The organism is Mycobacterium sp. VKM Ac-1816D (genome assembly GCF_000416385.1).
In the GTDB taxonomy this organism is placed as follows: Bacteria; Actinomycetota; Actinomycetes; order Mycobacteriales; family Mycobacteriaceae; genus Mycobacterium; species Mycobacterium neoaurum_A.
Genome location: NZ_AOHQ01000124.1, coordinates 115,344 through 164,504 on the forward strand (window position 1 = coordinate 115,344; position 49,161 = coordinate 164,504).

Sequence of the window (49,161 nt, forward strand, 5' to 3'; positions counted from 1 at the left end):
ATTCCCGCGGCACGGTCGGCGTCATCGGTTTGGCCACCGCGGCCTGGGCGGGGCTGGGCTGGATGAACAACCTGCGGGAGGCGCTCAGTCAGATGTGGGAGCAGCGGCACGAGACTGCCGGTTTCGTGGCGACGAAGCTGTCGGATCTGGGAGCCCTGCTGTCGGCGTTCGTTGCACTGACGCTGACGATCGGGTTGACCGCGCTGAGCAAGGAGTCCCCGATGACCACGGTGCTCGGTTGGTTGGGGCTCAGCGGTGTGCCGGGGTTGGGCGTCGGACTGCAGGTGGCGTCCTGGGTCGCCTCGCTGCTCATCTCGTGGATGCTGTTCACCTGGATCATCGCCCGACTGCCGCGTGAGTCGGTCAGTTTCCGCAGTTCGCTGCGGGCGGGTCTGCTGGCCGCTGTGGCATTCGAGATCTTCAAGCAGGTCGCCTCGGTCTACCTGAAGTCGGTACTGACCGGGCCCGCCGGAGCCACCTTCGGGCCGGTGCTGGGCTTGATGGTGTTCGCCTACATCACCGCCAGGCTCATCCTGTTCTCGACCGCCTGGGCGGCCACGGCCGCGGACAATCTGGCCGCCGCCCCGGTCGAGCCGCCCGGCCCGGTGACGATCCGACCGCGTGTGCAGATCCGCGAAGGCGTCGGACTGCCCGGCGCCGCAGCCGGTTTCGCTGCGGGGGCCCTGGGCGGTCTGGGACTGGCCAGGTTGCTCCGGCGTAATCGTCAGTGACCGATCATCAGTGACCGATCAGCTTTAGCCCGACCACGCAGCCGATGATCCCGACGATCAGCGCCACCTTGACCGGGGAGGCGCCCTCGGTGCCGGTCAGCATCGCGTATCCGACCGTCAGGGCCGCGCCGATGCCCACCCAGATTGCATAACTGGTCCCGATCGGCAGGGTGCGCATCGCGTAGGCCAGACCGGCCATCGAGAGGACCAGCGCAACCCCGAACACCGCTGTGGGCCATGGTCTGCTGAAGCCCTCGGACTTGCCGAGCGCGGTCGCCCAGACGGCTTCCAGCACCCCTGACACCACCAACACCAGCCAGGCCATGGCACACCTCCCTTGGCTGCCGTCTTGTCGCTGGCCGGGTACGGTGCCTCTCGTCCGGTGTCACACGGTGACGCCATCGACGGTAGCAAACTCCGGTAGCGTCGCACCGGTGTCACTGGTCACCCCTTGGTCCGCCGCGATGGGCATGCGCGCCCCGATCGTCAATGCCCCGATGGGCGGTGCGGCCGGTGGTCGGCTGGCATCGGCGGTGACCGCCGCGGGCGGACTGGGCATGCTCGGGATGGGAAGCGCCGCGACGGCGGAGGTCCTGCGCCGCGAGATCGGTTTGGCGCAGGGACGATTCGGTGTCGGATTGGTGCACTGGGTGATGGCCGAACGTCCCGAGCTGCTCGATATCGCGCTGGCGGCGCAGCCCGCGCTGTTGAGCGTCAGCTTCGGGACCGACTTCGGTTGGGTGCAACGCGCACACGATGCCGGGGTGACGACCGCGACGCAGGTGGCCTCGGTCGAGGCGGCCCGACGCGCCCAGGATGCCGGTGTCGACGTGCTGGTGGCGCGTGGCGCCGAGGGCGGCGGTCACGGTGAACCGTTGCTGGGCACCCTGCCACTGCTGACGGGAGTGCTTGACGCGGTGGAGGTTCCGGTGTTGGCGGCCGGCGGGATCGGCTCCGCGCGCGGGGTGGCCGCGGTGCTGGCCGCGGGCGCTGCGGCGGCGTGGATCGGCACGTTGTTCGCGGCCTGCCCGCAGGCGCTGACATCGGAGGCTGCCCGCGCTGAACTGCTGGGCGGGCAGGACACCGAGCTGACCTCCGCGCACGACATCGCGGCCGGATACCGTTGGCCCGCCGGCATTCCGGAGCGGGTGCTGCGCGGGTCCCCGGTCAACGCCGGTCAGGGTGTGGGCCAGGTTCGACAGTCGGTCGACGCGGGCGAGCTGGTGGCAACGCTGTCCGCGGGCGCCGAGGAACTGCTGCGCGGGCCGTTGGGTTGACGTGCGGGCTCAGGCGCGCTGGCGGTTCATCGACCGGGCCACCATCATCAGGGCGAACACGATGATGGCGCCGACCAGCCCGACGCCGACGCGCACCGGCACGGTATCGGCGGGCGGCAGCGCAGTGGCGGCGACCGCGGTGGGGTCGGGTGCCTCTTCGGTTTTCGCGACGGCCAATGAGGGGTCGGCCTCGATGAGGGTGCCGACCTTGGTGCCCGGCGGGGTGGCGAACCCGTAGTCGAGCAGGCGGGCGGCCTGCTCCCACGGTGCGATGGGTACCCGAGTGCCCTTGAGCATCACGGCCACCAGCCGGCGGCCGTCACGTTCGGCTGCGCCCACGAACGTCTGGCCGGCGTCGTCGGTGTATCCGGTCTTGCCGCCGAGTGCGCCCGGGTAGTTGTACAACAGCTTGTTGTCGTTCTCCAGCTCGTAGGCGGGCCATGGGTATTTCTCGGTGCCAACGATTTTGGAGAAGGTGTCGTTCTGCCACGCGTAGCGGTAGAACAATCCGATGTCGTAGGCCGAGGTGCTCATCCCCGGGCCGTCCAGCCCAGACGGGGTGGCCGCGCGGGTGTCCCGCGCCCCGAGCTTGCGCGCCAGCGTGTTGACCTTCTGCAGCGCGGTGTCCATCCCGCCGAGCTGCATCGCCAGCGCGTGTGCGGCGTCGTTGCCGGACACCATCAGCAGCCCGTGCAGCAGGTCGTTGATCGTGTACCGCTCGCCGTTCTTGACCCCGACGCGGCTGCCCTCGGCGTGCTCGTCGCCCTCGGTGCCGTTCACGATGCGGTTGATGGGCAGTTCCTGGATGGACTGCATCGCGACGAGCACCTTGATGATGCTGGCCGGACGATGCCTGCCGTGCGGATCCTTGGCGGCGATGACCTCACCGGTGTCCAGATCGGCAACCAACCATGCCTCGGCGGAGACATCCTCGGGCACCGGGCCGGTACCTGCGGCGGTCACGATGCCGCAACCGCCGAGAGCCTCGCCGCCCAACGGCGTCGCGGGAACGGGCAGCGCGCCCGGGGTTGGGTCACCCGGCTTGGGGACCTCCGAGGCGTCGACCGCCGGCGGTGTCGTGGTGCGGTACGGGCAGGGGTCCGGCGCCGGTTCCGCACCCGCCAGCGGCGCGCTGACCAGCGCGGGACCCGCCAGCATCAGTGCCGCGGTGACCGCGCAAGTAACTCGGCGCAACGTCGCGAAGGAAGCCATGATGACTGCAGATTAGGAGACCGCGGACCGATTTTCGGCTCGCCACGCTGTGGCTGATGTGACTTATGTGATTAATGTGATTTAACGCCGACGACGGTGCATCCGGATCGAGCGAGATGGCGATTTCTCGATCCGGGTGCACCGTCGATGGGGGGTCAGAGTCGGCGCGCGGCCTCGGACAGCACGTTGTGCAGGATGTCGTAGATCGCGTCGAATTCGGCCTGCCCGCTGATCAGCGGCGGTGCCAGCTGCACCACTGGGTCGCCACGGTCGTCGGCGCGGCAGTACAGCCCCGCCTCCCACAGCGCCGGAGTCAGGAATCCGCGCAGCAGCCGCTCGGACTCGTCGTCGTCGAAGGTCTCCTTGGTGGCCTTGTCTTTGACCAGTTCGATGCCGTAGAAGAAACCTTCGCCACGCACATCGCCGACGATCGGCAGATCGTAGAGCTTCTCCAGGGTCGCCTTGAATGCCGGCGCATTCTGCTTGACGTGGTCGTTGATGCCTTCGCGCTCGAAGATGTCGAGGTTGGCCAGGGCGACGGCCGCCGAGACTGGATGTCCGCCGAAGGTGTAGCCGTGGCCGAAGACCGTCTTACCGTCGTCGAAAGGCTCGAACAGCCGGTCGCTGGCGATCATCGCGCCCAGCGGTGAGTAGCCGGACGTCAAACCCTTGGCGCTGGTGATGATGTCGGGCACATAGCCGAAGTCGTCACAGGCGAACATCGAGCCGATCCGGCCGTAGGCGCAGATGACCTCGTCGGAGACCAGCAGCACGTCGTATTCGCCGCAGATCTCGCGGACGCGCTCGAAGTATCCCGGCGGCGGCGGGAAGCACCCGCCGGCGTTCTGCACCGGTTCCAGGAAGACCGCGGCGACGGTGTCGGGGCCCTCGAACTCGATGGCCTCGGCGATGCGGTCGGCGCAGTACCGGCCGAAGGCCTTCTCGTCGTGCGCGAACGGCTCGGGCGCGCGGTAGAAGTTGGTGTTCGGCGCGCGGAAGCCACCCGGGGTCAGCGGCTCGAATGGGGCCTTGAAGGCGGGGATGCCGGTGATCGCGAGCGCGCCCTGAGGAGTGCCGTGGTAAGCGATGGACCGCGAAACCACCTTGTGCTTACCGGGTTTGCCGGTGAGCTTGAAGAACTGCTTGGCCAGCTTCCAGGCGGACTCGACTGCCTCGCCACCGCCGGTGGTGAAGAACACCCGGTTCAGATCGCCCGGGGCGTAATTGGCCACCCGTTCGGCCAGCTCGATGGCCGTCGGCGTCGCATAGGACCACAGCGGGAAGAACGCCAGCTGCTGGGCCTGCTTGGCCGCGGCCGCAGCCAGTTCCTCACGGCCGTGGCCGACCTGGACGACGAACAGCCCGGACAGGCCGTCGATATAGCTGTTGCCCTTGTCGTCGAAGATGCGGGTGCCTTCGCCGCGGGTGATGATCGGCGGGGTGATATCGGCGCCGTGGCGCGCGAAGTGCCCCCACAGGTGGCGCTGGGCCTTGGCGGCCAGATCGCCGGTGGTCTTCGTCGTTGTTTCGGTGATAGTCATCTAGTGCCCCAGTTGTATTGCTGCTTAACGAGTTTCAAGTAAACCAACGTTTCGGTGGATATCACTCCCGGGACGGCGCGGATCTTGGTGTTGAGGAGGTCGAGCAGGTCGCCGTCGTCCTCGCAGACCACCTCGACGATGGCGTCGAAGGTGCCGGCGGTCAGCACCACGTAGTCGACGGATTCCAGTTGGGCCAGCTTCTCGGCGACCTTGGTCGTGTCGCCGGTGCAGCGGATGCCGATCATGGCCTGGCGTGCGAAGCCCAGTTGCATCGGGTCGGTGACCGCGACGATCTGCATGACGCCGGCGTCCACCATGCGCTGCACGCGCTGGCGCACCGCGGCTTCCGACAGTCCCACCGCCTTACCGATGCCGGCGTAGGAACGTCGGCCGTCCTGCTGCAGCTTCTCGATGATGGCCTTGGACAGTTCGTCGAGCTGGAAGGCGGCCCCCGGGCGCGAATGGTTGATTCGCAATGACACGGCGGAGGGGCCGGGCGGAGAGTCCGGGTGCGACATGCCTTGATTGTGCACGGAATCCGTCGTTACAAGCAACCATTTGTATGAAATCAGGTGTTGGCCATGCCATTGATCGCCGGAATGCGTAGCCTTGGCGCTCGTGAGTGCTCAAAAACCTGCCATCGCCGGCAGTTGGATCAATGGTGCAGCAATAACCACGACGGGGCCGAGCTTCGACGTCATCAACCCCGCCACCGGGGCGGTGGTCACCACATATGCCCTGGCCACCCCCGCCGATGTGGACGCCGCGGTGGCTGCCGCGCGCGCCGCCCAACCCGCCTGGGCCGCCGCACCGCCGGTCGAGCGGGCCGGTGTGCTGGCCAAACTGGCCGAGCTGATGGATGCCGCCGCCGACACGTTCATCGCCGAAGAGGTCGCCCAATGCGGTAAGCCCGTGCGGCTGGCCACCGAGTTCGACGTCCCCGGCAGTATCGACAACATCGCCTTCTTCGCGGGTGCCGCACGCCACCTGGAGGGCAAGGCCAGTGCCGAGTATTCGGCCGACCACACCTCGACCATCCGGCGGGAGGCCGTCGGCGTCGTCGCGACGATCACGCCGTGGAACTACCCGCTGCAGATGGCGGTCTGGAAGGTCATTCCGGCGCTCGCCGCGGGCTGCGCGGTGGTCATCAAACCCGCCGAGATCACCCCGCTGACGACGCTGACGCTGGCCCGCATCGCCACCGAAGCGGGCTTGCCCGCCGGGATACTCAACGTCGTCACCGGTGCGGGTGCCGATGTCGGGACCGCGCTGGCCGGGCACCCCGATGTGGATGTGGTGACCTTCACCGGGTCGACCCCGGTGGGGCGCAAGGTGATGGCCGCCGCCGCGTTGCATGGTCATCGCACGCAGCTCGAACTCGGCGGCAAGGCGCCGTTCGTGGTGTTCGACGACGCGGACCTCGACGCGGCCATCCAGGGCGCGGTGGCCGGTGCGCTGATCAACAGCGGACAGGACTGCACAGCGGCGACCAGGGCCATCGTCGCGCGTGACCTCTACGACGATTTCGTGGCCGGTGTCGGCGAGGTGATGAGCAAGATCGTCGTCGGCGATCCGCACGACAAGGACACCGATCTGGGTCCGCTGATCACCTACGCACACCGCGAGAAGGTGGCCGCGATGGTCTCCCGTGCCCCCGATCAGGGCGGGCGCATCGTCACCGGCGGTGTCATTCCGGACCTGCCCGGTGCGTTCTACCGGCCGACGCTCATCGCCGATGTGTCGGAGGCTTGCGAGGTGTACCGCGACGAGATCTTCGGCCCGGTCCTCACCGTGCGGGCGTTCACCGATGACGACGACGCGCTGCGTCAGGCCAACGACACCGCCTACGGTCTGGCAGCCTCGGCCTGGACGCGTGACGTGTACCGGGCGCAGCGCGCCTCGCGGGAGATCAACGCCGGTTGTGTGTGGATCAACGACCACATCCCGATCATCTCCGAGATGCCGCACGGCGGTGTCGGGGCGTCCGGGTTCGGTAAAGACATGAGCCAGTACAGCTTCGAGGAATACCTGACCATCAAGCATGTGATGAGCGATATCACCGGGGTGGCCGACAAGGAGTGGCACCGGACGATCTTCGCGTCTCGGTAAGGCGCGGTTTGTGGAGTTTCAGCCGCCACGGTGGCGGCTGAAACTCCACAAACCACTACTCGTCGCGGGGGATGACGATCACCGGGGCATCGGTACCGGCGAGGATGCGCGAGGCCGTCGAGCCGAGGAAGATCCGCTTGGGCGCGGCGAACCGGCTGGAGCCGACCACCAGGAGGTCGTCGTCATCCCAGTTGAGTTTCTTCAGTGCCGACTCCAACGTCATACCGTCGGCGACCAGCGATTCGATATCCGGCGAATCCGGCAGCGCGCGGGCGGCCACCGCCAGATTCTCCTGCGCGGCGGCAATCTGCACGGCCCGCAGTTCCTTGAGATCCTCTGCCTCGGAAAGGTTTTCAGCCGATACCAGCGACACCATCCGGATCGGCAGGTTCGCCGCGCTGGCCAGCGTGATGGCGAACGGTAGGGGATTGTCGTCGCCGGGCCTGCTCGGCACCGCTGCGGTCACCGCGGCGATGGTCTCGGGTGCGTCGTCGGCGTAGCCGCGCGGGGCGAGCGCCACCGGGATGGGCGAACTGTGCAACAGCGCGCTGGACACCGGCCCGATGACGTGACCGCCGAAGAAGCCGTCACGAGCGCCGCCGACCACGATCAGGTCGGAAGAATGGCTCTCGGCAAACCGTAACAATTCCTCGGCAAAAGACTCTCCGACAAGGACATTGGCGTTGACCGACTTGGCCGCACCGGTCAGCGCGCCGACCGCCTTGGTGATCCACTGCTTGCCCTTTTCGAGCAGTAACTCCTGATACTGTGCGCGGCCGGGATGCCCGTCGGGCAGTTCCTCGCGCACGACGAGCACCACGTCGACATCGGCGTCGAAGGTGCGGGCCAGTGCGGCCGCCAGGGCGACACCGTCGTCGCCGGTGGGGGTGGCCAGGTAACCGACCGTCAGATGCATGGTGCTGCCTGCGCTTTCGTATCAGTACACATCGGGAACCTTGACCTCGGTATCGGCGGTGAGCGTCTCGCCGCGGAAGAAGCGCTTGGTGCCGAACGCGAAGCACGCGAGCATCAGCGGTACCCCCAGGACCAGCATGCCGACGCCGAGCACGAACACCCCGCCCACCGGACCGAAGGCGGTGTAACCGTAGTCGGGGGCGATCATGTCCTTGGCGCTGATACCGAAGGCGACCGCCATGGCCAGCCCGCCGAGAAGCGGGAAAATGCCGCGGAAGAACAGGTTTCGCGCCGAGGTGAACAGGGTCCGGCGGAAGTACCAGACACAGGCGAACGCGGTGATGCCGTAGTAGAACGCGACCGCCAGTCCCAGTGAGGCAACCGAGTCCGCCAGGGCGTTCTCCGAGAGGAATGTGAGCACCAGATAGAAGAACAGCGCCATCGCTCCCATCACGATGGTGCCGAACGCCGGTGTCATGTACTTGGGGTGGACGCTGGCAAACCGCTTGGGCAGCGCCTCGTAGACCGCCATCGAAAGGGTGCCGCGAGCGGTCGGCAGGATGGTGGTCTGCGTCGAGGACAGCGCCGATACCGACACCGTCAGCAGCAGCAGCGAGGCCAGGACCGGACCACCCACCGGTGCGCCGAGCACGGTCAGGACATCGTCGGTGTTGTTCGGGTTGTTCAGCCCGATTCCCACCACGCTGAAACCGGCGAACGACTGGACCGCATAGGCCACCAGCACATAGGTGCACACCAGGATCAGCGTGGTGATGACGGCAGCGATACCTGGTGTGCGGCCGGGATCCTTGGTCTCCTCGCCGACGGCCAGGCAGGCGTCCCAGCCCCAGTAGATGAAGACGCACAGGATGATCGCTGCGGCGATGGAGGAGACGTCCAGACCCGACGGCCACAGCCAGGACAGTGCCGGGCTGACCGCCTGTGCGCCTGCGGTGTTGCCGAACACCCGGATCAGGGCCCAGATGCTGGCGACGATCAGCACGCCGAACTGGATGGCGATGAGGACGTTCTGCATCTTCTCCGAGACGACCACTCCGCGGGCGCTGACCAACGTCATGGAGATGATGAAGAACGAACCGAGCGCGACCTTGGCGTACAAATTGTCCGCCAGCGCGTCCTGGCCGAGGAATTTGAACAGGTAGACCGCGGCGATCTCGGCGACGTTGGCGAGGACGATGATCGCCGAGACGGCCAGCCCCCAGCCGCCGATCCAGCCGATCCACGGTCCGAAGGCCTTGGTTCCCCAGGTGAAGGTGGTGCCGCAGTCCGGAGTGTCCTGGGACAGCTCCTTGTAGGCGAAGGCCACCAGCAGCATCGGGATGAACGCCAGGACGAACATGGCTGGAGCCTTGTCGCCGACGTGAAGCACCACATATCCCAGCGTCGCCGCCAGGCTGTAGGCCGGCGCCACCGCCGCCAGCCCGATCACCACGTTGCCCACCAGACCCAGCGCGCCGGCCTGCAGACCCTTGTCCGTGGTCACCGGGGTCGGCTGTTCCGCGATTGCCATGCGCGTGAATATACGGTTTCCGTTGTCTGGAGGGGGTGATACGACGAAAAGGTTTTCATTGGGGTAACAAGGCAACGAAATCAATACATCGGCAGTCGGTTCTAGACTCGGTGCCATGACGGCCGAAGCCTGGACCGCGGAGTTCGAGGAGCTGCGGCCGCATCTGCTCGCCATCGGGTACCGGTTGACCGGAACATACGCCGATGCCGAGGACATCGTCCAGGATGCGTGGCTGCGCAGGCAGCGAACCGCCGAACCCATCGCCGACTTGCGCGCCTGGCTCACCACCGTGGTCAGCCACCTGGGCCTGGACACCCTGCGCTCGGCCACCCATCGCCGGGTCAGCTATGTCGGGGAATGGCTTCCCGAACCGGTGGTCACTCCGGTGTCCGGGAACGACCCCTTGGAGCAGGTGGTGGCCGGTGAAGATGCGCGGTTCGCGGCGATGGTGGTGCTGGAGCGGCTCACCCCCGAACAACGCGTCACCTTCGTCCTGCACGACGGTTTCGGTGTGCCCTTCGACGAGATCGCTGCCGTGCTGGCCACCACCGCCGCCGCGGCCCGCCAGCTGGCGTCGCGGGCTCGCCGCGCCGTGGCGGCCGCCCCGCCGCCGGAGGACGTCGACACCCACAACGAGGTGGCCGGCCGGCTGACGGCCGCGCTCGCCGCCGGCGATCTGGACGCCGTCGTCGCGCTGCTCCATCCCGACATCACCTTCACCGGTGACGCCAATCGCCGCGCGCCGACGGCCCCGAACGTCATCCGCGGACCGCAAAAGGTGGCGCGCTTCCTGTTCGGGCTCGCGAAGCGGTACGGCCCGAACTGGCAGGCGGGCAGTCAGCCGGTGCTCATCAACGGTGAGCTCGGTACCTACACGCCCGGCGCGCCTGCCGTCGACGGCTACCCCGAGCTGATGCCGCGCATCACCGCGCTGACGATCACCGGCGGGCTCGTGGCCGCGGTCTGGGATATTGCCAACCCGGACAAGTTCACCGCGTCTCCGCTTCGCCGGCATCTGCCCACGGAACCCGGCAGGCATCCCCGGAGCTGAACCCCTGCTCGGTGATGCCCAGCGCCGAGTACATCCGGGCCCGCATATTCTCCAGGCCGATCTGGTAGGTCAGTTCGATCACCCCGGCGTCGCCGAATCTGGTGCGCAGATCGGCCACCTGCTCGTCGGTGACGATGTGCGGGTCGGTGCTCATGGCGTCGGCGTAGGCGATCGCGGCGCGCTCGTCGGCGTCGAACAGCGGCGAGGTCGCGTAGTCGTCGATGGTCGTGAGCCGCGCGACGTCCAGACCGTCGAGGCGCTGCAGCATGGATCCGAAGTCCACACACCACGAGCACCCGATGGTGCGTGCGGTCCAGAACACCGCCAGCTCGCGGACTCCGGCGGGCACGGTATTCGACCCGGCCTGGACCAACATCTCGTGGACGCCGTTGGCCACGAGCAGCCGCCGGTGGTGGGCGGCGACAGTGAACGGTTGCGGGACTTCGCCGAACTTCCGTTTGGCGATGCGGTAGAGCATCCGGGTGAACAGTCCGGCGTCGGCGGGGTGCAGGGCAGCGATTCTGGGCGTCATACCCGTCAGACGACACGGCGGGTCGATTTGTGACCGAGGTGCTAGTTCGAAACGGGTGCGTGCGGGTAGAGATGAAGCGTGACTGACATGCTGCCGAGCCGGGGCTCGGTGTTCGGTGCCCACCTTCGATCGGCCGCGACGGTCTCCGTCCAGATTGTCGCGGTGTCGGCGGCCCTGTGGATCCTGGCCTGGGTGGTCGGCGAGGCGTGGGTGATCATCCTGCCGGTCGCGCTGGCCGTGGTGGTCTGCACCGTGCTGTGGCCGCCGGTGCGCTGGATGCGGTCCAAGGGCGTCCCGCCCGCGGCGGCGGCGCTGCTGATGCTCTTGGTGGCGATCGGGGTGATCGCGGGCATGATCGCGGCGGTGGCGCCCGCGATCGTCGAGCAGTCGACCGAACTGGCCGAGCAGGCAACCGCCGGTGTGGTCCAGGTCCGGGACTGGTTGGGCGGCCCGCCGCTCAATATCAGCGAGGCGCAACTGGATTCGGCTGTCACCGCGATCAACGACCAGTTGAACTCCAGCAGCAGCCAGATCGCGAGCGGCGTGTTCACCGGCGTCGGTGCGGCCACCTCGGCGTTGGTGACCCTGTTCACCACCATCGTGGTGTTGTTCTTCCTGCTCAAGGATGGCCCGCGATTCATCCCGTGGCTGCGGCGCTCGGTCGGGCATCCCGGCGCGCGGCATCTGGCCGAGGTGCTGGCACGGATTTGGGACACATTGGGCGGGTTCATCCGCACCCAGGCGCTGGTGAGCCTGGTGGACGCCGTGCTGATCGGGGTCGGCCTGGTGATCCTGGGCGTGCCGCTGGCCTACGCCTTGGCCATCATCACCTTCATCGGCGGATTCGTACCGATCGTGGGTGCCTTCGTCGCGGGCGGCCTGGCCGTCCTGATCGCGTTGGTCGCCAACGGGCCGATCAACGCGCTGCTGGTGCTCGGCGTCATCATCGCGGTGCAGCAGCTGGAGGGCAACGTGCTGCAGCCGTGGCTGCAGTCGAAGTCGATGAAGCTGCACGCGGTGATCGTGCTGCTGGCGGTGACCCTCGGGGCATCGACGTTCGGTGTCATCGGCGCGTTCCTGGCGGTGCCGGTGGCCGCGGCGGTCGCGGTGATCATCAGGTACTACGACGAGCAGGTGGCCGAGATGGCGGGGGAGAACATCGGGCCGGAGCCCCCGCCCGAGTAGCGCCGAGTGTGAGTCCTGCCAATCTGAAGTAGATGGCGCGATTGGCCTGATTTTTCGCCAACTGGTTCAGATTCGGTAGAGGTGGAACCTGCGAACGTTTCGCTGCGTCTGGATCCATATGGTGTTTCTTGGTTCGGAGGCGCTGGCGGCCGGGGCGGTCACCCGGCATCAGCTTTCCCATCACCACGAGATGTTGCACCGTGACGTGTACGTTGCCCGCGGCTTCGAACTGACCCCGGTCGACAAAGCACGCGCGGCGTGGCTCTGGTCGCGACGCCGGGGTGTGGCAGCTGGGCTGTCTGCGGCAGCGCTGCACGGCTGCAAGTGGATCGACGCCGCCGAGCCGGCCGAACTCAATCAGCGCAGCCAGCACAAGGTGGCTGGCATCGTGCTGCATTGTGAGCGACTGGACGCAGCCGAGATCAGCGTCGTCCAGGGCATACCTGCGACGACGCCGGCCCGGACCGCGTTCGACCTCGGGCGTCGACGTGGCCCGGTGAGTGCTGTGCTGCGGGTCGACGCGTTACTACAGGCAACGAAGCTCGCTCTCACGGACGTGCATGCGCTCATCGGTTCGCATGGCGGCGCCCGCGGAGTCGTCCAACTCCGGTACGTGCTCGCACTCGCCGATGACGGGGCCGAGTCGCCACAGGAGACCCGGTTGCGCTTGGTTCTGACGAAGGCAGGGATGCGACCGTCGCGAACCCAGATCGAGGTGTACGACGAATACCGCTTCATCGGACGCCTCGACATGGGGTGGCCCGAGTGGAAGGTCGGCGTCCAGTACGACGGTGCACAGCATTGGACCGATCCCAGGCAGCGCGCGTGGGACATCGAACAGGATTCGCGGTACCGGGAACTGGGGTGGCGGATCATCCGGGTGGACGCCGATCTACTCCGCCGCCGTCAACAGACGATAACCCGCCGCGTGCGAGCAGATTTGGATGCCGCCGGTGCACCCGAACAGCTGCCCAACATGAAAAAGATGGCGAGATTTCTGGGAAATCTCGCCATCTAGTTCAGACTCGGGGCGGAAAAACCTAGCGCGCGAACATCAGGGCGCGCTTGACCTCTTGGATCGCCTGGGTGACCTGGATGCCACGTGGGCAGGCCTCGGTGCAGTTGAAGGTGGTGCGGCAGCGCCACACACCGTCGACCTCGTTGAGGATGTCGAGGCGCTCGGCGGCACCCTCGTCGCGCGAGTCGAAGATGAAGCGGTGCGCGTTGACGATCGCGGCGGGTCCGAAGTAGGACCCCTCGCTCCAGTACACCGGGCACGAGGTGGTGCAGCACGCGCACAGGATGCACTTGGTGGTGTCGTCGAAGCGGGCGCGGTCGGTCGCGCTCTGGACGCGCTCCTTGGTGGGGGCGTTGCCGCTGGTGATCAGGAACGGCTTCACCGCGCGGTAGGCGTCGAAGAAGGGCTCCATGTTCACGATCAGATCCTTTTCCACGGGCAGCCCGCGGATCGGCTCGATGGTGATGGTCAGCGCTTTGGAAGCCTTCTTGGGCAGCAGGTCCCGCATCAGCACCTTGCACGCCAACCGGTTCACCCCGTTGATACGCATGGCATCCGAGCCGCACACCCCGTGCGCGCAGGACCTGCGGAACGTCAGTGTGCCGTCGAGGTACCACTTCACGTAGTGCAGCAGGTTCAGCAGCCGGTCACTCGGCAGGCACGGGACCCGGAAGCTCTGGTAGCCGGCCTCGTCGGGGGCATCCGGGTTGAACCGGGCGATCTTCAGCGTGACCATCACCGCGCCGTCGGGGACGGGCGGCAGCTCGGGGCTCTTGGTGTCGGGTTCAATGACAGCAGTCATCAGTACTTCCGTTCCATCGGCTCGTAGCGGGTCTGGACCACGGGCTTGTAGTCCAACCGGATATCGCTCAGCAGATCGGTGCCCTCTTTGTAGGCCATCGTGTGACGCATGTAGTTGGTGTCATCGCGGTTCGGGTAGTCCTCACGCGCGTGGCCGCCACGAGATTCCTTGCGGTTCAACGCACCGACGACAGTCACCTCGGCCAGCTCCAGCAGGAAGCCGAGCTCGATGGCCTCCAGCAGGTCGCTGTTGTAGCGCTTGCCCTTGTCCTGCACCGTGATCCGCGAGTAACGCTCCTTGAGCGCATGGATGTCGGTCAGGGCCTGCTTCAGCGTTTCCTCGGTGCGGAACACGGCGGCGTTGTTGTCCATCGACTGCTGCAGAGCCGTGCGGATGTCGGCGACGCGCTCGTTGCCGTGCTCGGAGAGGATGTCGCCGACCCAGTCGACGACCATGTTCGCCGGGTTCTCCGGCATGTCGACGTGGTTGTGGTTGAGCGCGTACTCGGCGGCCGCGATGCCGGCGCGACGGCCGAACACGTTGATGTCGAGCAGCGAGTTGGTGCCCAGCCGGTTGGAGCCGTGCACCGACACGCACGCGCATTCCCCTGCGGCGTACAGGCCGGGGATGACGTTGGTGTTGTCGCGCAGCACCTGGCCGTTGACGTTGGTCGGGATGCCGCCCATCACGTAGTGGCAGGTGGGGTAGACCGGCACCAGTTCGGTCACCGGATCCACACCCAGGTAGGTCCGCGCGAACTCGGTGATATCGGGCAGCTTGGCCTCGAGCACGTCCTCACCGAGGTGGCGCACGTCGATGTAGACGTAGTCCTTGTTCGGTCCGGCGCCGCGCCCTTCGAGCACCTCGAGCACCATCGAGCGGGCGACGATGTCACGCGGGGCCAGGTCGACGATGGTCGGGGCGTAGCGCTCCATGAAACGCTCACCGTCGGCGTTGAGCAGACGTCCGCCCTCACCGCGCACGGCCTCGGAGATCAGGATGCCCAGCCCGGCAAGACCTGTCGGGTGGAACTGGTGGAACTCCATGTCCTCCAGGGGCAGTCCCTTGCGGAAGATGATGCCCAGGCCGTCACCGGTGAGGGTGTGCGCGTTGGAGGTGGTCTTGTACATCCGCCCCGACCCACCGGTGGCGAAGACGATCGCCTTGGCGTGGAAGACGTGGATGTCACCGGTGGCCAGCTCGTAGGCGACCACACCGGTGGCCACCGGGCCGCCGGGGGTTTCGGTCAGGACGACGTCGAGGGCGTAGAACTCGTTGAAGAACTCGACATCGTGCTTGACGCAGTTTTGGTACAGGGTCTGCAGGATCATGTGGCCGGTGCGGTCGGCGGCGTAACAGGCCCGGCGCACCGGGGCCTTGCCGTGGTCACGGGTGTGACCACCGAAGCGGCGCTGGTCGATGCGGCCCTCGGGGGTGCGGTTGAACGGCATCCCCATCTTCTCCAGGTCATAGACCGCGTCGATGGCTTCCTTGCACATGATCTCGACGGCGTCCTGGTCGGCGAGGTAATCCCCACCCTTGACGGTGTCGAAGGTGTGCCATTCCCAGTTGTCTTCCTCGACGTTGGCCAGCGCCGCGCACATGCCGCCCTGGGCTGCGCCGGTGTGACTGCGGGTCGGGTAGAGCTTGGTCAGCACGGCGGTGCGGGCGCGCGGTCCGGCCTCGACGGCGGCACGCATACCCGCGCCGCCGGCACCGACGATGACGACGTCATAACGATGTTCTTGAATCATCTTGCGTCCCTAGCTAGATATTGGCGTCGAACGTGACGAGCACGTAGCTGCCCAGCACCAGTGTGAAGCCGGTGGCCAACAGCAGCAGCGAGTTCAGCCAGAACTTGGTGGTGTTCTTGCGGGCGTAGTCACCGATGATGGTGCGCATGCCGTTGGCGCCGTGGATCATGGCCAGCCACAGCAGCGCCATGTCCCAGATCTGCCAGAACGGCGAGGCCCAGCGCTCGGCGACATAGTTGAAGTCGATGCGGTACACGCCGTCTTCCCAGAGCAGCATGATGAACAGGTGGCCCAGCGCCAGGAAGACCAGGGCGACGCCGGAGAACCGCATGAACAGCCAGGCGTACTTCTCGAAGTACGGGATGCCGCGCGGCCTGCGCGGTGCGCGCGGGTGATCGAGGCTCGCCGGCCGGTCGTGCTCTTTCTCCTGCACCGGGGCGATGCGCCCCTCCTTGTGGTGCGGAGTCCAGGCCTCGCTCACAGGAACCGCTCCGCCATGTGCATACCGATCACTCCCAGGGACGGGATCATCACGGCCAGCCAGACGCCGGCGATGACCCACAACATCTTGCGCTGATACTTGGGCCCCTTGGCCCAGAAGTCGATGAGGATGACCCGGATGCCGTTGAGTGCGTGATACAGCACTGCGGCCACGAGGCCGATCTCCATGAGCCCGATGATCGGCGTCTTGTAGGTCTCGATGATCGAGTTGTACGCCTCGGGGCTGACCCGGACCAGTGCGGTGTCGAGCACGTGCACCAGTAGGAAGAAGAAGATCGTGGCACCGGTGATGCGATGCAACACCCAGCTCCACATGCCTGGGTCGCCGCGGTACAGACTGCGGCGGCGCGCCGGTTTCGATCGCGGTGCCGGGATATCGGATTCCGCGGCCGTGGCTGTGCTCATTGAGTCCTCCAACGCCTTCGGTGGACGGTTGGGGAGAAGGCTGATTCCTACCCCAAACCTCGGGGCGACTCTAATCCCATTTGGGGCCGCCGAAGAACTAGCCTGGGTGCGCGGGCGCCCCTTGTACCACAAAGTTAGGGTTACCTACCTTGGTTCACCCTCCGGCGGTGGGCGTGTTCGGAATGCATTCAGATGAAGATGAACGGACATCGAATGACTGCTGAAATCGATTGGATTGCGCTGCGCGGCAACGCAATTGATGCTTCCTTGCGGGCGTACGCGCCATACTCCGGCTTTCCCGTCGGGGCTGCGGCAATAGCCGATGACGGCAGAATAATCCTCGGATGCAATGTGGAGAATGTCTCATATGGCCTAGGTCTCTGTGCCGAGTGCGCTGTGGTCTGCGCCCTGCATTCCAGCGGTGGCGGACGGCTGATCGCGCTGAGCTGTGTGGCCGCCGACGGGGCGCCGCTGATGCCATGTGGTCGGTGCCGGCAGGTGCTCTACGAGCACGGCGGACCGGATATGTTGGTCGACCATCCAGCCGGCCCGAAACGGCTCGCCGAACTGCTGCCCGACGCTTTCGGCCCTGACGATCTGGAGCGCAATGTTTGACGCTCCGTCGATCATCCGGACCAAGCGCGACGGCGGTGTGCTCGCCGATGCGGCCATCGACTGGGTGATCGACGGCTACACCCGCGGGGCGGTGGCCGACGAGCAGATGTCGGCGTTGCTGATGGCGATCTTCCTGCGCGGCATGACATCGGCGGAGATCACCCGCTGGACCGCGGCGATGATCGATTCCGGCGAACGCTTCGACTTCGGCGATCTCGGACGTCCGACGGTCGACAAACACTCCACCGGCGGCGTCGGAGACAAGATCACCATCCCCCTGGTACCGGTGGTACTGGCTTGTGGCGCAGCGGTTCCGCAGGCCGCCGGCCGCGGGCTCGGTCACACCGGCGGCACCCTGGACAAGCTGGAGTCCATCGCCGGATTCACCGCCGAGCTGTCCAAGGCTCAGATCCGCGGTCAGTTGGCCGGAGTGGGGGCGGCGATCTTCGCCGCCGGTGAGCTGGCCCCGGCGGACCGCAAGATCTATGCGCTGCGCGACATCACGGCCACCACCGAGTCACTGCCGTTGATCGCCAGCTCGGTGATGAGCAAGAAGCTCGCCGAGGGAGCCTCCTCGTTGGTGCTCGACGTCAAGGTCGGCAAGGGCGCGTTCCTCAAGACCGAGGCCGAATCCCGCGAATTGGCCGCGACCATGGTGGAACTCGGCAATGCCAGTGGTGTGCCGACCCGGGCGCTGCTGACCGATATGAACCGGCCATTGGGCCGCACGGTCGGCAACGCGCTGGAGGTGGCCGAGTCCCTGGAGGTGCTCGCCGGTGGCGGACCGGACGATGTCGTCGAGCTGACCGTCGCGCTGGCCGTCGAGATGCTCGCCACCGCGGGCATCGAGGATGTCGATCCCGCGCGGACGCTGAACGACGGCACCGCCATGGATCGGTTCCGTGAGCTCGTCGCCGCCCAGGGCGGAGATCTCACTGCGCCCCTGCCGATCGGCGCGCATGCCGAGACGGTGACCGCCGGCGCCGGTGGCGTGATGGGCGATATCGACGCGATGTCGGTGGCGATGGCGGCCTGGCGGCTCGGGGCCGGTCGGGCGGCGCCCGGTCAGCCGGTGCAGTTCGGCGCCGGGGTGCGCATCCACCGGCGGCCCGGAGATCCGGTCGCCGCGGGCGAGACTCTGTTCACCCTCTACACCGACACCCCCGAACGCGTGGCGCCGGCGCTGGCCGAGCTCGACGGCGGATGGAGCGTGGGCACGCAGCCGCCGCGGATCGGGCCGCTGATCATCGACCGGATCGGTTGATGGCGCGCGGGCGACGGTTCGGTTAACTGGGCGGCGCCCGGTTGCGTGAGCGAGGAAGATGGACAGATGAGCACGCCATTGACGCTGGACCTCATCAAACAGGCTCCCAAGGCCCTCCTGCACGACCACCTCGACGGCGGGCTCCGGCCCGCGACGGTGCTGGACTTGGCCGAGCAGACCGGCTATGCGGACCTGCCTGCCACCGACGCCGACGAGTTGGCCACCTTCTTCCGCACCGCCGCCCACAGCGGTTCGCTGGTGCGCTATCTGGAGCCGTTCGCGCACACCGTCGGGGTGATGCAGACGCCGGAGGCACTGCACCGGGTGGCCTACGAGTGTGTCGAAGATTTGGCCGAGGACAACGTGGTCTACGCCGAGGTGCGCTTCGCACCCGAACTGCATATCGACGGGGGACTGTCCCTCGACGCGGTCGTCGACGCCGTGCTCGACGGGTTCGCCGAGGGGGAGAAGGCCGCCGCCGGCGCCGGTCGCCCCATCGTGGTGCGCTGCCTGGTGACCGCCATGCGGCACGCCGCTCGCTCTCGGGAGATCGCCGAGCTGGCGGTGCGGTTCCGCGACCGCGGGGTCGTCGGTTTCGACATCGCCGGCGCCGAGGCCGGATATCCGCCGAGTCGGCACCTGGACGCCTTCGAGTACATGCGAAGTAACAACGCGCGCTTCACCATTCACGCCGGCGAGGCATTCGGCCTGCCGTCTATCCACGAGGCCATCGCCTTCTGTGGCGCCGACCGACTCGGCCACGGCGTGCGCATCGCCGACGACATCACGGTGTCCGAGGACGGCACCTTGGAGCTCGGGCGATTGGCGGCGCTGCTGCGGGACAAGCGAATTCCGTTGGAGCTCTGCCCGAGCTCCAACGTGCAAACCGGCGCGGTGGACAGCATCGCCGAGCACCCGTTCGATCTGCTGGCGCGGGCGCGGTTCCGGGTCACGGTGAACACCGACAACAGGCTGATGAGTGACACGACCATGAGCCAGGAGATGCTGCGCCTGGTCGAGGCGTTCGGCTACGGCTGGAGCGACCTGGAACGGTTCACCATCAATGCCATGAAGTCGTCGTTCCTGCATTTCGACGAACGGCTGGCGCTGATCGACGGGGTGATCAAACCGCGGTACGCGGTGCTGATCGGCTGACGGTTTGCGGAGTCTCGGCCGCCACCAGAGCGGCTGAGACTCCACAAATCACTCGGTCCGCAGGCGCGATTCGACGAAGCGCTCCAGCGCCTCCCATTGTTCGACGGCCTTCGCCGTCGAACCCTTGGGCCGCGGCTTGGCGGGATCGAGCACGTGCGCGACGAACGAACCCAGCGGCTGATCGGCGGCCAGCGACTTGGACACGATGGGGTCCTCGGCGTAGTCACCGACGTCGTTGAGCAGTTCCAGCGCGAGATCCAGCTGGTCGCGATCCACGGCCTCCGGGCCGTCGGCGATATCGTCGACCAGACCGGAGAGCACGTAGATGTTCTCGTCGGTGACCTCGACGCGCAGCGACCCGTCGGTGGCGGCGGTGCGGATGATCTCGTACGAGCTGAACCCGGAAAGGTCGCTCTCGTGCTCGTCGGCCAGGTAGCGGGCCAACGTCCGTTCGGAGCTGAACACGCTGATGCGACCGTTGCGGCCGAGGAAACGGGGATCGTCACCGACATAGCAGCGCAGCGTGTACAGGGTTCCGCTGCTGGTGATGATGCGGATCGGATCGATGCCCACCTGGGTCCAGAAGTCGTCGTCGCTGCCGAGGACCTGGCGTTCGGCCTCGGCCTCGAGCGCGTCTTCCTCCTCCTCGGTGTCGACCACGCCCTCGATGACCACGTCCTCGTCGTCGTCCTCGATGAGGATGTCGTCCATCTCGGGGGCGGGTTCGTCCAGCTCGGCGGCGGCCTTGGCCGATTCCGCCTGGTTCACCTCGGGTGTGCTGACCAGTTCGTCGATGGTGTCGACCACCCCGTCCCAGGCCCGGCCGATCACCGCCTCGATCTCGGTCCAGCGCTTGCGCCCCGCGCGGCCCTCGAAGGCCTCGATACCGCCACCGAGGGTGCCCAGCACCGGGTTGCCGTTGAAGAACTTGGTGATGGTGGGCAGTTCGCACACCGATCCGATGGCCGAGACCAGCGCCAGCGCACCGTGCAGGGTGGCCACCGAATCGGCGGTCGGCTTCTCGGCGACGAGCTCGGGAACCCCGATCAGATCGTGCCGCCGCTCCTCGGTCGGATCGAAGCGGTGTGCGTTGGCCTTGACGAGCTTGTCCCAGGCCGGGTGATCGGTGAGATCGTTGTCGTCGTTCGTCCGGACGAACGCGGCGAGGTCGGCGACGGACTCGAAGGCGTAGATGTCCTCGTCCTTGCCGAGGAATGCCTCCCATTCGTCACCTGCATCGCGCCAGCGCGGAGCCCACAGGGTGTACAGGTCGCCATTGGTCAGTCCGAGCCGGACCGGCACGATGTCAGCCGCCATGGCGCATAGCGTAACGATGCATGCTGAGCGGTTCCGGGCCACACCCGGCTGGGCGCCGAACCGGTCATGCGGTGGGACGCCAGAAACCCTGGAATCCCTGACCGGCATTGGTCGTCCGGACGGGGGAGAGCTGGACCGGATCACCCGCCTCGATCATGGTGTTGTTGCCGACGATCATCGCGACGTGACCGTCCCAGACGGCCAGATCGCCGGGGCGCAGCGACCCGGCGTCCACCGCCGCCCCGATGTCTTGTTCCTGGGCCAGCCGCGGGATGTCCAGACCGGCCTCCCGGTAGGCCCACTGCGTCAGCCCACTGCAGTCCAGCCCGACCCCGGCCGTCGTGCCACCCCACTGGTAGGGCACCCCGAGCTGGGTGAGGGCGTGGCGCACCGCGCCGGCCGCCACGGCATTCGGGGCTGCCACGGTGCTGCCGTCGGGCAGGCGGACGGCCTCGCCCGCCCCGAACTGTGCGGCATCCGGCGCCTCGATCTGTCGGTGCGCGGCGAGTACCGCGTCGGCGAGCCCGGAACCCGGACGGGCGCCCCCGGCCGAACCGGTCGCCACCGGACCCAGGCCGGCCGGTGCGAGCGCCGGCGGTGGCGTGGCCAGGTTCTGCGCACCGCCTGCCAGCCGGCCGCGGAGATCGCCGACCAGCCCGTTTGCGGCGGCGTGCGCACGTTGAGCCTCGTCGGCGACCACCTCGGCGCCACCGGGCTGGGCCTGCAGGGCCGCGGCACGCGTCTCGAAGTCGGTGATCAGCCGTTCGAGTTCGGCCCGCACCCCGGTGACGGTCCCGGCGGCCTCGTCGATCTCGGCGCCCAACGCACCGAGATGCTCGGCGAGGGCGTGCAGCGCATCGGAGACCTCGCGCAGATATCCCGAGGCCGCCGATGCGGCGGGGCCGGACCAGGACTGCGGTAGGGCGTCGGCCAGGCGACCGAGCGCCGCTGCGGTCTCGGACAACCGGGACCCCAGCACGGCCAGTTCGGCATCGGGACGCGCGGGCGCGCCCGGCCCGAGCTGTGCGAGCAGATGATGCAGCGGGGTGCTGAGCGCGGTGGGCATGTCAGAGCGCGAGCCGCATCGCGGACAGCCGGTCGGTGTCCAGATAGTCCGCGGCTGTGCGCGCGGTGGTGTCGCCCGCGGCGCCCAGGGCGGCAGCGAGCCGATGCGTCAGCTGCGCCGCCGCCTCCAGGGCGCCGGTGAGGGCGGCCACGAAGTCGGTCCCGACCGGACCGAGCGCACCGGCGCAGGCCGCGGCGGCCCCTGGGAGCTCGGCCGCGACCGCGTCGAGGTCGGTGGACAACCGGGCCAGTTCGACGGCCCGGATTCCGATGGCCGCGGTATCAGCGAACATGTCGTTATGACGCAGCCGATGCCGGATCGGTTCCATCCGGTTTTCGGGTGCGGGTCCGCCCCGGGTGCCGACTAGTCTCTGTGCCCATGGGTCACCTCAACGTCCAGATCGTCGATCACCCGTTGGCTGCCGCCCGGCTGACCGCCCTGCGCGATGAGCGCACCGACAACGCCGCCTTCCGGTCGGCGTTGCGGGACCTGACCCTGATGCTGGTCTACGAGGCCACCCGCGAGGCGGCGACCGAGTCGATCCCGGTGCGTACCCCGTTGACCGAGACGGCCGGCGCCCGGTTGGCCAATCCGCCGCTGCTGGTGCCGGTGTTGCGGGCCGGACTGGGCATGGTCGACCAGGCACATGCGCTGATTCCGGAGGCCCAAGTCGGGTTCGTCGGGATCGCTCGCAACGAGGAGACCCACCAGCCCACCCCGTACCTGGCGTCGCTGCCCGACGATCTGCGCGGCCGTTCGGTTTTCGTGCTCGACCCGATGCTGGCCACCGGCGGATCGATGGCCCATACCCTGGGTCTGTTGCGTGACCGCAATGCCGACGACATCACCGCCATCTGCGTGGTGTGCGCGCCCGAAGGTATCGCGGCACTGGAAGAGGCCGCGCCAGGTATCCGACTGATCACCGCTGCCGTGGACGACGGGCTGAACGAGATCGCCTATATCGTACCGGGATTGGGTGACGCCGGTGACCGGCAGTTCGGTCCGCGCTGACTAGAACCGCTCGACGACCGAGCGCACCGCGGCACCCAGCGTCGCGGCCTCCGCGCGGGCCGCGGCCAGGTCATCGGTACGAGGCCGGCGAATCTCGATATAGGACTTCAGCTTCGGCTCGGTGCCCGATGGTCGCACCACCACGCGCACCCCGTCGCCGGTGAAGAGCAACGCGTCGGTGCGCTGCTGACCGCGGCGCAGGTCCAGATCCTCGACGGTGACCGGCACGGCCGCGAGCTCGAGGGGCGGATCGGCCCGTAGCCGGGCCATCGCGGCATCGGCATCATCGACGCGCCGGGAGACGGCCAGCGTCAGGTGCACACCGCAGCGACGGGCAAGGTCGTCGAGCGCGTCGTGTGGGGTACGCCCCTGTGCCCGCAGGGCGGTCACCAGGTCACACGCCAGCACCGCGGCGCTGATTCCGTCCTTGTCCCGCACGGTGTCCGGGTCCACACAGTGCCCGATGGCCTCTTCGTAGGCGTAGATCAGTCCGGAGCCTGCCCGCGCCAGCCATTTGAACCCGGTCAGCGTCTCGGCGTGCCGGGCACCGTAACCCGCGGCGATGGCCGCGAGCATGCGTGAGGACACCACGGTGCTGGCGACCAGCGCCTGGTCCGGTGCGGGGTGCCGAGAAAGAAGATAATCGCCCAGTAGCCAACCGGTTTCGTCACCACTGAGCATGCGCCAACCGCTGGGGGTCGGGATGCCGACGGCACACCGATCCGCATCGGGGTCCAGCGCGATCGCGATATCGGCCGCCACGTCCGCGGCGAGTGCCAACAGGCGATCGGTGGCGCCGGGCTCCTCGGGGTTGGGGAAGGCGACGGTGGGGAAGTCCGGATCCGGTGCGAACTGCGACGCCACGATGTGCACATCGTCGATACCCGCCAACGCCAATGCGTCCAAAGCGAATTCACCCCCCACGCCGTGCAGCGGGGTCAACGCCACGCGGACCGAGCCGGCCGCACGACGCACCTTCGCGGCCTGCTCGAGGTATGCGGTGATCAGGTCGGCGCCGGCGGGCGGCACCGGAGTACGGGGTATCTCGTCGGCATGCGGGGCGCGGGCGACAGTGGACTCGATCTCGCGATCGGTGGGCGAGATGATCTGCATCCCGCCGTCGCCGTACACCTTGTAGCCGTTGTCGGCGGCCGGGTTGTGCGATGCGGTGATCTGAACCCCGGCGGCCGCACCGAGCCTGCGGACTGCGAACGCCACCACCGGTGTCGGTGTCGGTGTGTACAGATGGGTGACGGAGAATCCCTCGGCGGCAAGCACTTCGGCTGCGGCGATGGCGAACTGCTCGGACCCGTGCCGGGCGTCGCGGCCCACCACGACCGGCGATCCGGCCAAGCAGCGGTCCTTGAGTACTTGGGCCAGCGCCCAGGTGGTGCGCAGTACGACCGCCAGGTTCATGGCATCCGGTCCGCCCCGTACCGGCCCGCGCAGGCCCGCGGTGCCGAAGGTCAGCGGGTGGGCGAACCGGCGGGCGAGCTCGGCATCATCGCAGGCGGACAGCTCGGCTGCGGTGACCGGATCCGGGTCGTGGGCGATCCAGTCCTGCGGCTGTGTCATGCCCCGATTGTGCCCGGTTCGGCATCGGCCAGCTTGCGCAGTACCGGGGCCACCAGCATCAGCAGGTCGAACTCCAGATCGGTGAGGTTCTCCCGCATCGAGCGGTGCAACCAGGCATCGCGTTCGGCACGATCGGTGGCCAGCAACCGTGCTCCGGCCTCGGTCAGCTCCACCAGCTGCCTTCTGCGGTCGCCGTCGTCGGTCCGTCGCGAGGCAAGGCCCGCGGTGACCAGTCCGTTGATGCTGTCGGTCAGTGACTGCACCCGCACATGCATCCGGGCGGCGAGCTCGGCGGGGGTGGCCGCCCCGGTACGGGTCACCTCGGCCAGCACCTGCATCTGGCTCAGGGTGAGGCCATGGTCGGGTCGATGGCGACGCAGCTGGCGGGCCACGGCCATCACCGACTCGCGTAACTCCGTCGCGGCGGTGCCGTCGGAAGCACTCATAAACCAAGTTATACCTGATCAATTCATGGTCTATCTGCTGTTTGCGATCTTTAATTACCAAGTTCATACTTGCTATATGAGGAGGTGGCGGATTGGCTGAGGCGCTGCGTTCGACGGCGAAATGGCTGGTGCTGGCTGTGGTCAGCGTCGGTGTGACCGTGGGATTCACCGCCCTCGGCGTCCCGTCGGCGGCGCTGTTCGCCGCACTGGTCGTCGGTATCGGCTTGGCGTTGACGTCATTCGCTCCCGCCGGGATACCGCGTCGGGCAGGCATGGCCGCCCAGGGTGTCCTCGGTGTCTACATCGGGACGATGGTCTCCCCGGACGCCGCGGCCGCCCTGGGTCCGGACTGGCCGGTGGTCCTGGCGATCGTGGTCGCGACGCTGGCCCTGAGCGTGCTGGCCGGGGCGTTGTTGGGGCTGCGCCGCGATATCAGCCCGCTGACGGGTTCGCTGGCCCTGACGGCCGGCGGAGCCTCCGGCCTGGTCGCCATCGCCAGGGAGCTCGGCGGTGACGAACGCGTCGTCTCGGTGGTGCAGTATCTGCGGGTCGGGGTGGTGACCGCATCCATGCCGCTGGTGGTGACGTTGATCTTCCACGCCGACAAGTCGCATCCGGGCGTGTCTCCGCTCGGCGAAACCGGCGCGGCGCCTTGGTATCTCAGCGTCGCGATCATGGCGGCGCTGATCATGGTCGGTGCGCTGGTCGGCAGGTTGATCCGGCTACCGGGCGCGGGCCTGCTCGGACCGCTGGCGCTGACCGTCGGCCTCGAGCTCAGCGGCTACTCGTTCGGCCTGACGGTTCCCGTCGTTCTCGTCGAACTCGGCTACCTGCTGATCGGGTGGCAGGCCGGGCTGGCGTTCACCCGGGAGTCCCTGCGTTCGGTGGGCCGTGCGCTGCCCGCCGCGCTGGCGCTGATCGTGCTGCTGACCGTCGCCACCGCGGGCCTTGGTGTGCTGCTGGCCCACTTCACCGGTCTGAGCCTGCTGGAGGGATACCTGGCGACCAGCCCCGGTGGGGTGTACGCGGTCTTGGCCACCGCCGTCGACACCGGATCCAACGTCACCTTCATCGTCGCGGCCCAGGTGGTGCGGATCCTGCTGATGCTGTTCGCGGCGCCGTTCCTGGCCAAGGGGATGGCCGCGCTGAGCAGGCGGCGATCCGTGGCGCACCTCTAGCGCCGGTCCACACCCGACAGCCGGTACGCCGCTGCCCGCCGAACGGCAGGAAGCGTGCCGGCCATCCGCAGCGCGGTGTTGCGTAGCCGGCGTCGCCCGGGTGGCACTGTCGCCAGATCGGTGAGCCTGCCCGCCAGCGCGATGACGCTTTCGGCGGTGCGCTTGCGCTCGGTGGCGTACGCATCGAGCAGGCTCTCCGGTGCCCCGTCCAGCACCCGGTCGAGCGCCTCGCCGGCGGTCACCGCGTCCTCGATACCCAGATTCATCCCCTGACCGCCGGCCGGCGAATGCACGTGGGCGGCATCGCCTGCCAACAGCATCCGGTCACTGCGGAACGTATCGGCGATCCGGTGATGCACGCGGAAACGCGAACTCCAGACGATCTGCTCGACGACGGCCCGCTGCGCCTGCGGTCCCCGCTCGTCCAGTAGGTGTTGGACGAAGGCGGCGTCGGGTTCGGCCGGTGCCTCGTCGACTGTGGCCACGATGCGGTGCCGCCCCTGGGGCAGCGGTGCCACGACCACCAGGCCGGCCGGTGAGAAGTAGAGAATGACCTCCTCGGCGCCCAGTCCCCCGGACAGGCGGACGTCGGCCAGGACGAACGCGTCGGCATAGGTACTGCCGGTGAACCCGATGCCGGCGCGCTCGCGCACCGTGCTGTGCAGACCGTCGGCGCCCAGGAGATAGCGGGCGCGGATCTCTCGGCCGTCGGCGCAGACGGCGGTGATGCCATCGCCATGCCGGCTGACGTCGGTCAGGGCAACCGGCCGCAGCACGTGTCCGCCGAGCTGTTCCAGGCGTCCGAGCAACAGGGCTTCGGTATCGGCCTGGGGGATCATCAATGTGTACGGATACGGGGTGGGGAGACGGCCGAACGGCACCGTTAGCAGAGTGGTGTCCCGATCGCGGATGCTGAATGCCGGTACCTGGATGCCCCGGGCCACCAGGTCGCGGGACACCGCGTAGGGGGCGAGCAGTTCCAGGGTGTGAGCGTGGACCACCGCGGCCCGGGAAGTGTTGGCGCCCGCTGCCTGGTCGTCGATCACCTGGACGCGGCGGCCCCGCTGGGTGAGCACGATCGCGGCGGTCAACCCGACCGGTCCCGCGCCGGCTATCAGGACATCGATCATCACCACTCCTTTGTCAACAAGTGTTGGCCAACGGTTGTTGACAAACTATTCGCGCCTGCGATGGGAATGTCAACACCTGTTGGCCTACAGTCGTTGACATGAGGCGATCGGCATCCGAGACCAAGTCGGTCATCCTGGCCGCGGCCAGGGAACGCTTTGCCGCCGACGGTTACGAACGCGGCACCATTCGCGCCATCGCCGCCGACGCCGGCATCGACCCGTCGATGGTCATGCGCTATTACGGCACCAAGGAGAACCTCTTCGCCGCGGCCGCCGAGTTCGATCTGGAACTGCCGGATCTGGCTGACATCCCGATCGCCGATATCGGCAGGGCGTTGGCGGCCCACTTCATCGAGCGGTGGGAGCGCGACGAGGCGTTGCTCATCCTGCTGCGCGCCGGTGTCACCAACGAGGCGGTGGCCGAACGGATGCGGACGATCTTCGCGGCGCAGCTGGCGCCGGTGATCGGCAAGGTCATCGACGATCCGGCGCAGGCGCCGGTGCGCGCCGGCCTGGCCGCCACCCAGGTGCTCGGGATGGCGTTGTGTCGCTACGTCCTCGGGTTCCCGCCGCTGCAGCAGATGAGCCACGACGACGTCGTCGGCTGGATCGGGCCGACGTTGCAGCGCTACCTGGTGGGCTGAGCTCCGCCGGGTCGGTTCAGATCCGCTCGATGACCGCCGCCAGCAGTGCACCCATCCGGGTCGCCGACTGCCGGCCCGCCTCCAGCACCTCTTCGTGGTTCAGTGGTTGCCCGGTCATCCCGGCCGCCAGATTCGTCACCAGTGAGATACCGAGCACCGCCGCGCCGGCGGCCCTGGCCGCGATGGTCTCGTGCACCGTCGACATGCCGACCAGATCGGCTCCGATCGTGCGCAACATCCGGATCTCCGCGGGCGTCTCATAGTGCGGGCCGGGCAGGCCGGCGTACACGCCCTCGGCCAGGCCGGGATCGATATCGCGCGCCACCGCGCGCAGCGCGGGGGAGTAGGCGTCGACAAGGTCCACGAACTGCGCGCCGACCAGCGGCGAGCGCGCGGTCAGGTTGAGGTGGTCGGAGATCAGCACCGGCTGGCCGACGGACATGTCGGGGCGCAACCCACCGGCGGCGTTGGTCAGGATGACCGTGCCCACACCGGCCGCGCAGGCCGTGCGCACGGGGTGCACGACATGGCGGAGGTCGTGTCCCTCGTAGGCGTGAATCCGCCCCACCAGCACCAGAACCCGGTGCTCACCGATGTGCAGCGAATGCACCCGACCGGTGTGCCCGGCCGCCGTGGGTGGGGTGAAACCCGGCAGGTCGGCCATCGGCAGCGACGCGGTCGGTTCGCCGAGCGAGGTCAACGCGGGCGCCCACCCCGACCCGAGCACGACGGCGACATCATGGGCGGACACACCGGTGCGCTCACCGATCGCTTGGGCGGCGGCATCGGCGGCCGACTGAGCATCAGACACGAGTGAGATACTGCCAGGATGTCCACGGTCACCGCGTCGTCGAGCGTCGAGGACGCCGTCAATCGCCGCAGCGGCGACCTGATCGCGCTGTCGCACGATATCCACGCCGAGCCCGAACTGGCCTTTGCCGAGCACCGCAGCTGCGCGAAGACCCGCACGCTGGTCGCCGAACGCGGCTTCGAGGTCCTCGACGCCCCTGGCGGGCTCGACACCGCGTTTCGTGCCGAATACGGCAGCGGGGATCTGGCCATCGGAATCTGTGCCGAGTACGACGCGCTTCCCGAGATCGGACATGCGTGCGGACACAACATCATCGCCGCCTCCGCCGTGGGCACCGCCCTGGCGCTGGCCGAGGTGGCCGACGAGCTGGGTCTGACCGTGGTGCTGATCGGCACCCCGGCCGAGGAGGCCGGTGGCGGAAAGGTGTTGTTGCTCAACGCCGGAACGTTCGATGACATCGCCGCGTCGGTCATGCTGCATCCCGGGCCCGCCGATATCGCGGCGGCGCGCTCGCTTGCGCTGTCCGAGGTCGCCGTCGGCTACACGGGCCGAGAATCGCACGCCGCCGTCGCTCCGTACCTCGGGATCAATGCCGCCGATGCGGTCACCGTGGCACAGGTGGCCATCGGGCTGTTGCGCCAGCAGCTGATGCCGGGGCAGATGATGCACGGCATCGTCACCGAGGGCGGGCAGGCCGCCAACGTCATCCCCGGTCACGCCGAACTGCGCTACACCATGCGCGCCACCGACATGACCTCGCTGAAGGCCCTCGAGGAGCGGATGGCCGGCTGTTTCGCGGCGGGGGCGGTCGCCACCGGTGCCACCCACGAGATCCGCGAGACGGCCCCGCCATACGACGCGCTGGTGCCCGACCGATTCCTCTCCGAGGTGTTCCGGTCCGAACTGCTGCGCGTCGGGCGGCATCCGCTGCCGGTCGAGCTGGAGGCGGCGTTCCCGTTGGGCAGCACCGACATGGGTAACGTCACCCAGCGCCTGCCCGGTATCCACCCCGTCGTCGGCATCGACGCCGGGGGCGCATCGCTGCACCAACCCGGATTCACCGCCGCGGCCGTCGGGCCGAGCGCGGACAAAGCCGTCGTGGAAGGAGCGATCATGCTGGCGCGCACCGTTGTCGCGTTGTCCGAGAATGCCGACGAACGGGACAGGGTGCTCGCCGCACTGGCCGAGCGGCAGGAGAACGCATGACCCTGCGGGCGCACACCGAGGACTGGCTGGCAGCGCACCATGACGACCTTGTCGCGTGGCGGCGCCATATCCACACCCACCCCGAGTTGGGGCGCCAGGAGTTCGCGACCACCGAGTTCGTCGCCACCCGGCTGGCCGACGCGGGGCTGAACCCGAAGGTGCTCCCCGGCGGTACCGGTCTGACCTGTGATTTCGGTCCCGAGGATCGCCCGCGGGTGGCCTTGCGTGCCGATATGGATGCGCTGCCGATGGCCGAACGGACGGGCCTGCCGTTCAGCTCGATCGTGCCGGGCGTCGCGCATGCCTGCGGGCACGACGCGCACACCAGTGTGCTGCTCGGTGCGGGTCTGGCGATGGCGTCGGCGCCCGAACTGCCGGTCGGGGTGCGGCTGATCTTCCAGCCCGCCGAGGAGCTGATGCCCGGAGGGGCGATCGACGCGGTGGCCGCCGGCGCCGTCGCCGGGGTGGCGCGGATCTTCGCGCTGCATTGCGATCCGCGCCTGGAGGTCGGCAAGGTCGCGGTGCGCCTGGGGCCGATCACCTCCGCGGCGGACTCCATCGAGATCACCCTGCACTCGCCGGGCGGGCACACCTCACGCCCGCATCTGACCGGGGATCTGGTGTACGCCCTGGGCACGTTGATCACCGGGGTGCCCGGTGTGCTGTCGCGTCGTATCGACCCACGCAAGAGCACCGTGATGGTGTGGGGTGCGGTCAACGCCGGTGTCGCGGCCAACGCGATCCCGCAGACCGGCACATTGGCGGGCACCGTTCGCACCGCCAGCCGGGACACCTGGCTCACCCTGGAATCACTTGTCCGCGAGATTGTTTCGTCGCTACTGGCGCCGCTGGCCGTGGAGCACAGTGTGAACTACCGTCGCGGTGTGCCGCCGGTGGTCAACGAGGAGGTGGCCACCCGCATCTTCACCCACGCCATCGAGGCGCTGGGGCCCGACGCGCTGGCCGACACCCACCAGTCCGGTGGCGGCGAGGACTTCTCCTGGTACCTGGAAGAGGTGCCGGGGGCGATGGCGCGGTTGGGTGTGTGGTCGGGTCAGGGCCCGCAGCTGGATCTGCACCAGCCGACCTTCGACCTGGACGAGCGGGCGCTCGCGGTCGGGGTGCGCACGATGGTCAACCTGGTGGAGCAGTCCGGCCTGGTCTAGATCGCAATGTTCCGCTGACAGCGTTGTCACGGATATATGTCCATGACAACGCTGTCAGCGGAACATTGCAGACGCGTCAGGGGCCGACGGAGTCAGGTTCAGACCGAGTCAGGGTCCGACGTTGCGGGCCGGGCGGGTCCGGATGTCGTGGACGTACTCGGCCGGGGCCCCGGCGATCTCGGCGGCATCGGCCATCACCCCGAGATAGCGCGCCGAGGGCAGTCCGCCCTCCCAGGCGTCCACCACATAGAGCCAGGCCAGGACCGGATCGGTGCTGGTGTCGGAGGACAGCCGTTGTACCCGGCACCGGATCTTCTTGTGGAAGCCCAGCTCGGAGCCCTCCCACTGATCCAGGTTGGCCTCGTCCTCCGCGGTCACGTCGTAGAGCACGACGAACACCTTGGACTCGGGGTCCTCGACCAGGGTCGCCAGGGACCCTTCCCAGCTGTAGTCCTCGCCGCCGAAGGTCAGGCGCCAGCCGTGCAACCAGCCGGTACCGGCCATCGGCGAATGCGGCGCGCGCTGCAGCATCTGTTCCGGATGCATGTTCGATCCGTAAGCGGCGTAGAGCGGCACGGGGCCAACCTTAAGCGGTCCGGTGGGCAGGAGCGAAGCGACCCGGGGAATGTCACGGTGGGCTGGGGGTACCTCCCGCTTGCGGGGGCGAGCGAAGCGACCCGGGGGATAAGGCCGGGCTCGGCAGCGCGGCCGAGCGGGATTGACTAGGTTATGACCGTGCCTACCAGGATCGTGATCATCGGCGGTGGACCGGCCGGCTACGAAGCTGCCCTGGTGGCGGCGGCGCGCGGCCCGGAGGCCGCCCAGGTCACCGTCGTCGACAGTGACGGCGTGGGCGGGGCGTGTGTGTTGTTCGACTGCGTGCCCTCCAAGACGTTCATCGCCTCGACGGGAGTGCGTACCGAGCTGCGGCGCGCCAACGGCCTCGGGTTCGACATCGCCATCGACGACGCCAAGATCTCGCTGGGTCAGATCCACAACCGGGTCAAGACTCTCGCCCGCTCGCAGTCGGCGGATATCGGTTCGCAGTTGCTCGGCAATGGCGTCACCGTCGTCCAGGGTCGCGGCGAGCTGGTCGACGACGTGCCAGGGATGGCCCACCACCGGGTGAAGGTCACCACGCGCGACGGTAAGACCGGGGTGCTCAAGGCCGATGTGGTGCTGATCGCGACCGGTGCCACGCCGCGGGTGCTGCCCAATGCGCGCCCCGATGGCGAACGCATCCTGAACTGGCGCCAGCTCTACGATCTGACCGAGCTGCCCGAGCATCTGGTGATCGTCGGCTCCGGTGTCACCGGTGCCGAGTTCTGCAGCGCCTACACCGAGCTCGGCGTCAAGGTGACGGTGGTGGCCAGCCGGGACCAGATCCTGCCCCACGAGGACTCCGACGCGGCGGCGGTGCTCGAGGAGGCCTTCGCCGAACGCGGTGTCCAGCTGGTGAAGAACGCCCGCGCCGACTCGGTGACCCGCACCGACACCGGTATCAAGGTCTCGATGGCCGACGGGCGCACCGTCGAGGGCAGTCACGCGCTGATGACGGTCGGCTCGGTGCCCAACACCAGCGGCCTCGGTCTGGAGCGGGTCGGTATCGAGCTGGGCCCCGGCAACTACCTCAAGGTCGACCGGGTCTCGCGCACCACCGCACCGGGCATCTACGCCGCCGGTGACTGCACGGGACTGCTGCCGCTGGCGTCGGTGGCCGCCATGCAGGGCCGCATCGCGATGTACCACGCACTCGGCGAGGGGGTGAACCCGATCCGGCTGCGCACCGTGGCGGCCGCGGTGTTCACCCGCCCGGAGATCGCGGCCGTCGGCGTCCCGCAGACCAAGATCGACAGCGGTGAGGTGCCCGCGCGCACGCTGATGCTGCCGCTGACCACCAATGCGCGGGCCAAGATGTCGCTGCTGCGCCGCGGCTTCGTCAAGATCTTCTGCAGGCCCGCGACCGGCGTGGTGATCGGCGGTGTGGTGGTCGCGCCGATCGCCTCCGAACTGATCCTGCCGATCGCGCTGGCGGTACAGAACAACCTCACCGTCACCGATCTGGCGCAAACCCTGTCGGTGTACCCGTCGCTGTCGGGCTCGATCGTCGAGGCGGCACGCCGGCTGATGGCCCACGACGATCTCGACTAAAGGTCAGTTCCTCGTCTCGACGGCCCACACCGGCCCGCCACGCAACGTAGGCTCGAGAGCGTGACTGACCCGATTTCTGGCAATGGTCAAGCTCAACTCGGTCCGGCCCAGCGCGCGACGGCCTGGGAACGACTCGGCAGCGAACAGTTCGACGTCGTCGTCATCGGCGGTGGCGTCGTCGGTGCCGGTGCCGCCCTGGACGCTGCGACCCGTGGGTTGAGGGTGGCGCTGGTCGAGGCGCGTGATTACGCCTCGGGCACGTCGAGCCGCAGCTCCAAGATGTTCCACGGTGGCCTGCGCTACCTGGAGCAACTGGAGTTCGGCCTGGTACGCGAGGCGCTGCACGAGCGTGAGCTCTCGCTGACGACCCTGGCCCCGCATCTGGTGAAACCGTTGCCATTCCTGTTCCCCCTCACCAAACGGGTCTGGGAGAGGCCCTACATCGCGGCGGGCATCTTTCTCTACGATCAGCTCGGTGGCGCGAAATCCGTTCCGGCGCAAAAACATCTGCTCAAGGCCGGAGCGTTGCGGCTGGCCCCTGGCCTCAAGCGCAGCTCGCTGATCGGCGGCATCCGATACTTCGACACCGTCGTCGACGACGCCCGCCACACCATGATGGTGGCCCGCACCGCGGCGCACTACGGCGCTGTGGTGCGCACCTCGACCCAGGTCGTGGCGCTGCTGCGGGAGGGCGACCGGGTGACCGGTGTGCGGGTTCGCGACACGGAGAATGGCGCGGTCACCGAGGTGCACGGGCATGTCGTGGTGAACGCGACCGGGGTGTGGACCGACGAGATCCAGGCGTTGAGCAAGGAGCGCGGACGGTTCCGGGTGCGGGCCTCCAAGGGCGTGCACATCGTGGTCCCGCGTGATCGCATCGTCAGCGAGGTGGCGATCATCCTGCGCACCGAGAAGTCGGTGTTGTTCGTGATCCCGTGGGGCACACACTGGATCATCGGGACCACCGATACCGACTGGAATCTCGACCTGGCCCACCCGGCGGCCACGAAGGCCGATATCGACTACATCCTCGGTCACGTCAACTCGGTGCTCGCCACTCCACTGACCCATGACGATATCGACGGCGTCTATGCCGGTCTGCGTCCGCTGCTGGCCGGTGAGAGCGAGTCCACCTCAAAACTGTCCCGCGAACACGCAGTGGCGGTGCCCTCGCCGGGGCTGGTGGCCATTGCGGGCGGCAAGTACACCACCTACCGGGTGATGGGTGCCGACGCCATCGACGCCGCAGCCGAATTCGTGCCGACCCGGGTGGCGCCGTCGATCACCGAGAAGGTGCCGCTGGTCGGCGCCGACGGCTATTTCGCGTTGGTGAACCAGACCGAACACGTGGGTGCCCATTATGATCTGCACCCCTACCGGGTGCGGCATCTGCTGGACCGGTACGGCTCGCTGATCAGTGAGGTTTTGACGATGGCGGACGGGAAACCCGAACTGCTGGAACCGATCACGGCTGCACCGGTGTACCTGAAGGTGGAGGCGGTCTACGCCGCCGCCGCCGAAGGCGCGCTGCATCTGGAGGACATCCTGGCCCGTCGGATGCGGATCTCGATCGAGTATCCGCACCGGGGTGTGGACTGTGCCCGCGAAGTCGCCGAAACCGTTGCGCCCGTTCTCGGTTGGAGCGAGGCGGATATCGACCGCGAGGTGGCGACCTATCTGGCGCGGGTGGAGGCCGAGGTGCGCTCGCAGACCCAACCGGACGACGAGTCCGCCGATGCCCTACGGGCGGCAGCCCCGGAGGCGCGCGCGGAGATCCTGGAACCGGTGCCGCTCACTTGAGCGCATCCGACCGGTACGCCGGGATCGGCCCGGCACGGGTGCGCCTGCACGGCGGCCGACTGGTCGACGAGTTCGAACGGCGCTGGGGCGCGGGCGCCAAAGTAGTTGCCGGGGAGGTGTTCTCGTCCGACGGGATCCCTTACGACGAGTACTCGGTGCTTGCGGCGGGTGCGCACGTCTACCTCTACCGCGATCTGCCCGACGAGGTGACGGTGCCGTTCGACATGCCGATCGTGCACCACGACGACGATATCGTCGTCGTCGACAAACCCCACTTCCTGGCGACCATGCCCCGCGGTGGGCATGTGGTGCAGACCGCGCTGGTGCGGTTGCGCCGTGAGCTCGGCCTCGCCGAACTGAGCCCGGCGCATCGGCTCGACAGGCTGACCGCCGGCGTGCTGCTGTTCACGGTGCGCCGCGAGGTGCGGGGTGCCTATCAGACGATGTTCGCCGACGGCCGCGTGCGCAAGACCTATCTGGCGCGGGCCGCCGGAACCCCGACCGTCGCGCTTCCCGCGGTGCTGCGCAGCAGGATCACCAAGGTGCGTGGTCGCCTGCAGGCGTTCGAGGAGCCCGGCGAGCCGAACGCCGAGACCTATGCCGAGAGGCTGGGCGCCGGGCTGTACAAGCTGAGCCCACGCACCGGGCGGACCCATCAGTTGCGGGTGCAGATGAACTCGATGGGCGTGCCGATCGACAACGACCCGCTCTATCCGCGCCTCGTCGAGGTGGCGGCAGGTGATTTCTCGCGGCCGCTGCAGTTGCTGGCCCAATGCCTGGAGTTCGACGATCCGCTCGGCGGTGCATCCCGCCGGTTCGTCAGCCGGCGGGAGTTGTCAGTTCGCTAGGCGCGTGAACTGGGCGATACCGCCGTAGTGCTCCAGCGAGTGGGTCTGCGCCAGCGGGTTCTCGTCGAAAAGGTACTCGACGTAGAGCTTCTTGATCTTCTCCGCGACATCGACCGGGATGTTGTCGATGACGGCCGCTTCCAGGCCTTCGATATCGATCTTCAGGATGTCGATCTGCCCGTGCTTGTCGATGACATCGCGAAGCACCTGTTGTGACTCCACGCAGGTCACGGTCAGCGAGTTGCCGAAGTGGGCGTTGACGCCGCCGTAGCGCCCGGTCTCCTCGAACCCGAACTCGACCTCGCCGGCGCTGGCTCCGACCGCGACCTGCTGCAGGGTGTAACGATCCTCGAAGGGGCGCAGGTTCTCCTGCAGGCGCGTGACGTTACGCGGCAGCGGCTCGAACAGGTAGGTGTAGGCATCCTTGCTGCGGGACAGGAAATACGCCGCCGAGATGCCGATATTGGAGCCGTAGTCGACGATGACACGATCGTCGGCATCGGCGTGGTAGTCCGACCGGCAGAAGATCTCGTTGACGGTGAGCAGGTCGTGCGACGAGTAGAGGCGTAGCTCGATCCAGCCCATCGGGCTGCGCAAGCGCATCGTGGTGGGGTAGCTCCCGCCGCCGGTCAGATACTGCTTGAAGACCGCGATCGGATGCTCGTAGACGCGGAACATGTTCCGGGCTGCGATGTAGTTCCGGCGATGCAGCACTGAACTGGCAATCTTGCCGGCCCCGCGTCCAGCGATCTGCATTACACCTCCAGGTTCGCGGGCCCGCCCGATCGGCGCGGCACCCGGTTCGGATCGAGATTAGCTGCCGAACCAGATGTTCACAGCTTAGGTGTGCCCCTCGAAGGGGTCCGCGTCGAGCGTAGGCGACCGGTCAGCGCGGCGCGCGGTCGGTTGCTGGGGTCCAGTTTCCCGCACGTCAGCGGGGCGATCTGGTCTACTACTGGCGTGGATCGCGCAGCCTTTGACCGATTGTTCGACATGACTGATCGCACCGTGATTGTGACCGGGGGCACCCGCGGAATCGGTCTTGCGCTGGCCGAAGGCTTCGTGCTGGCCGGTGCCAGGGTGGTCGTCGCCAGCCGTAAACCGGACGCCTGCGCCGCCGCTGCGGAGCATCTGCGCGGACTCGGTGGGCAGGCCATCGGGGTACCGACGCACATGGGTGACGTGGACGATCTGGGCGCCCTGGTGGAGGCGACGGTTGCCGAGTTCGGCGGCATCGATGTGGTGGTCAACAATGCCGCCAACGCGCTGGCCCAGCCGATCGGCCAGATGACGCCGGAGGCGTGGCAGAAGTCGTATGCGGTCAATCTGCAGGGACCGGTGTTCCTGGTGCAGCACGCACTGCCGCATCTGCAGCGCAGCGCGGCCGCGGCCGTCCTGAACATGGTCTCGGTCGGCGCCTTCATGTTCGCGCCGGCGCTGTCCATCTACGCATCGGGTAAGGCCGCGCTGATGTCGATGACCCGATCGATGGCCGCCGAGCTGGTGTCGGCCGGTATCCGGGTCAATGCCATCGCGCCCGGACCCGTGGACACCGACATGATGCGCAACAACCCGCAGGAGGCCATCGATGCGATGACCAACGGCACCTTGTTGGGCAGGCTGGCATCCCCGGACGAGATGGTGGGGGCCGCGCTGCTGTTGTGCTCGGCGGCCGGTAGTTACATCACCGGGCAGGTCGTGATCGTCGACGGCGGCGGGACGCCCCGCTAATCCTTCTTGCGCGCGGCGAAGGCATCGGTGAAGGCTTGCATCGCACCGCTGCCCGCGGCGAGGATCTGGCTGCGATTCTCCACCTGCAGTGCGGTCTCCAGGCATCCCGCGTCGAGGTTGGCCCACAGCACCTGTTTGGTGGATTCCAGCCCGAATGTGCCGAATCCGCACATGGTTTCGGCGATGTCGAGTGCTTCGGCGAGCGGGTCCGTCGCGATCCGGGACACCATGCCCAAGCGCAGCGCCTCGGCGGCATCGACGGTGCGCGCGGTCAGGATCAGGTCGAAGGCGGGGCCCGCGCCGATGATGCGCGGCAACGTGTAACTGACTCCGATATCGCAGCCGCCGAGGCCGAGCTTGATGAATTGGGTGCAAAAGCGCGCGGCCTCCGAGGCGACGCGGATGTCACTGGCCATGGCGAGGGCAAACCCGCCGCCGTAGGCCGCGCCGTTGACCGCAGCGATCACCGGCTGGCGGAGTCGGTGCAGTTTGACCGTCAACGCGGCGATACGTTCCTGCCAGCGCATCCCGGCCCGCGGCTTTTCCAGCCCGTCCGAGACCGGCGGCGTGCTGCTGTCGGTGAGGTCCAGCCCCGAGCAGAATCCGCGACCGGCGCCGGTGAGCACCACCACCCGGCAGTCGTTGTCCGCTGCGATCGCGTCCAGGGTGGCGTGGAGATCCTCGACAAGCTCGGGGGACAGCGCGTTGAGTTTCGCCGGCCTGTTCAGGGTGATGACGGCGATCTCGGGGCGTGGGCGGGAGAGCTCGAGGGTCGGCATGAGCCGACTCTAGGTGGTCGCGCTGCTCCAGCCCCGGACCCCGATGGTGATCATCGACATCTGTTTGATGGCGGTTCTTTTGATCTCGTCGAGCGCGGTCTGGTCGGCGGCGTCCTCGGCCAGTTCGGCGACCGAGATCATGGCGTTGACGAACAGGCTGGCCAGAATGTTGAGATCCTCGCTGCTCCACCCCTTGAGGCCGGGGAACCGGGCCAGGTCGATGGCGAGCTCGGAGGTGAGTAGTCGGAGCTCGGTACGGATGGCGTACCGCAGCACCGAGACTCCGCTCGAGCGTTCGCGGGTGATGAACCGCCAGTGCTCACGGCGTTCGCTGATGCTCGCGATCAGGATCTCGGCCGAGGAGTCGATGACGTGGTTGGGGTCGAGCTTGCCTGCACGTGCGCCGCGCAGCATGTCGCGCAGCGAGCGGAAGGACTCGTCGATGAGGACCAGCCCGAGCGCTTCCATGGATTCGAAATGTCGGTAGAAGGCCGCGGGCACGATCCCCGCTTCGCGGGTCACCTCGCGCAGGCTCAGCGCGGTGAAGCTGTCCTGCTCCAGCAGGTGCAGGGCGGCGGCGACGATGGCCCGGCGGGTGACCTCCTTGCGCTCCTCGCGCGACAGCGTGTCCTTGGCCGGACGGCTGGACCGGCTTCGGCCGGAGCGCCCTGACCGGGACCTGGATGCGTCGCTTTCCACAACCATCGAGCCTACAACTGTGCTCATCGGGTCGTACCCGTCATTGCGTCTCCACTTGTTAGTGATTTGGGAGTACAGGTGTTCACCGTGTTATGGCCATCACAACCTGGTGATATTGGTTGACGAGACCGGCGGTACTGTTTCAGAGTGTACATATGTTCACCGAAACGTTGACGCACCGGCTGCGGGATCGAGTGCTCCGCTCTCCGCTGCTGGATCTGTTGACCGGACCGCATGGTGTGGACCGGTACACCGAGATCGTCGATCCGGTGTGGATCAAGGGCAATGCCCGCGCCAAGGTGGTGGCGGTACGCCGCCAGACGACCCGCAGCGTCACGTTGACGCTGGAACCCAACCAGGCCTTCACCGGCTTTCGGGCGGGGCAGCACATCAACCTGTCGGTCGAGATCGACGGCCGCCGCCGGACCAGGCCGTACTCGCCGGCCAGTGCCGAGGGCAGCCGGCTCATCGAGCTGACCGTCGGCCTGCACGACGGCGGCCTGGTGTCGACCTACCTCTATAAGAACGCCACCCCGGGCATGGTCGTCGGACTGGATTCCGTCGGCGGTGACTTCACCATGCCGGCCCAGCGTCCCGAGCGGATCCTGTTCGTCTCCGGCGGCAGCGGCATCACCCCGGTGTTGTCGATGCTGCGCACGCTGAAGGCCGAAGGATTCACCGGTGAGGCGGCCTTCATCCACTATGCACGCTCGGAGCGGGACGCCTGCTATCGCGACGAGCTCGACCGGATGCCCGGTGTGCGGGTACTGCACGGCTACACCCGAGACGACCAGGGCGCCGACCTCGACGGCCACTTCGCCGCCCACCACTTGTCGGCGGCCATGGCCGAACCCGATGCCGTCTACGTGTGCGGTCCGCCGGCGCTGGTCGAGGCGGTCCGGGAACTGCGTCCGGACGCCCGGTCCGAGAGTTTCGTCCCGCCGGTGTTCGCCGTTCCTGCCGAATCAACAGGCGGCACAGTCAGTTTCACCACCAGTGGCGTCGAGGTCGCCGACAGCGGCCAGACGCTGCTCGAGCAGGCCGAGGCCGCCGGGCTGAACCCCGAGAGCGGCTGCCGGATGGGCATCTGCTTCAGCTGCACTCGACCCAAAACCCGTGGTGCGGTGCGCAATCTGCTCAACGGAACGGTATCCACCGACGACTGTGAAGACATCCGGATCTGCGTCAGCGCCCCGGTCGGCGATGTCGCCATCGACCTCTGAACCCCTGAATCCCTGAAGTTTTCGAGAAACGAAAGGCAATGTCATGACGACCTTGGATTTGCCCCGTAGCTCCACCCCGACCCCCGCCAAGCCCCGCAGCTCGGCCAAATACACGCTCACCCCAGAACAGTTCGAGGCCTTCGGCGCCGAACTCGACGCCATCCGCGATCGCCAGCTCGCCGATCTCGGCGAGCGCGACGCCAACTACATCCGACAGATCATCAAGTGGCAGCGCGGTCTCGAGTTCGGCGGCCGGGTGCTGCTGTTCCTACCGCCGGCCTGGCCGGTCGGGACCGTGATGTTGGGTTTGTCGAAGATCCTCGACAACATGGAGATCGGCCACAACGTCATGCACGGCCAGTACGACTGGATGGGCGATCCGGCGTTGCGCGGGCAGAACTTCGAATGGGATTCGGCCTGCCCGTCCAACCAGTGGCGGCACTCGCACAACTACATGCACCACACCTACACCAACATCGTGGACCTGGACCGCGATATCGGCTACGGCATCCTGCGGATGAGCGAGGACCAGAAGTGGCATCCGTACTACCTGGGCAATCCGGTCTACGCGTTCCTGCTGATGGTGTTCTTCCAGTACGGCGTCGCGCTGCACGAGTTGGAGACCGAGCGCATCCGCTCCGGTGAGATCAAACTGCGCGACAAGAAAGAGATGCTCACCGAGATGTGGGCGAAGGTCAAGAAGCAGACCGTCAAAGATTATGTGGCCTTCCCGTTGCTGGCCGGGCCGTTCGCACCGTTCGTGTTCGCCGGCAACATGACGGCCAACCTGATGCGCAACGTGTGGTCATACGCCATCATCTTCTGCGGTCATTTCCCCGAGGGCACCCACGAGTTCACCGTCGAGGAGACCAAGAGCGAGACCCGCGGTCAGTGGTATTACCGGCAGCTGCTGGGTTCGGCGAATCTCAGCGGCGGCAAGTGGTTCCACATCTTCAGTGGCAACCTGTCCTTCCAGATCGAGCACCACTTGTTCCCGGACATCCCGGCCCACCGCTACGCCGAGATCTCCGGTGAGGTCCGCGAGATCTGCCAGCGCTACGGCCTGCCCTACAACAGCGGACCGCTGCCCAAGCAGTTCTTCTCGGTGGTCAAGAAGATCTGGCGGCTGGCCCTGCCGAATCGCACGCCCGCCGAGGAGTCGCAGTCCAAGGCCGCTGCCTGACGCGCTCAGCGTTGGCAGTTGGGGCACCAATACCGGATACGGTCGCCGCTGTCGTCCCTCCTGATGGGGGTACGGCAGCGGCGACACGGTTCTGCGGACCTGCCGTACACCCAGAACTGCTGGCCCCTGCGGGTATTGCCGGTGATGATGCGATTGGCGCGGTTGCGGTTGAGCCACAACATGTCCCGTGCGCGTTGGACGACGCGTAGCGGATCGGGAACCTCGCCGACGGGGGAGTCGGGTCGCTTACCGAGCACGAAGCACAGTTCGTTGGCGTACACGTTGCCCACACCGGCCATGACCCGCTGATCCAACAGCACATCGGCGAGTTCGCGATCCGGCTCGGCGATCAGGTTCTGCCTGGCCAGTTGCGGATCCCAGTCCGGGCCCAGCAGGTCGGGCCCCAGATGGGCGACGGCGTCCTGGTCGTTGGCGCGCTCGAGCACTTCCAGCACGCCGAGGTCGATGCCGAAGGCCACGGTGTCGGCGGTGCCCAGCACGATCCTGATCCGATGCTGGGGACCACGGAACGAGCCGATCACCCAGCTGCCGTCCATCTTGAGGTGGGAGTGGATGCTGGCCGCGCCGACGCGGATGAACAGGTGCTTGCCGCGGCTGAGCACCTCGTCGACGTGCTGGCCGGTCAGGTCGACCGCCGCATACCGCGGGACTCGGACGTCGCAACGGGTCAGGGTGCGGCCGACGAGCGCTTCCCGCAGTTTCGTCGCGGTGCGATAGACCGTGTCACCCTCGGGCATGAGTTCAGTATCGTTCGCTCAGCGAAGTCGCAGGCCACGGGGGGTGCGGGCGAAGCCCGACCCCAGCAGCGCGTCCTGGACGGCGGTGAGGGTCGTGTCTCCGGCGAGTTCCAGCACACTTGTGCCGTTGATCTTCTCGACCAACAGTGAGGGCACCCGGCCCGCGCTCACCAGGCCGGCTAGGGCTGCGGCGGCGGCCTGTTGAGTGTCGGGGTCATCGGTGAAACTCAGCAGGGTCCGCCCGCCGCGTTCGACGAACCAGCCCAGGGCGCCGTCGACCAGGACGACCAATGCGCCGGCCTTGCGGCCGGGCCGATGGGTCAACTCGGGATCGTCGGGCCACGGCAGCGTCACGCCGTAGGGGTTGGCCGGATCGGTGGCCGCCAGCGCCACGGCGTGCAGTTCGGGGCGCTGCGGGTCGACTCCGTCGAGATAGGAGCGCAGCCGGTCCACCGTCGAGGCCGCCGCGAACTGCGCACCGCCGAGGGATTCCACGAAGTAGCCGCGCTGGCAGCGACCGGCATCCTCGAATGCGGTCAGCACCTTGTACAACATCGCGAAGCCGCCGGGTATCCCGTCGGCCGCGCCGCGGGTGAGCACGCCATAGCGATTCAACAACAGCTCGGCCTGGAAGTGCGCGCGCACCGTGGAATCCGGTGTGGCGGTGGGCAGTGCGGACCAGCGGCCGGCCACCATCGGGTCGGCGCGTTGCTGGCCCTGGGTCAGGCTGTAGCGGCTCAGCCGGGGTGGACGCTGACGCTGCCGGTGCGCGGGGGCGCCGGCGCGCCGCGACCCCGCCAACACGGCACGCACCGGGGCGAACGTGTCGCCGGTGACCCAGCCCGCCCAGATCAGGTCCCACAGGGCGGTTTTGAACTCGGTACCGGCCGAACCGTCGGCGAGCTGGCGGAAGAAGAATGCGCCGCCGTGACCGAGGGCTTCCAGGATGGCCCGGTGGGTATCGGTGAAGTCGATGTCGACCGGCGCGGCCAACGTCAGTGCCGCCGTCTCACCGAGGTGGAAGGCGATCCATCCGTCGCTACCGCCGATCTGCCCGGCGCCCGACCAGGTGACCTCGCCCGATGCCAACAGCTCGTCCAGCATCGCCGGCTGGTAATCGGCGACCCGCTGGCCGAAGATCAGCGGTTCGACCGCCGACGCAGGCAATGGGTGCCCGGCGAGCTGCTCGATGACCGCGGCCAACCCGTCCACACCGCGTACCTGCTCCGAACCCAGGTGCTGCCATGCGGGCAGGAAACGGCCATAGGCGGCGGTGCTCACGGGCTCCACCGCTGCCCGCAGCGCCGCCAGCGACCGGCGACGCAGGATCTTCAGAACGGTGGCGTCACACCATTGTTCGGATGGGCCTGGTGTCGTGGTGAACTCGCCGCGGATCAACCTGCCGTCAGCGGCGAGTCGACCGAGCACATCGGAGGTCACCCGGATGCCCAGACCGAATCGTGCCGCCGCCTCGTCGGTGCTGAAGGGACCGTTGGTGCGTGCGTATCGGCCCAGCAGATCGGCCAGCGGATCCTTCACCGACTCGCTGAGGCTTGCCGGCACCCACACCGGGACCGCGACGCCCACCCCGTCGCGCAGCAATCCGACATCCTCGACCGCCGCCCACCAGGTCAGGCCGGCGAAGGAGACGGTCAACGCCCGGCGTGCTTCCCGCAGGCCCTCCAGCCAGCCGCCGATATCGGGTGTCGTTGCCCGAGCGGCGATCTCCTCCTGGGTCAGCGGTCCCAGCAGTCGCAGCAGGTCGGCGACACCCTCCGCGTCGCGGGCGGCGCGATCGGGCTCGAGGTGCTGAAGCTGACGGGCGGTGGTGGCCACCACCTCCGGATCGAGCAGATCGTGTAGTTCGACGCGGCCGAGCAACTCGGCGAGCAGCACCGTGTCCAATGACAGGGCAGCAGCGCGCCGCTCGGCGAGCGGGCTGTCGCCCTCGTACATGAACGCGCCGACATAGCCGAACAGGGCGGCGGCCGCGAAGGGCGACGGGGTGGCGGTCTCGACCTCGACGAGCCGGACCCGGCGCTGGGCGACCTTGCTCATCAGCTCGGTCAGCGCGGGCACGTCATAGACGTCCTGGAGGCATTCCCGGACGGCCTCCAGCACGATCGGGAACTCAGGATACTTGCGGGCCACGTCGAGCAACTGCGAGGCCCGCTGGCGCTGATGCCACAGCGGGGAGCGTTTACCCGGGTGGCGCCGGGGCAGCAGCAGCGCCCGGGCGGCACACTCCCGGAACCGCGACGCGAAGAGCGCCGAACCGCCGACCTCCGCGGTGATGATGGCATCCAATTCATCGGCCTCGAAGACGAAGAGGTCCGCCCCGGGTGGTTCCTCCCCACCGTCGGGAAGCCGCACGATGATGCCGTCATCGGAAGCGGTGGGTTTCTCGTCGATGCCGTAGCGTTCGCGCAGCCGGCGCCCCACGGCCAATGCCAGCGGACCGTGGACGCGCAAACCGTAGGGGGAGTGCAGGATCACGCGCCAGTCGCCGAGTTCGTCGTGAAAGCGCTCCAGCACCAGGGTGCTGTCGCTGGGGACCGCGCCGGTGGCCTGGCGCTGCTCGTCGATGAGTTGCCACAGATTGTCGGTGGCGTAGTCATCGAACCCGACATCACGGCAGCGCTGCCGGAAACCCTCGGAATCCATCTTGGCGAGTTCACCGGTGAAGGCGCCGACCGCGGCGCCGAGCTCGGCCGGCCTGCCCACGCTGTCCCCGCGCCAGAACGGCAGCCGGGCCGGTAACCCCGGCGCGGGTATCACAAGCACCCGGTCATGGGTGATCTCGGTGATCCGCCAGCTGGTGGCACCCAGTGAGATGACGTCACCCGGACGGGATTCGTAGACCATCTCCTCGTCGAGTTCGCCGACCCGGGACGGCTTTTCGTCTTCGGAGGCCAGATACACGGTGAACATGCCGCGATCGGGGATCGCTCCGCCGGAGGTGACGGCGAGCCGCTGCGCACCCGGGCGCGCGGTCAATGATCCGGCGTCGCGGTCATAGACCAATCGCGGGCGCAATTCGGCGAACTCGGTGGACGGGTACTTACCCGACAGCAGATCCAGCGTCGCCTCGAAGGCGGTGCGGGGCAACGTCGCGAAGGGCGCGCTGCGCCGTACGGTGTCGAACCAGGCGTCGGCGTCCAACGGCTCCAGCGCGGCGGCGGCCACGGTGTGCTGGGCCAGCACGTCGAGCGGGTTGGTGGGCACGCGCATGGTCTCTATCTGGCCGGCCCGCATCCGTTGAACGGTGACCGCGCAGTCGATCAGGTCGGTGCGATGTTTGGGGAACAGCACACCCTGGGATATCTCGCCGACCTGGTGTCCGGCGCGGCCGATGCGCTGCAGACCGCTGGCCACCGACGGTGGCGCGGACACCTGGATGACCAGGTCCACCGCGCCCATATCGATGCCCAGTTCGAGGCTGGAGGTGGCGACGACGGCCTTGAGGCGACCGCTCTTCAGGTCATCCTCGACCAGGGCGCGCTGTTCCTTGCTCACCGACCCGTGGTGTGCCTTCGCCAATTCGGTGGGAGCGCCGAAACTCTGCCCGCTGGCCATCACGTGGGCCGGTGCCCCACCGGCCACCTTCTTGTTGGCACCACCGGTGTCGGTCGCTCCCGGCAGTTCCACACCATTGCGTTCGGCGTGGATCTCGTTCAGCCGCGAGGTGAGTCGTTCGGCGAGACGCCGGGAGTTGGCGAAGACGATGCAGGACCGATGCGTCTCGATCAGGTCGACGATGCGTTCCTCGACATCGGGCCAGATCGTTCCCTCGGCCAGATTGGTCATATCCGGCACGGGAACCTGTACCTGCAACTCGAAGGTCTTGTCCGCGGGCGGGCAGACGATGGTCGCCGCGCCCCCGGTGAGGAAACGGGCCACCTCTTCGGCCGGGCGCACGGTGGCCGACAAACCGATCCGCTGGGCGGGGCGTTCCAGCAACGCGTCGAGCCGTTCCAGCGAAACCGCCAGGTGCGCACCGCGTTTGGTGGCCGCGACCGCATGCACCTCGTCGACGATGACGGTGGTGACAGTGGTCAGCGTCTCGCGAGCCGAGGACGTCAGCATGAGGAACAGCGACTCTGGCGTGGTGATCAGGATGTCGGGTGGGCGGGTGATGAGAGCGCGGCGCTGTTTGGGCGGGGTGTCCCCGGAGCGCACACCGACGGTGATCTGCGGGGCCGTACCGCCCAGTCGCTCGGCCACCCTGGTCAGGCCAGTCAGCGGCGTGCGCAGGTTGCGCTCGACGTCGACCGCGAGGGCCTTCAGCGGTGATACATAGAGCACCCGGGTGCCGGCGGACTCGGCCGGGGACCGCGCCAGGTCGTCGATCGCCCAGAGGAAGGCGGCCAGTGTCTTACCCGAGCCGGTGGGCGCCACCACCAGGGTGTCGCTACCGTCGGCGATCGCCGCCCAGGCCTGTGCCTGGGCATTGGTGGGGGCCGGGAAGGTGCCCGTGAACCACTCCCGCGTCAGCTGACTGAAGCGGTCGAGCGGGTCGGCGACGGGCGGCATCCCACCATGGTGCCCCCAACCACCGACAACCAATCCTGAGCAGGGTAAATCCCCTGGTGTGCTGGGTCGCGGAGGTTTACGATCGAAGGGTTCAGCTCGCCGTGAGTCCGCTCATGACGTGAGGTGAGGGAGTCGTCAGATGCGACTGTTGGAAGTAATTGTCATCCCCGCTCTGATCGGGGCGGCCCTCTCTGCGACACCGTCGCCGCATGCGGGCGCCGATTGCACCAGTGCCGGCGGAACCACCATCTGCTCGCAAGGTGACGTGCGTGGTACCAGCACGGGCAACGGTCCCAGTGGCTCGTCGGGTCCGTATGTGCCCTACGCGTGCGACCTCGATTGGTATGCCTGCGACGACTACTACTGGGGTATCGACGTCGACTTCGTTCCCGGCGTGGGCAGACCGGGCGTGCCAGTCGACCCGGGCTTCGGCAGGCCCGGCGGCCCCAACGTCGGCGGTGGAAGTGCGGGAGGGCGGCGATGACGAATCAGAGGAGGACGAGATGACACCGAACGGGGAATCGGCGCGGTTGGTCGCGACGGTCGCAGGCGTGTTGGCCGTTCTCACCGCATCGGCGGGCACGGCATCGGCAGCACCGGCACCACCTCCGCCGCCGAACTGTACGGCGGCGGACCTGACGGGTGTGCTCACCGGAGTATCCGCGGCAACCTCTGCGTATCTGTTCACCCATCCGCCGGTGAACGACTTCTTCACCTCTTTGAGCGGCCTCGACGAGAACGAACGGCGTGCTGCGATGGAGCGGTTTCTCACCGACAACCCGCAGGTACGCGACGAGCTGAGGGCTATCAGGCAGCCCGCCAAGGACTTCCGCAATCGCTGCGGCGGCTGACGTCGACCCCGCGTCAGGAGGCGAGGCGAAACGCCTTGACGACCTTCGTCGGGGTGATCCTGACGACCAGTTCGCCAGGGACACCGTTGCGTCGACCGTACTCCTCGGCCCGGTCCGCACCCATGTAACGGCCGCCCGCCCGGGTGGCGACCGACCGGACCTCGTCGAGATCATCGGAAACCTGTACCGTGCCCTGGATCTGGACGAACGAGAACGGCGGATGCGGATCATCCACGCACAGAACCACTCTGGGGTCGCGCGCAAATGCCCGCGCCTTGGCTGAACCAGAATCGGTGTTGAACAGCACGTCGTTACCGTCGAGGATAAACCACACCGGGGCCACCAGTGGCCGACCGTCTGCCGCGACGTACCCGAGCATGCCGGTGCGGGTACCCGTCATCAAGAAATCGGCTACCTCAGGAGCCAGTGTCGTCATCGTGTCGAGTCCTCTCGTGTCAGCCTGCTGTGTGCGCATTCTCGTGCAGCGCGCGTCGGTAGCGGCGCATTCCGGCGATCCAGCGGTCGTAGTCGGCGCCCTTGCCCCGGTACATGTCCAGCACCCCGGGGTGAGGTAGCACGAGAAATGTGCCGTCGCGTACCCCGGCCAGGGTTGCGGCGGCAACATCGTCGGCCGAGAGCACTTCGCCAGCGGTCGTGATGGAAGCCGCGGCCACCCGGGCGGTGTCATCGGTCGAGTCGACGATCGCGTCCAGCAGCGGGGTGGCCACTCCCATCGGGCAGACCACGGTGACTCCGATGCCGTCATCGCCGTGGGTGATCGCCAGCCACTCGGCGAACCCGACCGCGGCGTGTTTGGTGACGGCGTAACCGGCGGCACCGATCTGGGTGAGCAGTCCGGCCGCCGAGGCGACCGACACGAAGTGGCCGCTGCCGCGGGCCGTCCACTCCGGGATCAGCGCATCAGCCGCTCGGACATGTGCACGAAGGTTGACGTCCAGGACCCGGTCCCAATCGGCGTCGCTGCCGAGCTCGGGCGCGCCGATGATGCCTGCGTTGGCCACGAAGATGTCGACCGGTCCGAATGTCGAGCGCGCGGCTTCCAGCAGTGTCGCGACTCCGTCGATCGTCGCGGCGTCGGCACCGACGCCGATCGCCTTGCCGCCGATCTCGGTGGCGGCCGCGGCGGCCGCCTGCGCGTCGATATCACCGGCGACCACTGAGGCGCCCGCGGCGGTGAACGCCGCGGCGAGTGCCTTCCCGATACCCGATCCCGCTCCGGTGATGACGACGACGCTGTCTTCGATCTGCATGAGTCGTGTCTACCAGTGCGCTTTCCGTCGGGTGTGCTGTCCCGGAGAGAACCCTTGCAGACGACACGGATTCGGCGTAGTGTCGAACACAAGTTCGAATGCGCCGCGGTTCCCGATTCTCGGATTTGGTGAGCCGCAGACCGCGACTTCGGTCGCCGCGAGGTTCGACGGTCCCTGTCGGGTGAT

47 protein-coding genes, 1 pseudogene and 1 riboswitch (1 of these 49 cut by a window edge) are annotated in these 49,161 nt (G+C 67.7%); of the genes and pseudogenes, 22 read left to right on the forward strand and 26 right to left on the reverse strand.

Annotation, left to right across the window (positions count from 1 at the left end; translation table 11 throughout):
• Positions 1–731, forward strand: partial view of an inner membrane protein YhjD gene (gene yhjD, locus G154_RS08005; RefSeq protein WP_234713040.1) — the 3' portion only. It extends 262 nt beyond the left edge of the window; the window shows 731 of its 993 coding nt (coding positions 263–993); the start codon falls outside the window, past its left edge; it ends in the stop codon at positions 729–731.
• Between the two features lie 7 nt (positions 732–738).
• On the opposite strand, the gene G154_RS08010 is transcribed toward yhjD, so the two are convergent.
• Positions 739–1,056 (reverse strand): multidrug efflux SMR transporter, encoded by a 318-nt coding sequence (locus G154_RS08010; protein WP_019510119.1) that lies wholly within the window; start codon positions 1,054–1,056, stop codon positions 739–741.
• A 15-nt stretch (positions 1,057–1,071) separates the two neighbouring features.
• Positions 1,072–1,133, reverse strand: a riboswitch (guanidine-III (ykkC-III) riboswitch).
• 62 nt (positions 1,134–1,195) lie between these two features.
• On the opposite strand from G154_RS08010, the gene G154_RS08015 reads away from it, so the two are divergent.
• Positions 1,196–2,008, forward strand: coding sequence for a nitronate monooxygenase (locus tag G154_RS08015; protein WP_081649953.1), 813 nt, complete (start codon positions 1,196–1,198; stop codon positions 2,006–2,008).
• Between the two features lie 9 nt (positions 2,009–2,017).
• Here the strand turns inward: G154_RS08015 and G154_RS08020 are convergent, their stop codons facing one another.
• The 3 genes from G154_RS08020 to G154_RS08030 form a co-directional block, all read right to left on the reverse strand.
• Positions 2,018–3,220, reverse strand: coding sequence for a D-alanyl-D-alanine carboxypeptidase family protein (locus G154_RS08020; protein WP_023985412.1), 1,203 nt, complete (start codon positions 3,218–3,220; stop codon positions 2,018–2,020).
• A gap of 155 nt (positions 3,221–3,375) precedes the next feature.
• On the reverse strand, positions 3,376–4,761 hold the full coding sequence (locus G154_RS08025; protein ID WP_019510116.1) for an aspartate aminotransferase family protein: 1,386 nt from the start codon (positions 4,759–4,761) through the stop codon (positions 3,376–3,378).
• Entirely contained in the window at positions 4,758–5,279 is a 522-nt protein-coding gene (locus G154_RS08030) for an Lrp/AsnC family transcriptional regulator (protein WP_019510115.1), read from the reverse strand. Before G154_RS08030 ends, G154_RS08025 begins: the two co-directional genes overlap by 4 nt.
• Before the next feature lie 100 nt (positions 5,280–5,379).
• Here G154_RS08030 and G154_RS08035 point away from each other — a divergent pair, with 100 nt between their 5' ends.
• Positions 5,380–6,870 (forward strand): gamma-aminobutyraldehyde dehydrogenase, encoded by a 1,491-nt coding sequence (locus G154_RS08035; RefSeq protein WP_019510114.1) that lies wholly within the window; start codon positions 5,380–5,382, stop codon positions 6,868–6,870.
• A gap of 55 nt (positions 6,871–6,925) precedes the next feature.
• Here the strand turns inward: G154_RS08035 and G154_RS08040 are convergent, their stop codons facing one another.
• Both G154_RS08040 and G154_RS08045 read right to left on the reverse strand, forming a co-directional pair.
• Complete coding sequence (locus G154_RS08040) at positions 6,926–7,786, reverse strand: universal stress protein (RefSeq protein ID WP_019510113.1); 861 nt, start codon at positions 7,784–7,786, stop codon at positions 6,926–6,928.
• Positions 7,787–7,807: 21 nt separating this feature from the next.
• Positions 7,808–9,316, reverse strand: a complete 1,509-nt coding sequence (locus tag G154_RS08045) for an APC family permease (protein WP_019510112.1) — start codon at positions 9,314–9,316, stop codon at positions 7,808–7,810.
• 115 nt (positions 9,317–9,431) lie between these two features.
• Between G154_RS08045 and sigJ the strand changes: the two genes are divergently transcribed.
• Positions 9,432–10,367, forward strand: coding sequence for an RNA polymerase sigma factor SigJ (sigJ, locus tag G154_RS08050; RefSeq protein ID WP_019510111.1), 936 nt, complete (start codon positions 9,432–9,434; stop codon positions 10,365–10,367).
• Here sigJ and G154_RS08055 read toward each other — a convergent pair.
• Positions 10,306–10,917 (reverse strand): annotated as a pseudogene (locus G154_RS08055) (carboxymuconolactone decarboxylase family protein); the annotation flags it as partial. The gene sigJ and the pseudogene G154_RS08055 sit on opposite strands and share 62 nt — an antisense overlap.
• Positions 10,918–10,986: 69 nt before the next feature.
• On the opposite strand from G154_RS08055, the gene G154_RS08060 reads away from it, so the two are divergent.
• Entirely contained in the window at positions 10,987–12,084 is a 1,098-nt protein-coding gene (locus G154_RS08060; protein WP_031601370.1) for an AI-2E family transporter, read from the forward strand.
• Between the two features lie 118 nt (positions 12,085–12,202).
• On the forward strand, positions 12,203–13,102 hold the full coding sequence (locus G154_RS08065) for an endonuclease domain-containing protein (protein WP_019510108.1): 900 nt from the start codon (positions 12,203–12,205) through the stop codon (positions 13,100–13,102).
• A gap of 22 nt (positions 13,103–13,124) precedes the next feature.
• Here the strand turns inward: G154_RS08065 and G154_RS08070 are convergent, their stop codons facing one another.
• Genes G154_RS08070 through sdhC form a run of 4 tightly spaced genes read right to left on the reverse strand, consistent with a single transcriptional unit; the run spans position 13,125 to position 16,564 of the window.
• Positions 13,125–13,904 (reverse strand): succinate dehydrogenase iron-sulfur subunit, encoded by a 780-nt coding sequence (locus G154_RS08070; protein WP_019510107.1) that lies wholly within the window; start codon positions 13,902–13,904, stop codon positions 13,125–13,127.
• Entirely contained in the window at positions 13,904–15,658 is a 1,755-nt protein-coding gene (gene sdhA, locus G154_RS08075) for a succinate dehydrogenase flavoprotein subunit (RefSeq protein WP_019510106.1), read from the reverse strand. The genes G154_RS08070 and sdhA overlap by 1 nt, the downstream gene beginning before the upstream one ends.
• Positions 15,659–15,671: 13 nt before the next feature.
• On the reverse strand, positions 15,672–16,139 hold the full coding sequence (locus G154_RS08080) for a succinate dehydrogenase hydrophobic membrane anchor subunit (RefSeq protein WP_019510105.1): 468 nt from the start codon (positions 16,137–16,139) through the stop codon (positions 15,672–15,674).
• On the reverse strand, positions 16,136–16,564 hold the full coding sequence (sdhC, locus tag G154_RS08085) for a succinate dehydrogenase, cytochrome b556 subunit (RefSeq protein WP_019510104.1): 429 nt from the start codon (positions 16,562–16,564) through the stop codon (positions 16,136–16,138). Before sdhC ends, G154_RS08080 begins: the two co-directional genes overlap by 4 nt.
• Before the next feature lie 213 nt (positions 16,565–16,777).
• On the opposite strand from sdhC, the gene G154_RS08090 reads away from it, so the two are divergent.
• From G154_RS08090 to G154_RS08100, 3 genes are all read left to right on the forward strand, one after another.
• Positions 16,778–17,179, forward strand: a complete 402-nt coding sequence (locus G154_RS08090; protein ID WP_023985415.1) for a cytidine deaminase — start codon at positions 16,778–16,780, stop codon at positions 17,177–17,179.
• On the forward strand, positions 17,172–18,443 hold the full coding sequence (locus tag G154_RS08095) for a thymidine phosphorylase (protein WP_019510102.1): 1,272 nt from the start codon (positions 17,172–17,174) through the stop codon (positions 18,441–18,443). Before G154_RS08090 ends, G154_RS08095 begins: the two co-directional genes overlap by 8 nt.
• A gap of 66 nt (positions 18,444–18,509) precedes the next feature.
• Positions 18,510–19,598 carry an adenosine deaminase gene (locus G154_RS08100; protein ID WP_023985416.1) on the forward strand — a complete coding sequence of 363 codons (1,089 nt, stop codon included), beginning with the start codon at positions 18,510–18,512 and terminating at the stop codon, positions 19,596–19,598.
• Positions 19,599–19,646: 48 nt separating this feature from the next.
• Here G154_RS08100 and G154_RS08105 read toward each other — a convergent pair whose 3' ends face one another.
• From G154_RS08105 to G154_RS08115, 3 genes are all read right to left on the reverse strand, one after another.
• Complete coding sequence (locus tag G154_RS08105) at positions 19,647–20,915, reverse strand: hypothetical protein (RefSeq protein WP_019510100.1); 1,269 nt, start codon at positions 20,913–20,915, stop codon at positions 19,647–19,649.
• Positions 20,916–20,979: 64 nt separating this feature from the next.
• On the reverse strand, positions 20,980–21,981 hold the full coding sequence (locus G154_RS08110) for an NlpC/P60 family protein (protein WP_019510099.1): 1,002 nt from the start codon (positions 21,979–21,981) through the stop codon (positions 20,980–20,982).
• A 1-nt stretch (position 21,982) separates the two neighbouring features.
• Complete coding sequence (locus tag G154_RS08115; protein ID WP_131701298.1) at positions 21,983–22,273, reverse strand: hypothetical protein; 291 nt, start codon at positions 22,271–22,273, stop codon at positions 21,983–21,985.
• 86 nt (positions 22,274–22,359) lie between these two features.
• On the opposite strand from G154_RS08115, the gene upp reads away from it, so the two are divergent.
• Positions 22,360–22,992 (forward strand): uracil phosphoribosyltransferase, encoded by a 633-nt coding sequence (gene upp, locus G154_RS08120; protein WP_019510097.1) that lies wholly within the window; start codon positions 22,360–22,362, stop codon positions 22,990–22,992.
• Here upp and G154_RS08125 read toward each other — a convergent pair whose 3' ends face one another.
• Positions 22,993–24,567 (reverse strand): phospho-sugar mutase, encoded by a 1,575-nt coding sequence (locus G154_RS08125; protein ID WP_019510096.1) that lies wholly within the window; start codon positions 24,565–24,567, stop codon positions 22,993–22,995.
• Positions 24,564–25,013, reverse strand: a complete 450-nt coding sequence (locus G154_RS08130; protein WP_019510095.1) for a MarR family winged helix-turn-helix transcriptional regulator — start codon at positions 25,011–25,013, stop codon at positions 24,564–24,566. The genes G154_RS08125 and G154_RS08130 overlap by 4 nt, the downstream gene beginning before the upstream one ends.
• Positions 25,014–25,105: 92 nt before the next feature.
• Here G154_RS08130 and G154_RS08135 point away from each other — a divergent pair, with 92 nt between their 5' ends.
• A complete protein-coding gene (locus G154_RS08135; RefSeq protein ID WP_234713041.1) occupies positions 25,106–26,191 on the forward strand; it encodes an AbrB family transcriptional regulator in 1,086 nt (361 codons plus the stop codon).
• Here the strand turns inward: G154_RS08135 and G154_RS08140 are convergent.
• The gene (locus tag G154_RS08140; RefSeq protein ID WP_031601373.1) at positions 26,188–27,321 is read right to left on the reverse strand and encodes an NAD(P)/FAD-dependent oxidoreductase; all 1,134 of its coding nucleotides are present in this window, start codon (positions 27,319–27,321) and stop codon (positions 26,188–26,190) included. The two genes, G154_RS08135 and G154_RS08140, sit on opposite strands and share 4 nt — an antisense overlap.
• Before the next feature lie 98 nt (positions 27,322–27,419).
• Here G154_RS08140 and G154_RS08145 point away from each other — a divergent pair, with 98 nt between their 5' ends.
• Positions 27,420–27,965: a TetR family transcriptional regulator gene (locus G154_RS08145; protein WP_019510092.1), complete on the forward strand. Its 546-nt coding sequence runs from the start codon at positions 27,420–27,422 to the stop codon at positions 27,963–27,965.
• Positions 27,966–27,981: 16 nt separating this feature from the next.
• Here the strand turns inward: G154_RS08145 and G154_RS08150 are convergent, their stop codons facing one another.
• A complete protein-coding gene (locus G154_RS08150) occupies positions 27,982–28,776 on the reverse strand; it encodes a purine-nucleoside phosphorylase (RefSeq protein WP_019510091.1) in 795 nt (264 codons plus the stop codon).
• An 18-nt stretch (positions 28,777–28,794) separates the two neighbouring features.
• On the opposite strand from G154_RS08150, the gene G154_RS08155 reads away from it, so the two are divergent.
• A complete protein-coding gene (locus tag G154_RS08155) occupies positions 28,795–29,982 on the forward strand; it encodes a M20 family metallopeptidase (RefSeq protein ID WP_019510090.1) in 1,188 nt (395 codons plus the stop codon).
• A complete protein-coding gene (locus G154_RS08160; protein ID WP_019510089.1) occupies positions 29,979–31,148 on the forward strand; it encodes an amidohydrolase in 1,170 nt (389 codons plus the stop codon). The genes G154_RS08155 and G154_RS08160 overlap by 4 nt, the downstream gene beginning before the upstream one ends.
• 108 nt (positions 31,149–31,256) lie before the next feature.
• Here G154_RS08160 and G154_RS08165 read toward each other — a convergent pair whose 3' ends face one another.
• Positions 31,257–31,724: a gamma-glutamylcyclotransferase gene (locus G154_RS08165; RefSeq protein WP_019510088.1), complete on the reverse strand. Its 468-nt coding sequence runs from the start codon at positions 31,722–31,724 to the stop codon at positions 31,257–31,259.
• Between the two features lie 159 nt (positions 31,725–31,883).
• On the opposite strand from G154_RS08165, the gene G154_RS08170 reads away from it, so the two are divergent.
• From G154_RS08170 to G154_RS08180, 3 genes are read left to right on the forward strand one after another with little or no spacing between them, the layout of a single operon-like run.
• Complete coding sequence (locus G154_RS08170; protein ID WP_023985417.1) at positions 31,884–33,299, forward strand: NAD(P)H-quinone dehydrogenase; 1,416 nt, start codon at positions 31,884–31,886, stop codon at positions 33,297–33,299.
• Between the two features lie 60 nt (positions 33,300–33,359).
• Positions 33,360–35,099 carry a glycerol-3-phosphate dehydrogenase/oxidase gene (locus G154_RS08175; protein ID WP_019510086.1) on the forward strand — a complete coding sequence of 580 codons (1,740 nt, stop codon included), beginning with the start codon at positions 33,360–33,362 and terminating at the stop codon, positions 35,097–35,099.
• The gene (locus G154_RS08180; RefSeq protein WP_019510085.1) at positions 35,096–35,947 is read left to right on the forward strand and encodes a pseudouridine synthase; all 852 of its coding nucleotides are present in this window, start codon (positions 35,096–35,098) and stop codon (positions 35,945–35,947) included. The genes G154_RS08175 and G154_RS08180 overlap by 4 nt, the downstream gene beginning before the upstream one ends.
• Here the strand turns inward: G154_RS08180 and G154_RS08185 are convergent.
• Positions 35,936–36,703, reverse strand: coding sequence for an FkbM family methyltransferase (locus G154_RS08185; protein ID WP_019510084.1), 768 nt, complete (start codon positions 36,701–36,703; stop codon positions 35,936–35,938). The genes G154_RS08180 and G154_RS08185 overlap by 12 nt on opposite strands.
• 204 nt (positions 36,704–36,907) lie before the next feature.
• Here G154_RS08185 and G154_RS08190 point away from each other — a divergent pair, with 204 nt between their 5' ends.
• A complete protein-coding gene (locus G154_RS08190; protein ID WP_019510083.1) occupies positions 36,908–37,678 on the forward strand; it encodes an SDR family NAD(P)-dependent oxidoreductase in 771 nt (256 codons plus the stop codon).
• On the opposite strand, the gene G154_RS08195 is transcribed toward G154_RS08190, so the two are convergent.
• Together G154_RS08195 and G154_RS08200 are read right to left on the reverse strand one after the other, a co-directional pair.
• Positions 37,675–38,457, reverse strand: a complete 783-nt coding sequence (locus tag G154_RS08195; RefSeq protein ID WP_019510082.1) for an enoyl-CoA hydratase-related protein — start codon at positions 38,455–38,457, stop codon at positions 37,675–37,677. The genes G154_RS08190 and G154_RS08195 overlap by 4 nt on opposite strands.
• 9 nt (positions 38,458–38,466) lie before the next feature.
• Positions 38,467–39,183, reverse strand: a complete 717-nt coding sequence (locus G154_RS08200; RefSeq protein ID WP_234713042.1) for a TetR family transcriptional regulator — start codon at positions 39,181–39,183, stop codon at positions 38,467–38,469.
• Between the two features lie 128 nt (positions 39,184–39,311).
• Here G154_RS08200 and G154_RS08205 point away from each other — a divergent pair, with 128 nt between their 5' ends.
• Both G154_RS08205 and G154_RS08210 read left to right on the forward strand, forming a co-directional pair.
• Positions 39,312–40,379 carry a ferredoxin reductase gene (locus G154_RS08205; protein WP_019510080.1) on the forward strand — a complete coding sequence of 356 codons (1,068 nt, stop codon included), beginning with the start codon at positions 39,312–39,314 and terminating at the stop codon, positions 40,377–40,379.
• A gap of 43 nt (positions 40,380–40,422) precedes the next feature.
• Entirely contained in the window at positions 40,423–41,562 is a 1,140-nt protein-coding gene (locus G154_RS08210; protein ID WP_019510079.1) for an acyl-CoA desaturase, read from the forward strand.
• A 5-nt stretch (positions 41,563–41,567) separates the two neighbouring features.
• Here G154_RS08210 and nei2 read toward each other — a convergent pair whose 3' ends face one another.
• Both nei2 and G154_RS08220 read right to left on the reverse strand, forming a co-directional pair.
• Positions 41,568–42,320 carry an endonuclease VIII Nei2 gene (gene nei2, locus G154_RS08215; RefSeq protein ID WP_019510078.1) on the reverse strand — a complete coding sequence of 251 codons (753 nt, stop codon included), beginning with the start codon at positions 42,318–42,320 and terminating at the stop codon, positions 41,568–41,570.
• Positions 42,321–42,338: 18 nt separating this feature from the next.
• Positions 42,339–46,853 carry an ATP-dependent helicase gene (locus G154_RS08220; protein WP_019510077.1) on the reverse strand — a complete coding sequence of 1,505 codons (4,515 nt, stop codon included), beginning with the start codon at positions 46,851–46,853 and terminating at the stop codon, positions 42,339–42,341.
• 139 nt (positions 46,854–46,992) lie between these two features.
• Between G154_RS08220 and G154_RS08225 the strand changes: the two genes are divergently transcribed.
• Together G154_RS08225 and G154_RS08230 are read left to right on the forward strand one after the other, a co-directional pair.
• On the forward strand, positions 46,993–47,337 hold the full coding sequence (locus tag G154_RS08225; RefSeq protein WP_019510076.1) for a hypothetical protein: 345 nt from the start codon (positions 46,993–46,995) through the stop codon (positions 47,335–47,337).
• A 19-nt stretch (positions 47,338–47,356) separates the two neighbouring features.
• Positions 47,357–47,704 (forward strand): heme-binding protein, encoded by a 348-nt coding sequence (locus G154_RS08230; RefSeq protein ID WP_023985419.1) that lies wholly within the window; start codon positions 47,357–47,359, stop codon positions 47,702–47,704.
• 13 nt (positions 47,705–47,717) lie between these two features.
• On the opposite strand, the gene G154_RS08235 is transcribed toward G154_RS08230, so the two are convergent.
• Both G154_RS08235 and G154_RS08240 read right to left on the reverse strand, forming a co-directional pair.
• On the reverse strand, positions 47,718–48,140 hold the full coding sequence (locus tag G154_RS08235) for a PPOX class F420-dependent oxidoreductase (protein WP_023985420.1): 423 nt from the start codon (positions 48,138–48,140) through the stop codon (positions 47,718–47,720).
• 19 nt (positions 48,141–48,159) lie between these two features.
• A complete protein-coding gene (locus tag G154_RS08240) occupies positions 48,160–48,975 on the reverse strand; it encodes an SDR family oxidoreductase (RefSeq protein WP_019510073.1) in 816 nt (271 codons plus the stop codon).
• Positions 48,976–49,161 lie beyond the last annotated feature (186 nt).

Bases quoted from the DNA above. Each gene is read 5' to 3' on its own strand.
- G154_RS08010 (WP_019510119.1), bottom strand. From the start codon at position 1,056: ATGGCCTGGCTGGTGTTGGTGGTGTCAGGGGTGCTGGAAGCCGTCTGG.
- G154_RS08015 (WP_081649953.1), top strand. From the start codon at position 1,196: ATGGGCATGCGCGCCCCGATCGTCAATGCCCCGATGGGCGGTGCGGCC.
- G154_RS08020 (WP_023985412.1), bottom strand. From the start codon at position 3,220: ATGGCTTCCTTCGCGACGTTGCGCCGAGTTACTTGCGCGGTCACCGCG.
- G154_RS08025 (WP_019510116.1), bottom strand. From the start codon at position 4,761: ATGACTATCACCGAAACAACGACGAAGACCACCGGCGATCTGGCCGCC.
- G154_RS08030 (WP_019510115.1), bottom strand. From the start codon at position 5,279: ATGTCGCACCCGGACTCTCCGCCCGGCCCCTCCGCCGTGTCATTGCGA.
- G154_RS08040 (WP_019510113.1), bottom strand. From the start codon at position 7,786: ATGCATCTGACGGTCGGTTACCTGGCCACCCCCACCGGCGACGACGGT.
- G154_RS08045 (WP_019510112.1), bottom strand. From the start codon at position 9,316: ATGGCAATCGCGGAACAGCCGACCCCGGTGACCACGGACAAGGGTCTG.
- sigJ (WP_019510111.1), top strand. From the start codon at position 9,432: ATGACGGCCGAAGCCTGGACCGCGGAGTTCGAGGAGCTGCGGCCGCAT.
- G154_RS08060 (WP_031601370.1), top strand. From the start codon at position 10,987: ATGCTGCCGAGCCGGGGCTCGGTGTTCGGTGCCCACCTTCGATCGGCC.
- G154_RS08065 (WP_019510108.1), top strand. From the start codon at position 12,203: ATGGTGTTTCTTGGTTCGGAGGCGCTGGCGGCCGGGGCGGTCACCCGG.
- G154_RS08070 (WP_019510107.1), bottom strand. From the start codon at position 13,904: ATGACTGCTGTCATTGAACCCGACACCAAGAGCCCCGAGCTGCCGCCC.
- sdhA (WP_019510106.1), bottom strand. From the start codon at position 15,658: ATGATTCAAGAACATCGTTATGACGTCGTCATCGTCGGTGCCGGCGGC.
- sdhC (WP_019510104.1), bottom strand. From the start codon at position 16,564: ATGAGCACAGCCACGGCCGCGGAATCCGATATCCCGGCACCGCGATCG.
- G154_RS08090 (WP_023985415.1), top strand. From the start codon at position 16,778: ATGACTGCTGAAATCGATTGGATTGCGCTGCGCGGCAACGCAATTGAT.
- G154_RS08095 (WP_019510102.1), top strand. From the start codon at position 17,172: ATGTTTGACGCTCCGTCGATCATCCGGACCAAGCGCGACGGCGGTGTG.
- G154_RS08100 (WP_023985416.1), top strand. From the start codon at position 18,510: ATGAGCACGCCATTGACGCTGGACCTCATCAAACAGGCTCCCAAGGCC.
- G154_RS08105 (WP_019510100.1), bottom strand. From the start codon at position 20,915: ATGGCGGCTGACATCGTGCCGGTCCGGCTCGGACTGACCAATGGCGAC.
- G154_RS08110 (WP_019510099.1), bottom strand. From the start codon at position 21,981: ATGCCCACCGCGCTCAGCACCCCGCTGCATCATCTGCTCGCACAGCTC.
- G154_RS08115 (WP_131701298.1), bottom strand. From the start codon at position 22,273: ATGTTCGCTGATACCGCGGCCATCGGAATCCGGGCCGTCGAACTGGCC.
- upp (WP_019510097.1), top strand. From the start codon at position 22,360: ATGGGTCACCTCAACGTCCAGATCGTCGATCACCCGTTGGCTGCCGCC.
- G154_RS08125 (WP_019510096.1), bottom strand. From the start codon at position 24,567: ATGACACAGCCGCAGGACTGGATCGCCCACGACCCGGATCCGGTCACC.
- G154_RS08130 (WP_019510095.1), bottom strand. From the start codon at position 25,013: ATGAGTGCTTCCGACGGCACCGCCGCGACGGAGTTACGCGAGTCGGTG.
- G154_RS08140 (WP_031601373.1), bottom strand. From the start codon at position 27,321: ATGATCGATGTCCTGATAGCCGGCGCGGGACCGGTCGGGTTGACCGCC.
- G154_RS08145 (WP_019510092.1), top strand. From the start codon at position 27,420: ATGAGGCGATCGGCATCCGAGACCAAGTCGGTCATCCTGGCCGCGGCC.
- G154_RS08155 (WP_019510090.1), top strand. From the start codon at position 28,795: ATGTCCACGGTCACCGCGTCGTCGAGCGTCGAGGACGCCGTCAATCGC.
- G154_RS08160 (WP_019510089.1), top strand. From the start codon at position 29,979: ATGACCCTGCGGGCGCACACCGAGGACTGGCTGGCAGCGCACCATGAC.
- G154_RS08185 (WP_019510084.1), bottom strand. From the start codon at position 36,703: ATGCAGATCGCTGGACGCGGGGCCGGCAAGATTGCCAGTTCAGTGCTG.
- G154_RS08195 (WP_019510082.1), bottom strand. From the start codon at position 38,457: ATGCCGACCCTCGAGCTCTCCCGCCCACGCCCCGAGATCGCCGTCATC.
- G154_RS08200 (WP_234713042.1), bottom strand. From the start codon at position 39,183: ATGAGCACAGTTGTAGGCTCGATGGTTGTGGAAAGCGACGCATCCAGG.
- G154_RS08205 (WP_019510080.1), top strand. From the start codon at position 39,312: ATGTTCACCGAAACGTTGACGCACCGGCTGCGGGATCGAGTGCTCCGC.
- G154_RS08210 (WP_019510079.1), top strand. From the start codon at position 40,423: ATGACGACCTTGGATTTGCCCCGTAGCTCCACCCCGACCCCCGCCAAG.
- nei2 (WP_019510078.1), bottom strand. From the start codon at position 42,320: ATGCCCGAGGGTGACACGGTCTATCGCACCGCGACGAAACTGCGGGAA.
- G154_RS08220 (WP_019510077.1), bottom strand. From the start codon at position 46,853: ATGCCGCCCGTCGCCGACCCGCTCGACCGCTTCAGTCAGCTGACGCGG.
- G154_RS08225 (WP_019510076.1), top strand. From the start codon at position 46,993: ATGCGACTGTTGGAAGTAATTGTCATCCCCGCTCTGATCGGGGCGGCC.
- G154_RS08230 (WP_023985419.1), top strand. From the start codon at position 47,357: ATGACACCGAACGGGGAATCGGCGCGGTTGGTCGCGACGGTCGCAGGC.
- G154_RS08235 (WP_023985420.1), bottom strand. From the start codon at position 48,140: ATGACGACACTGGCTCCTGAGGTAGCCGATTTCTTGATGACGGGTACC.
- G154_RS08240 (WP_019510073.1), bottom strand. From the start codon at position 48,975: ATGCAGATCGAAGACAGCGTCGTCGTCATCACCGGAGCGGGATCGGGT.